General features: G+C 67.8%; 36 protein-coding genes and 3 tRNA genes (1 of these 39 cut by a window edge). 19 read left to right on the forward strand and 20 right to left on the reverse strand.

Annotation, left to right across the window (positions count from 1 at the left end; all coding sequences use genetic code 11):
- From ABD126_RS29870 to ABD126_RS29880, 3 genes are all read left to right on the forward strand, one after another.
- On the forward strand, nt 1-2,806 hold the 3' portion of the coding sequence (locus ABD126_RS29870; RefSeq protein ID WP_343937318.1) for a SpoIIE family protein phosphatase. 1,340 nt of this gene lie to the left of the window's left edge; only the last 2,806 of its 4,146 coding nucleotides appear in the window; its start codon lies off the left edge, out of view; its stop codon occupies nt 2,804-2,806.
- The gene (locus ABD126_RS29875) at nt 2,806-3,129 is read left to right on the forward strand and encodes an STAS domain-containing protein (RefSeq protein ID WP_343937319.1); all 324 of its coding nucleotides are present in this window, start codon (nt 2,806-2,808) and stop codon (nt 3,127-3,129) included. Before ABD126_RS29870 ends, ABD126_RS29875 begins: the two co-directional genes overlap by 1 nt.
- 73 nt (nt 3,130-3,202) lie before the next feature.
- Nucleotides 3,203-3,790, forward strand: coding sequence for a dihydrofolate reductase family protein (locus ABD126_RS29880; protein WP_343937320.1), 588 nt, complete (start codon nt 3,203-3,205; stop codon nt 3,788-3,790).
- Here the strand turns inward: ABD126_RS29880 and ABD126_RS29885 are convergent, their stop codons facing one another.
- The 3 genes from ABD126_RS29885 to ABD126_RS29895 form a co-directional block, all read right to left on the reverse strand.
- Nucleotides 3,791-4,789 carry an RNA polymerase subunit sigma-70 gene (locus ABD126_RS29885; protein WP_343937321.1) on the reverse strand — a complete coding sequence of 333 codons (999 nt, stop codon included), beginning with the start codon at nt 4,787-4,789 and terminating at the stop codon, nt 3,791-3,793. It abuts the gene before it with no gap.
- Between the two features lie 120 nt (nt 4,790-4,909).
- Nucleotides 4,910-5,392, reverse strand: coding sequence for a ricin-type beta-trefoil lectin domain protein (locus ABD126_RS29890; protein WP_343937322.1), 483 nt, complete (start codon nt 5,390-5,392; stop codon nt 4,910-4,912).
- Between the two features lie 51 nt (nt 5,393-5,443).
- Nucleotides 5,444-5,992, reverse strand: coding sequence for a hypothetical protein (locus ABD126_RS29895; protein ID WP_343937323.1), 549 nt, complete (start codon nt 5,990-5,992; stop codon nt 5,444-5,446).
- A gap of 367 nt (nt 5,993-6,359) precedes the next feature.
- On the opposite strand from ABD126_RS29895, the gene ABD126_RS29900 reads away from it, so the two are divergent.
- The 3 genes from ABD126_RS29900 (at nt 6,360) to ABD126_RS29910 (ending at nt 9,910) form a co-directional block, all read left to right on the forward strand.
- Nucleotides 6,360-6,563, forward strand: coding sequence for a hypothetical protein (locus ABD126_RS29900; RefSeq protein WP_343937356.1), 204 nt, complete (start codon nt 6,360-6,362; stop codon nt 6,561-6,563).
- Nucleotides 6,496-6,753 carry a S8 family serine peptidase gene (locus ABD126_RS29905; RefSeq protein WP_343937324.1) on the forward strand — a complete coding sequence of 86 codons (258 nt, stop codon included), beginning with the start codon at nt 6,496-6,498 and terminating at the stop codon, nt 6,751-6,753. The genes ABD126_RS29900 and ABD126_RS29905 overlap by 68 nt, the downstream gene beginning before the upstream one ends.
- Before the next feature lie 1,039 nt (nt 6,754-7,792).
- Nucleotides 7,793-9,910, forward strand: a complete 2,118-nt coding sequence (locus tag ABD126_RS29910) for an ATP-binding protein (protein WP_343937325.1) — start codon at nt 7,793-7,795, stop codon at nt 9,908-9,910.
- Here ABD126_RS29910 and ABD126_RS29915 read toward each other — a convergent pair.
- Complete coding sequence (locus tag ABD126_RS29915; RefSeq protein WP_343937326.1) at nt 9,895-10,662, reverse strand: toll/interleukin-1 receptor domain-containing protein; 768 nt, start codon at nt 10,660-10,662, stop codon at nt 9,895-9,897. The two genes, ABD126_RS29910 and ABD126_RS29915, sit on opposite strands and share 16 nt — an antisense overlap.
- Nucleotides 10,663-10,664: 2 nt before the next feature.
- Nucleotides 10,665-11,051: a toll/interleukin-1 receptor domain-containing protein gene (locus ABD126_RS29920; protein ID WP_343937327.1), complete on the reverse strand. Its 387-nt coding sequence runs from the start codon at nt 11,049-11,051 to the stop codon at nt 10,665-10,667.
- Between the two features lie 660 nt (nt 11,052-11,711).
- Between ABD126_RS29920 and ABD126_RS29925 the strand changes: the two genes are divergently transcribed.
- Nucleotides 11,712-12,131 (forward strand): transposase, encoded by a 420-nt coding sequence (locus ABD126_RS29925; RefSeq protein ID WP_343937328.1) that lies wholly within the window; start codon nt 11,712-11,714, stop codon nt 12,129-12,131.
- Between the two features lie 85 nt (nt 12,132-12,216).
- Here the strand turns inward: ABD126_RS29925 and ABD126_RS29930 are convergent.
- The 10 genes from ABD126_RS29930 to folE all read right to left on the reverse strand — a co-directional run bounded on the left by ABD126_RS29930 (nt 12,217) and on the right by folE (nt 18,593).
- Nucleotides 12,217-12,288 (reverse strand) — tRNA-Arg (locus ABD126_RS29930).
- Between the two features lies 1 nt (nt 12,289).
- Nucleotides 12,290-12,365, reverse strand: a tRNA-Gln gene (locus tag ABD126_RS29935).
- Between the two features lie 13 nt (nt 12,366-12,378).
- Nucleotides 12,379-12,450, reverse strand: a tRNA-Arg gene (locus ABD126_RS29940).
- Nucleotides 12,451-13,056: 606 nt separating this feature from the next.
- On the reverse strand, nt 13,057-13,932 hold the full coding sequence (locus tag ABD126_RS29945; RefSeq protein WP_343937329.1) for an alpha/beta fold hydrolase: 876 nt from the start codon (nt 13,930-13,932) through the stop codon (nt 13,057-13,059).
- A 17-nt stretch (nt 13,933-13,949) separates the two neighbouring features.
- Nucleotides 13,950-14,534: a TetR/AcrR family transcriptional regulator gene (locus tag ABD126_RS29950; RefSeq protein ID WP_343937330.1), complete on the reverse strand. Its 585-nt coding sequence runs from the start codon at nt 14,532-14,534 to the stop codon at nt 13,950-13,952.
- A gap of 124 nt (nt 14,535-14,658) precedes the next feature.
- Complete coding sequence (locus ABD126_RS29955) at nt 14,659-15,072, reverse strand: peptidoglycan-binding domain-containing protein (protein WP_343937331.1); 414 nt, start codon at nt 15,070-15,072, stop codon at nt 14,659-14,661.
- 85 nt (nt 15,073-15,157) lie between these two features.
- Nucleotides 15,158-15,799 carry a response regulator gene (locus tag ABD126_RS29960; RefSeq protein WP_343937332.1) on the reverse strand — a complete coding sequence of 214 codons (642 nt, stop codon included), beginning with the start codon at nt 15,797-15,799 and terminating at the stop codon, nt 15,158-15,160.
- On the reverse strand, nt 15,787-16,857 hold the full coding sequence (locus ABD126_RS29965) for a hypothetical protein (protein ID WP_343937333.1): 1,071 nt from the start codon (nt 16,855-16,857) through the stop codon (nt 15,787-15,789). Before ABD126_RS29965 ends, ABD126_RS29960 begins: the two co-directional genes overlap by 13 nt.
- Entirely contained in the window at nt 16,850-17,932 is a 1,083-nt protein-coding gene (locus ABD126_RS29970; protein WP_343937334.1) for a sensor histidine kinase, read from the reverse strand. The genes ABD126_RS29965 and ABD126_RS29970 overlap by 8 nt, the downstream gene beginning before the upstream one ends.
- A gap of 64 nt (nt 17,933-17,996) precedes the next feature.
- Nucleotides 17,997-18,593 (reverse strand): GTP cyclohydrolase I FolE, encoded by a 597-nt coding sequence (gene folE / locus ABD126_RS29975; RefSeq protein WP_425542902.1) that lies wholly within the window; start codon nt 18,591-18,593, stop codon nt 17,997-17,999.
- A 77-nt stretch (nt 18,594-18,670) separates the two neighbouring features.
- Here folE and ABD126_RS29980 point away from each other — a divergent pair, with 77 nt between their 5' ends.
- Complete coding sequence (locus tag ABD126_RS29980; protein ID WP_343937336.1) at nt 18,671-19,315, forward strand: helix-turn-helix transcriptional regulator; 645 nt, start codon at nt 18,671-18,673, stop codon at nt 19,313-19,315.
- A gap of 40 nt (nt 19,316-19,355) precedes the next feature.
- On the opposite strand, the gene ABD126_RS29985 is transcribed toward ABD126_RS29980, so the two are convergent.
- A complete protein-coding gene (locus tag ABD126_RS29985; protein ID WP_343937337.1) occupies nt 19,356-19,823 on the reverse strand; it encodes a hypothetical protein in 468 nt (155 codons plus the stop codon).
- A gap of 18 nt (nt 19,824-19,841) precedes the next feature.
- Complete coding sequence (locus ABD126_RS29990; RefSeq protein WP_343937338.1) at nt 19,842-20,477, reverse strand: hypothetical protein; 636 nt, start codon at nt 20,475-20,477, stop codon at nt 19,842-19,844.
- On the opposite strand from ABD126_RS29990, the gene ABD126_RS29995 reads away from it, so the two are divergent.
- Nucleotides 20,476-20,631: a hypothetical protein gene (locus tag ABD126_RS29995; protein ID WP_343937339.1), complete on the forward strand. Its 156-nt coding sequence runs from the start codon at nt 20,476-20,478 to the stop codon at nt 20,629-20,631. The genes ABD126_RS29990 and ABD126_RS29995 overlap by 2 nt on opposite strands.
- A 182-nt stretch (nt 20,632-20,813) precedes the next feature.
- Here ABD126_RS29995 and ABD126_RS30000 read toward each other — a convergent pair whose 3' ends face one another.
- Complete coding sequence (locus tag ABD126_RS30000; RefSeq protein ID WP_343937340.1) at nt 20,814-21,617, reverse strand: TIGR02452 family protein; 804 nt, start codon at nt 21,615-21,617, stop codon at nt 20,814-20,816.
- A 274-nt stretch (nt 21,618-21,891) separates the two neighbouring features.
- The gene (locus ABD126_RS30005) at nt 21,892-22,962 is read right to left on the reverse strand and encodes a hypothetical protein (RefSeq protein WP_343937341.1); all 1,071 of its coding nucleotides are present in this window, start codon (nt 22,960-22,962) and stop codon (nt 21,892-21,894) included.
- A 261-nt stretch (nt 22,963-23,223) separates the two neighbouring features.
- Between ABD126_RS30005 and ABD126_RS30010 the strand changes: the two genes are divergently transcribed.
- Complete coding sequence (locus ABD126_RS30010) at nt 23,224-23,934, forward strand: hypothetical protein (RefSeq protein WP_343937342.1); 711 nt, start codon at nt 23,224-23,226, stop codon at nt 23,932-23,934.
- 12 nt (nt 23,935-23,946) lie between these two features.
- Here ABD126_RS30010 and ABD126_RS30015 read toward each other — a convergent pair whose 3' ends face one another.
- Nucleotides 23,947-24,954, reverse strand: a complete 1,008-nt coding sequence (locus ABD126_RS30015; RefSeq protein ID WP_343937343.1) for an NADP-dependent oxidoreductase — start codon at nt 24,952-24,954, stop codon at nt 23,947-23,949.
- 81 nt (nt 24,955-25,035) lie between these two features.
- On the opposite strand from ABD126_RS30015, the gene ABD126_RS30020 reads away from it, so the two are divergent.
- The 9 genes from ABD126_RS30020 (at nt 25,036) to dpdD (ending at nt 44,139) form a co-directional block, all read left to right on the forward strand.
- Nucleotides 25,036-25,953 carry a LysR family transcriptional regulator gene (locus ABD126_RS30020; protein WP_343937344.1) on the forward strand — a complete coding sequence of 306 codons (918 nt, stop codon included), beginning with the start codon at nt 25,036-25,038 and terminating at the stop codon, nt 25,951-25,953.
- 783 nt (nt 25,954-26,736) lie between these two features.
- Nucleotides 26,737-29,841 carry a protein DpdE gene (gene dpdE, locus ABD126_RS30025; protein ID WP_343937345.1) on the forward strand — a complete coding sequence of 1,035 codons (3,105 nt, stop codon included), beginning with the start codon at nt 26,737-26,739 and terminating at the stop codon, nt 29,839-29,841.
- The gene (dpdF, locus tag ABD126_RS30030; protein ID WP_343937346.1) at nt 29,838-32,369 is read left to right on the forward strand and encodes a protein DpdF; all 2,532 of its coding nucleotides are present in this window, start codon (nt 29,838-29,840) and stop codon (nt 32,367-32,369) included. The genes dpdE and dpdF overlap by 4 nt, the downstream gene beginning before the upstream one ends.
- Nucleotides 32,366-33,271 carry a hypothetical protein gene (locus ABD126_RS30035; protein WP_343937347.1) on the forward strand — a complete coding sequence of 302 codons (906 nt, stop codon included), beginning with the start codon at nt 32,366-32,368 and terminating at the stop codon, nt 33,269-33,271. The genes dpdF and ABD126_RS30035 overlap by 4 nt, the downstream gene beginning before the upstream one ends.
- Nucleotides 33,268-36,360, forward strand: coding sequence for an AAA family ATPase (locus tag ABD126_RS30040; RefSeq protein ID WP_343937348.1), 3,093 nt, complete (start codon nt 33,268-33,270; stop codon nt 36,358-36,360). The genes ABD126_RS30035 and ABD126_RS30040 overlap by 4 nt, the downstream gene beginning before the upstream one ends.
- Entirely contained in the window at nt 36,353-37,042 is a 690-nt protein-coding gene (locus ABD126_RS30045) for a hypothetical protein (RefSeq protein WP_343937349.1), read from the forward strand. Before ABD126_RS30040 ends, ABD126_RS30045 begins: the two co-directional genes overlap by 8 nt.
- Complete coding sequence (dpdJ, locus tag ABD126_RS30050; protein ID WP_343937350.1) at nt 37,035-41,435, forward strand: protein DpdJ; 4,401 nt, start codon at nt 37,035-37,037, stop codon at nt 41,433-41,435. Before ABD126_RS30045 ends, dpdJ begins: the two co-directional genes overlap by 8 nt.
- Entirely contained in the window at nt 41,432-41,962 is a 531-nt protein-coding gene (gene dpdK / locus ABD126_RS30055) for a phospholipase D-like domain-containing protein DpdK (protein ID WP_343937351.1), read from the forward strand. The genes dpdJ and dpdK overlap by 4 nt, the downstream gene beginning before the upstream one ends.
- On the forward strand, nt 41,959-44,139 hold the full coding sequence (gene dpdD, locus ABD126_RS30060; RefSeq protein WP_343937352.1) for a protein DpdD: 2,181 nt from the start codon (nt 41,959-41,961) through the stop codon (nt 44,137-44,139). The genes dpdK and dpdD overlap by 4 nt, the downstream gene beginning before the upstream one ends.
- The last annotated feature ends 178 nt before the right edge of the window (nt 44,140-44,317 follow it).

Raw genomic sequence — 44,317 nt, forward strand, 5'->3', positions numbered from 1 at the left:
GAAGGCCGGGCTGGGGTTCGACGTCGACTGCCCACCGCTGCCCGAGCCGGTGCACCTCGACCGCGGCATGTGGGAGAAGGTGGTCCTCAACCTGCTCAGCAACGCGCTGAAGTTCACCTTCGAGGGCTCGATCGGGGTCTCCGTGCGCGCCGTCGACGGCGAAGCGGTGGTCACGGTCGCGGACACCGGCATCGGCGTGGCGCCCGAGGAGATGCCGAGGCTGTTCGAGCGGTTCCACCGCATCGAGAACGCCCGCTCCCGGTCCAACGAGGGCAGCGGGATCGGACTGGCCCTGGTGCGCGAGCTGGTGGACCTGCACGGAGGCACCATCACCGCCGAAAGCACGGTGGAGCAGGGCACCCGTTTCACGATCCGGCTGCCTTTCGGCTCCGCGCACCTGCCCGCCGACGCCCTGCTGCCCGCAGGGGACGCGCGCTCGACGGTGTCCACGACAGCGGACCCGTACGTGCAGGAGGCCCTGCGCTGGCTGCCGGACGGGCGGGACGGAGCTGACGTGCCGCTCGCGGCGGCGCCGGGCGCGTCGGTGTCGGCGACGGTGCTGGTCGCCGACGACAACGCCGACATGAGGGAGTACCTCACCCGGCTCCTGTCGGGCGCGGGCTACGAGGTCCGGGCCGTCGACGACGGTGTGCGGGCCCTGGAGGCGATCCGGGCGCAGCACCCCGACCTGGTGGTCAGCGACGTGATGATGCCCCGGCTGGACGGCCTGTCCCTGGTGTCGGCGCTGCGGACCGATCCGCGCACGGCGGCGGTGCCGGTGCTGCTGCTGTCCGCGCGCGCCGGCCAGGAGGCGTCGATCGAAGGGCTGCGGGCGGGCGCGGACGACTACCTGGTCAAGCCGTTCGCCGCGGCCGAGCTGCTGGCCCGCGTGCGGGCGAACGTCGAGCTGTCGCGGCTGCGCAACCACCACGCCCGCTGGCGCACCGCGCTGATCGACTCCCTCCAAGAGGCGTTCTTCGTCTGCGACGAGGACGGCGCGGTCGTGGAGATCAACACCGCGTTCACCGACATCCTCGGCTACGGCCCCGAGGACCTGCCCTACCGCCCGATCCACCCCTGGTGGCCCGACGCCGACACCGATCCCGAGGGCCACCGGCGGGTCGCCGACGCCTTCGCCGGCCTGGTCAACCGCGACGGAGGCGCCCACACCCTCCCCGTCACGCACCGGGACGGGCGCCTGTTGTGGGTCAGCGTCATGGTCAACCCGGCGAAAGACCCCGACACGGGGCGCACCGTCGTCGTGGGCACCTTCCGCGACGTCACCGCCGAGCACTACGCCATCCAGCGCGACACCGCCCTGGCGGCGCTGAGCATGCGCCTGTCCCGGGCGTCCAGCCTGTCCGAGGCGCTGACCGGAGCCCTGGAAGGGCTCAAGGACCTGTGGCAGGCGCGGTCCGTCGTCGCCGCCGTCTTCACCGACCGGGGCGAGCCGATCGTGACCGGCACCGACCCGGACCTGTCCTGGGACGGCCTGACCGGGCAACGCCGGCGGACCCTCACCGCGCTGCGCGAACGCCCGGCGTTGAGCCCGACCGACCGCGGCGCGACCGGCGCCGGCATCACGCTGGAGCACCCCGCCGGCACCATGACCCTCTGGCTCGACCTGGGCGACCACCGGCCGTTCACCGACCAGGACCGGCTCCTGCTGTCCCTGCTCGCCGGGCACCTCGCCCAGGGACTGGCCCGCGCCCACCAGATCGACCAGCAACGCGAGACCGCCCTGGCGCTGCAACGCGCCATCCTCGGCCCGTCCGAACTGCCGAACGGCTTCGCCGTCCGCTACGAGCCGGCCGCCCGGCCACTGGAGATCGGCGGGGACTGGTACGACACCGTCGCCCTGCCCGACGGCCACATCGGCATCGTCGTCGGCGACTGCGTCGGTCGAGGCCTCGAAGCCGCCGCCGTCATGGGCCAGTTGCGCAGCGCCTGCCGCGCCCTGCTGCTCCAGGACGTCGGCCCCGCTCGGACGCTCATGGCCCTGGACCACTTCGCCGCCACCCTCCCCGGCGCGACGTGCACCACCGTGTTCTGCGGCGTGCTGGACCCGGCGACCGGCCGGCTGACCTACTCCAGCGCCGGTCACCCGCCCGCCATCGTCGCCGCCCGCGACGGCGCCACCCGGTTGCTCGACCAGGGGCGCTCCACCCCGCTCGCGGTGCGGCCCGGTCACCAGCGCCCCGAAGCGCAGTGCGCGCTGCCGCCCCGCTCCACCGTGCTGGTCTACACCGACGGGCTGGTCGAGCGCCGCCGCCGCGCGCTGACCGAAGGCATCGACCAGGCGGGCGAAGCCGTCCAGGACGGCCGGGACACCCCGCTGGACGACCTCGCCACCCGGGTGATGCGCCGACTGGCCCCGCCCGGCGGCTACGACGACGACGTCGCCCTGCTGCTCTACCGCCACCCGGCCCCGCTGGAGCTGACCTTCCCCGCCGAAGCCGAGCGGCTCGCACCCGTCCGCCAAGCCCTGCGCACCTGGTCGACCCAGTGCGGGCTGTCCCCGGAAGCGGTCCAGGACGTGCTGCTGGCCGCCGGCGAGGCCTGCGCCAACGCCATCGACCACGCCTACCGCGACGCGGTGCGCGGGACCGTTCGACTGCGAGCCGAGGTCGTGGCCGACACCCTGCACCTGACCGTGGCCGACAACGGCAGTTGGAAGACGCCCCGGCCCGAGGCCAACCCCGACCGCGGACGCGGGGTGACCATCATGCGGGCGATGATGCAGCACGTCACCATCACCCGCGGTCCCGCCGGCACGACGGTCGACATGTCCACGAGGATTTCCTGATGACCACGTCACTGACCTGCAACTCGGTTCGCCGCCCGGACGGGGCGACGGTCCTCGAAGCCGTCGGCGAGATCGACATGAGCAACAGCGCCGCCTTCGCCGCGGCCCTGGACTCAGCCCTCGACGGCGTCGAAGGTCACCTCGTGGTGGACCTGACCGGGGTCGAGTACCTCGACAGCGCCGGGCTGAGCGTGCTGTTCGCTCGCGCCGACCGCATCGACATCACCGCCACGCCACTCCTGGCCCCCGTCCTGACCATCTCGGGGCTGACCGACACGACCACCGTGCGCGGACTGCAAGCCCCCGCCGACCACGACCAGTGACCTTGGAAGCGATCAGGTTTTCGCGCCGCGCCCGTCTGTATGTGCGAGATCGACTCACGGGAGGCATTGCGCCATGCGGAAACTGACCTTCGGCATGAATGTGACGCTGGACGGCTACATCGCCGCGCCCGGCGACGACCTGGGCTGGAGCGGGGGTGACGGCCCGGACTCGTCGCCGAGCGAGGAGCTGTTCCAGTGGTGGTCCGACCGGGTGGCGGCCACGGAGCTGGCGCTGTACGGGCGCAAGCTGTGGGAGGCGATGAGTCCCCACTGGCCGACCGCCGACCGGCAGCCCGGCGCCACCCCGGCGGAGAAGGAGTTCGCCCGCCGCTGGCGGGACCTGCCGAAGGTGGTGTTCTCCTCGACGATCGACCAGGTCGACTGGAACACCCGCCTGGTCACCGGCGACGCGGTCACCGAGATCACCCGGCTCAAGGCCGAGGACGGCGGCCGGATGGACATCGGCGGCGCGACGCTCGCCGGCGCGGCCATGCGGGCCGGGCTGATCGACGAATACGTGCTGGTCACCGCGCCGGTCCTGGTGGGCGGCGGCACGCCGTTCTTCACCGCGTTGGACAGCTGGGTGAACCTGTCCCTGGTGGAGACCCGGACGTTCCCCGGCGGCGTGCTGATGACCCGGTACGAGACGAGGCGGACCTGATCACAGGGTCGGTGGCAGGTCCAGCCACGGTTTGCCGGCGGCGTCGAACCCGGTCATCTCGGCGATCTTCCCGTCGACGACGCGCAGGACCGCGATGGCGAACAGCCGGTGCCCGGGGGCGTCGGGGGTGCGCAGGTAGAGCCCGGCGGCAGGCATGAGGTTGACCGTCGTGGCGATACCGCGCCAGTCGTCGTGGCCGGGTTGGAAGAGCCCGCCGGTGAGCCAGCCGTCCACCGCGTCCTTGGCCGTCGTGGTGGTGGTGCCGGCGTCGGGGAGCATCGCGAAGCGCAGGTCGTCGCGCAGCAGGGAGATCAGCCCGTCGAGGTCGTTGCGCTCGTGGGCGTCGATGTAGGACTCCACCACGCCGCGCTCGTCGCTGGACAGCTCGTGGGCGGGGCTGCGCCAGTCGAGGCGGCGGTCGGGCAACTGCTCGCGCATCGTCCCGCGCGCCCGTTGCAGTGCGCTGGTCACCGACGCGACGGTCAGGTCGAGGGCGTCGGCGGCCTTCGGCGCCGGCCAGCCCAGGACGTCGCGCAGGATGAACACCGCCCGCTGCCGCGGCGGCAGGTGCTGGACGGCGACGATGAACGCCAACTCGATCGTCTCCCGCGCCACCACCGATTCCTGCGGGTCCTCGGGCAGCATCCGGTCGGGGTAGGGCTGGAGGTACAGCACCTCGGAGCCGGACAGCCCGAACGGCACGGGTGTGCGGTCGTTGCGCTTGTCGAGGAAGTCGAGGCAGGCGTTCGTCGCGATCCGGTACAACCAGGTCCGCAGGGCGGCGTGACCCTTGAACGACTCCCGCTTGTGCCACGCCCGCAGGAACGTCTCCTGCGTCATGTCCAGGGCGTCTTCGTAGTTGGCGAGCATGCGGTAACAGTGCACCTGCAGCTCACGCCGGTAACGTTCCGTGAGCACCGCGAACCGAGCCGAATCGCCCGAGCGCGCCACCGCGATGAAGGTGGCGTCGTCGGTGCTCAGCGGTCCAGCGTCGGTCATTGTCGTCAATCCTTCCACCGGTGCGAGAGGGCCACCGGGATTTGACGACGCGGCGAAGGATTCCTGATCGGTGAGGAGTCGGCGTGTCGGCCGGGGCGTGCCCGGCCGACACGGTGCCGCCTACCCCTTGTGGATGATCCAGTGCTGGTCGGCCCGAGCGGGCTCGCACGCCGCGAGGATCAGTTCCTTGTAGACGCCGTTGTGCGTGATGCACTGGTTGGTGTCGCGCAACTCGAACAGCCAGGAGTGGTAGTCGTCGTAAGACGTGCCCCTCCACCGCTGGGCGGGAGATCCGGTGCACGGGCGGCCCGCCAACTTGCCGTCGACCGACGTCACGCACCAGCCGTACTTGACGCTCCTTATGGTGCCGTCATCGGAGATGTACCACTTCTGGTTGTCCTCGTCATGGCGCGGGTGGGCGATGACCGGGTATTCGGGGTCCCACGCCCAGTTGGTCTGGTCCCACACGTCGTTCGGCCGGGCGACGCTCTCGATGGTCCACACGTCCTGCGGCGCATCGAGCGGCGCGGCGTGGGAAACCGGTGCGATGAGCAGCGCCGAGGCGGCCACGGCGACGACGGCGGCGACTCTTCCGAAGATCATTGCTTTCCTCCCGGTGGCGTTTCCACTTGCACCGTCGAGTAAAAGCGCAGATCAGGCCCACCGCGCAGCCGGAACAACCAAGGTGGCGCCAAACAACACTGTCCGGTCGGTGCGGAGGCCGCGACGGTCACGGACGCGGGAGGTGGCGGCATTCCATCGAGTGCTTCGGTGCGGTGAATCCGCGCGTCGCACTAAAGCGGGTGGGCATCCCGTTGTCGCCGGACGGTCACAAGCCGACCGCGACCCGGTCCCCGTAATGCCGTCCGGCGGTCCCTGTTCGGTGATCCACACCTCCGTGGTGCCGGTGATGCGGCGTTGGCTCGCGGTCAGCACGCCTCGCACAGGACGGGTGAGGTAGAGCTGCTCGCTGTCGCCGTCGTCGTACCGGACGTCGAGCGTGACCACGTCGAACGGCCCACCACCCGCCGTGCAGAGCACCGCATGCCCGTGCCGCCACCAGGGTGACCGATTGCCCAGGCTGCGTGCCCACCGCAGGGTCCACGGCACACCACGCATCAGGGCGAACAGCGCGGCGATGAGCAACACGGCGAGCGTTTCCTTGCGGTCCCGGTCGACGTTGCGATCGGCGGTGGTCCGCATGCGCTCGAAGTACCGCGGGTGTCCGCCTGGGTCATTTTGTCTGGCACGCGCGTCCCACCGTCCAGCAGCGCGCCCCTCGGCGTCCACAGCGGCAGTATGCGGTCGGTGATCAGCCGGTGAAGCCCGTTTCGGCGAGTCGGACGGCGTCCAGCTCCACTCCCAGCGCCCGCCGATGATGCTCAGCACGACGTTGGGGGTATAGACGTGCGTCATTCGGTTGCGGTGGCAGGGCAGGGCGTGTTCGTCGGTCGGCTCGTCACCTCACCGCTTGGCGCGGAACGACTTGATCCGCACGGGGGAGGCGTCGCGGGTGGAACTTTATGCGCAGCAGGTACTCGCGGCACGGTGAGCGGAACGCCTTGCAGTAGTGGTCGCCGGTCTGCGGGGCCGTGCGAGGGCCGGTGAAGATCTGGTCGAAGACGACCAGGCCCACCTCGTCGAGGTTGAGGCGGTGGTCGAACAGCAGTTCCGCGACGAAGTAATCGGGGTCGTGGTCGACCAGGGTGCGGCCCAGCCCGCGATCATCATGGCCGCCTCGACCGAGACCCGACTACCGAAACACCGGGATTAACGCGTCGAGCTACGGTAGCTGCCTGACGGCCTCCGCGCCGGGCGCCAACGTCACCGGCGTGGGCAAGTTGAGCGACACCGCCGTGCAGACAGGTTGGTACGTCACGTCCTTCGCCGCGCCCCTGGTCGCCGGCGCCGTGACCGTTGCCAAGGCCACGAACCCGGCCCTGACGACGACGCAGGCCAAGTAGCTGGTGATCGACCGGTCGACAAAGGTGTGCTGAGCAGCATCGGCACGGGCTCACCTAACCGGTTGCCCTACGTCGAGTCCTGACCGAACCCGCGTGCGAGCGGTTCTCAAGTCCACCAGACCCGGAGCCCGTTCGACATGGAGCCCAGGCCGTACAGCCACGCCCGACCGGCCGGGCGGCCACTGCTCGCCGGCGGCCAGGGAGCGGCGGTCAGCCAGGTTGCGGTTCTTGACGTTCCCGATGTGGTCACGCATCTTGCCGGCGGCGCGGTCCGGGTCGACGTCGGGCAGGGCCTCGTAGACGGCACGGTGTTCCCGGCGCCCAGGCCGGAAGCACCGCGCCCGGCGTCGAGCTCGGTGAAGTATCGGTGAAGTAGCGGAAGCGCTCGAACCGCCCGCCCAGCGCGCGGCAGGACTTTTGGGAACGGGTTCGCGGCCTGCTGGGCGATGAGCAGATGAAACAACTCGTCGATCATCCAGTACAAGCAGAACCCTTCGGTGCAGAGTGATCTCGCGGCACGGGCGGGCTGTCCAGCACGGCTTCCACGAGTTCTGGCCTCGAACGCCAGCGTCGGTCCCAACACCAGATGCGCGTCCATGGCGCTTGGTCAACTCACGCTCGGTGGACAGGGAAGCGACCCGGCAGCCCTTGTTGGCTTCGCGGCGCACGAGGCCCGCGTGCTCCAGCCGTGCGAGCGCTCCACGCAGCGGTGTCTGGCTGATGTCGAGCTCCGGGAAAGCGCCCCGATGTTGAGCGGTTCGTTCGCCGACCACCGGCCGTCGATGAACTGCTCCAGCAGCACCTCCATAGGGCCTACCTGCTGCATCCGTTGGGCCATGGACCGCAAGTTGCATGGTCCGGCTGACCTGGCGGGTGGTCTCGCCGTGACGGCGGACGAGTTCCACGAGGTGGGCGATGACTGGCGCTTGGAGGGCGGCTGAACGGCAACACCTCGGTTCGTTGTCCACCGCCTAGCACCTGCGGCACCATGAAGAGTGCAACGAGTTCCTCCCTCGCAATCGATCATCTGTGGTGAGTCATGTCCGGTGACATGCGCAACGTGATCCATTCGCACGAGACCGACGTCGCCATCCAGGTCGGCGTCCTGCACGGGGACATCGCACTGTCCGGTTCCATACGGCCGGTCATACCGCGACAGCTTCCGATGGAGCCGCGTTGGTTGGTAGCGCGCGAGCGGGAGATGAGCGAGCTGACTGACCTGCTAGCGGACGTGTGGCCCGCGGTGGTCATCGAGGGGATCGGCGGTGTGGGCAAGACGACGCTGGCCCTGCACTGGGCTTGCCAAAACGCGGTGCGGTACCCCGACGGCCAACTGTTTGCCGATCTACGAGGCTTCGATCCGCTCGGTGCCCCGGCGGATCCAGGCACGGTGCTGCACGGCTTCCTGCTCGCCCTTGGCGTCGCTCCTGCAACGATTCCGACCGGTGTTGACGCCGCTGCCGCGCTCTATCGAACTGTTCTGGCGGAACGTCGGGTCTTAATCGTCTTGGACAACGCGAGAGACGCTGGTCAAGTGCTGCCGTTGTTGCCCGGGACCATGTCGTGCGCTGTCTTGGTGACAACCAGGAACCGCCTGTCATGGCTGCGTACGCAGGGCGTCGTGTCGGTGAGACTCGAGACGATGGCCGATGCCGACGCACGGACGGTGCTGGAACGCGTGCTGGAGAACGAGGTGGCCCGAATAGATCTTGCGTCGGTCACCGCCATCGTTCGCCGGTGCAGTGGTCTACCGCTCGCCCTGACGATAGCTGCGGCTAGGGTGGCGGAGCATCCGGACTTCCCTGTATCCGAACTCGTTGCGGAATTAGATGAGGAGGCCACCAGGCTGAGCGCATTCGATGCCGGCGACGGGGTGCGAAGCCTGCGCGCGGTACTTTCCTGGTCGTCAGGCTCGCTTGATAAAGAGTTGATCCGCGCCTTCCGTCTGCTCGGTGCGGCTCCGGTGACTGACGTGGGGGTATCGACAGCGGCTTGGCTGTGGTCGGTGTCGCCGCGCGACGCCGCCAACACGATGCGAGCACTGGAGGTCGCGAACCTCGTGCGTCAGCACCGGCCGGGTCGGTTCCACATGCACGACCTCGTTCGTTTGCATGCAGCCGAACTCGCCGCAGATGCGGAGTCGCGAACTGCATTGCGCCGGTTGGTCGACTGTTTCGCTTACACTGCGCGCGTCGCAGACAACCTGTTGTATCCGCACCGGTACGCTTGGCCTCCGCCGGACCTGCCCGACGGGTGCGACCCGGTGCAACTCGCGGACGACCCGGCCGCCGTAACGTGGTTCGCGACCGAACACCCGACACTCATCGCGCTGCACGAAGCGGCTCGGCGCGAGCAGTGGCACGAAGCGGTATGGCACATCGCTCACGGCTTGGATACCTATCAGTACCGGCTGGGCCTGTTGACCGAGAACGTCGGTGTGGCACGTCTCGGTCTGGAGGCGGCCGTTACGATCGGCGTAGCCCGGCTGCGCGCATCGGCGTTACGTCAGCTCGGCCGTGCCCACACCCGAGCCAACTCGCTAGCGGAGGCCGAAACTTGCCTCCTGGAGGCGTTGCGTATTGAGGAGGACGCGGGCTTCGCGATGGGGCGTGCGCACACACACCATGACCTCCAGCGGGTCTACTGCCGGCGTGGGCGTTATAAGGAAGCCCTGTACCACTCCCAAATCGCCATGAGACTCTACCGCGCCGAGAACAACCCGGTAGGTGCCGCACACTCGCTCAACGCACAAGGGTGGCTACACGCGCGACTCGGCGACGTTGCTCTTGCCCTTGATTGCTGCAAGCGGGCACTGGCACTGCACACGGCGCACGGCAACGTCAGCGGCCAAGCGATTACTTCGGACGCACTAGGCCGTATCGCTCGCGATGCCGGGTACCTCGACGAGGCGGCCTTGCACTCCATGGTCGCGGTGCGGCTCGCCCGACAGTTGGGCAATCGCTTCGCCGAGGCCGACCACACCGAACAACTTGCCGCTGTCCTAATCGGAAAAGGTGAGTACGCTTCGGCCCGGCGATTGCTGCACGCGGCACATGAGCTCTTCGTTGCCCAGCACCGGCTGGGCGACGCTGAACGCGTGCTGAACCAGCTTCGTACCTGCCCGGAAGTGCGCGAATCTGATCACTCCCAGGAGTAGTTGCTAGAGCTTCGTGTCCAGCCCTCGTCGATATTGATGTAGCGCGCATCGGGCGGGCGGCCGCAGCCGAAGTTCAGCACCGCAGCCGGTGAAACCGATGCGTGCAGTGTTACGGAATCTGGTTTCGTCTTGTGGTGCGCCAACGATGACGGCATGGCATTGGCGGGAATGTCGACAAGTCGTTGGAAAGGTCCCCACCTCAGTGTGACCTGATGTTGGGAACCTGCATTCTCCGCTGCAGGAACAAGCCTTATCCATACCATGCCGACATACTCCCGTGGATGGTTGCAGTGCCACTCCTGGGCGGGTTCCCTGGAAAACAAGGAGTTAATCTTGTATGCAATCGACTCCGGGCCTTCCGACCACTTCACATGTAGCTTGTGCGCAAGCAGTGGATACCTCGTGGCAAAACTGTTAAGATCGACGTCGAGGACGGCAATGACCGCCGTCGCGCCGGAGTTGATCTCGCGAGCAAGAGCTGCGTTGAGCTCCGTTTCCGTCCAATCTCGTCCCATGAAGTTTTCAGTCACGATCACCAGAACATAGCGAGCATTGATCAGCCCCACTCCTACTTTCTGCACGATGTCGTCACCGGGTCGAATTTCTGCCTCGTCGATCCAGCAACTGAGACCGTGCCGGTTGAGTTCGTTGTACAGAGGGCGGGCGTGGGAAATTTTGTCCGCACCGGCGTGGCAAATGAAGACATCTCTTCCGTGCATATAAGCTCCAGTCCGGTCGGTCAACGCTTCCATCGCTAGCGGAGGGCGGTGCAAATGATGTCGATGCCGACCGACCAGTCCTGGCTGAGGTCGACGTACCGCCTGTCGGTCAGGATCGCCGGTGCAACTCCGCCGGGAAGTAGCACGGGGATCAGCTTGACGTTTCCGCCTTCGAGTTGCCGGGCCAGCGTCGACATCCACTCGGCGGCCATCCACGCCGATGACGGATCGGCTGAGGAGAAGCACGCCACGACATAATCGGCACCTGCCAGTCCTTCATTTATCTTGCCTACGATCGAATCACCCACACTAATTTCCTGTGTATCGAACCAGACTCGATGGCCTCGCTTCTCAATTTCAAGAACGAGTTTTCCTGCCTCTGCCTTGTCAACGGTCCGGTGGGATACAAACACGGCGGCCATGCCTGCCCCTTCGCGCTCGCGCTGCTATGGAAACGCTCTCACTTCTCGACGCCCGATCGCCACGTCGAAGCCTATCAAGGCATGCGACATGCCATCAGCCGGTACCGATTGCTGTCGCCCTGATACTGCTTTCGGGAACTCGCCGGAACCGAAAGGGCTCGTTGAGCCTGTCGTACCCGGCTCGATCCAGCAAGAGCGCCTGCCGTCGTGGGTGAACGCGGGCGAAGCGAAGAAGGCTGGCTCGGTAGGAGTCGACTGCAGCGTCAGCGCGTGCGGCGGAGCTTCGAACGCCTTGTCAGCGCCGTGGGCTGACCGGTCGCGGCGCCGCGGCAGCGCTTGGTCGGCGGTTGGTTGAACAGCGTCTCGGCATCGCGACCTGTTACAGGATCCGGGAGGCGAATCCTCTACGGCCCCAAGACGGCGTTACGTACAGATTTGTCCACTACCTCGTTCCGCTGCCAGGGCGTCCAAGTAGTCAGGCGCTGCAATGGAGCCTGGCCGGGGTCTGGGTGGCGGATGCGGCCGCCGACCAACACCGTATCGCCGATCAAGTGCTCACTGGGGCGACCCCTCCTCGAGCCGGGCGGCGATCTGGGGCCTGTCCTCAAAGCGGGTGGTGCCGATCTGCTTTGATCTTGGGTTGTGGTGCGTAGGTACGAGTTGACCGATGAGCAGTGGCAGGCGATCGAGCCGTTGTTGCCCGTCTCAGGGCCGAAGGGTCGCCTGCGGGTGGATGACCGTAGGGTGATCAAAGGAATGCTGCTCAAGGCCAAGGCCAAGGCCAAGGCCAAGGCCAAGGCCAAGGCCAAGGCCGGTGTCGCGTGGCGTGACCTACCCGAACGGTATGGGCCGTGGAAGACGGTCCACACCCGGTTCTGGCGTTGGTCGCGCGACGGCACCCTCACCGCACTGCTGACGCAGGTCCGCGTCATTGCCGAGGCGATCGACGAACTCGGCCGCGAGGTCGCCATCGACTCCAGCATCGTGCGCGCCCGTCAGCACGCCGCCGGCGCCCGCCGGACGGCCACGTCCCACACAGGGGGCGGTCGGGTCGTGCGGCGGGCACAGCGAGTCAGGTGATCATGCCATCGGCCGCTCACGCGGCGGACTCATCACCAAGTATTCGATGTATCCGAGACCTGCAAATGGTGAACCAACAATCTTATGCCCTCGGCAGGAGTCGAACCTGCATCTCCGCCGTCGGAGGGCGGTGTCGTGTCCGTTGGACCACGGGGGCCTGGCTGCCCGTCGAGGGTTCGAACCTCGGTCTCCGCGTTCAGAGCGCGGTGTCCGTGCCGGCTGGACCAACGGGCATTGCGTGTTTTCGTACCCCCACCAGGAATCGAACCTGGATCTCGGCGTTCGTAGCGCCGCACTCTGTCCGTTGAGCTATGGGGGTGTGGTGAATCGCGAGAAAAAGGGCGTGAAAAGAAAAGCCGCCCTGGTCGGTTTCCCGAAGGGCGGCTCCCGTGTGTGGCACCTCTAGTGAGGTGGGGGAACCGCGGAACTGCGCTGGACGGCACGCCGGCGGAGGGCGCGTCGGCGCGTCTCCTGCGTCGTCGTGACCGTCATTTTGTGCTCCTTGGCTCGTGGTGTGGGTGAAGCATGCCTGATGAGGGGAGTGGGTGCAATGGCTTTTAGGTCTTCAGGTGGGTGGCGGCTTCTTTCCATGCTTTGGGGTGGGTGAATTCCTGTGTCCACCAGCGGTGGGTGTGGAGGGTGCCGGACTGGTGGAAGCGGCGGACTACCTGGACGTGTGGGGGCCAGCGGACGAAGGCGGTCAGGGCTTCCTCGGATTCCCACACCGAGACCGAGCCGCTGCGGCCGGACAGGGGCATCGCCCAGAGCCACATGCCTATCGCGCCGGGGAGGGTGGACCAGGACGCGGCCAGGTCCCGGCCGGCTTGGGCTATGGACAGGAGGTCGCGGCGGCGGTGGGCGTGGAAGTCGGTGATGGCTATGAGGGCCGTGGTGGCTGTCGCGGGGCCTGGGTGCCAGGTCGATCTCAGCATTGGACCGGGGCCGGTTCGGTGACGAAGGAGATGACCTCGGTCAGGACTTCGGGGGTGGACAGGATGCGGTGGTGGCCCAGGCCGGTGGTGGTGATGAGTGTGGCGTTGGGCCACGCCCCGGTGATGGCTTCGCCGTTGGGGTGGGGGACCTGGGTGTCCCGCGTGTCGTGCAGGACCAGGAGTGGCGGCAGGTCCTGGTCGGTGGCTCGGGGTGGGATGTTGAAGAACTCGATGGGGTTGCCGGCTACCCGTTCCAGTCGGGCCAGGAAGGCGGCGTGGGTTCGGGGGCCGAAACCCAGGTGGTCGGCGAAGAGGTGGGTTTGGGAGAGCGGGTCGGCGACCGGGGCGATGAACGCGAGTCTGGTCGTGGGCAGGCCGTCCAGGACCGCCAGGGCCGTGGCGCTGGCACCCATGGAGTGGGCGACGATGGCGTGCGCCGGGCCGAAGTGGGCCGCTACGGCGGTCAGGGCCTTGGAGAACTCGGGGAGCGTTGCTCGCTTGGGGCCCAGGGTGCCCGGGCCGGATTCGCCGTGGCTCAGGGCGTCGTAGGACACGACCTGGTAGCCGGCTTCCACCAACGGCTCCACGAAGCGGGCCAACTGGTTGCGGTGACCGCCCCAGCCGTGGACCAGGTACACGATCGGGCCGGTGCCCCAGGTCTCGGCGACGACCGTGCTGCCGGCGACGGAAAGCTCATGTCGGGTGCCGGAGGGAGCGGGTGAGGACGGGCGGGCGTGCCTCGGGGTGCACCAGATGCGCAGGGCCAGACGGCCGCCCAGGGGTGGGGCCAGGCGTTCCAGGAGGGTGAAGGCGGCTCGGATAGAACTAGCACGAACGGTCGTGCTTTTTTGGCGGCGTGCCGAAGGCATGAATGGTCCCCCTGGGGTCAGGCTCGCGCGTCGGCGAGCAGTTTCTCGAAGGCGTGCCGGGTCCGCGCTTCGGCGGCCGGGTCGCCCAGCAGGCGGCTGGCGTGGAAGAAAGCCAGCATCACGCCGTGGACGTCGTGGGCGAACTGCTCGGGATCGGCGTCCCGGCGGAAGTCGCCCTCGCTGATCCCGGTGCGGAACATCTGCGCCACCGAGTCGGCGAAGTCGAGGTGGTCGCGCACCAGCTGGTCGCGGATCGGGCCGGGCTGGTCGTCGTACTCGGCGGACGCCGACACGAACAGGCACGCCGAGCTGCGGTCCTTGGTGCTGCCCAGCCAGTGCTCGAACAGCGTGCGGACGCGGGTCTCACCGCGCGGCGCGGCCAAGGCGGGGCGCACGACCTGGTCCACGAACAGTTGGCGGGCGAAGGCCAGGACCTGGGCCTGGAGGAGTTCCTTGGAGCGGAAGTGGGCGAACAGGCCGCTCTTGGACATGCCGGTGTCGTCGGCCAGGGACCCGATGGTCAACCCGGCCAGCCCGATCCGGCTGGCGATGGCGGCGGCGCGTTCCAGCACGGCCTGCTTCGTCGCCTCACCCTTGCTCACGACGAAAGTTAAGCACGAACGTTCGTTTTTCGGCAACAGGCCCCGGTCCGCCACCCCTCGGGCGGACCGGGGCCGGTCAGTGACCCTGGGCGTCAGTGGCCCCAGGCGTCAGTGGCCCTGGGCGTTAGTCGCCGGAGGGGTTGTGGCGGCAGCCGGTGGCCGCGAGCCACTTCATCTTGCGGTTGGTCTCCGGGCCGTACACGCCGTCGGGGTCGGCGCCCACCGCGCGCTGGACCTGGATCAACGCCGTCCGCGTGGCCGGGCCGAAGTCCTTGTCCACGGCGATGTTCTTGCCGTAGCAGTACTTCAGCGACTGCTGCAACGCCAGCACGGCGTTGCCGTAGTTGCCCTGCCCCAGGACGCACCGCTTGGACCGGTTCGCGGTCGCCGGCTGGTAGTCCCACTTGTGCGTGCACGTCGGCAGCGCCGCGGCCGAGACGTCCTCCGCCGACGCCGAGGCCGACCCGGTCGCGCCCAGCGTGAGCGCCGTCGCGGCCGTGGCCAGCGTCAACGCCAGCCGTCCGATCAGCGATTTCATGCTTCCCCCTTCGGTTGTGCCTACCGGGGAAGCAACCTAGGACCCTCCCGGGGACGAGCGTGACGGTCGAACGACCCACAAACGCTCACAGGTCGTCCAGCGCCACGATCCCGTCCTGCACCGCCCGCGCCACCAGGGCCGCCTTGGTCGGCGCGGGGCGGCCGGCGTTGGCGTAGCGGATGCGGGCCCGGTCGATGTAGCTGGTCACCGTGCGCACCGACAGCCCGAGCTTGCGCCCGACCATCTCCTTGGACTCGCAGGCGAACCAGCACACCAGCACGTCGATCTCGCGCTGGGTCAGCCGCGGCCGGTCGGCGCGGTCGTCGGCGCTGATCGCCTTGGCCATGGTGGGCGTGGTGCACGGGTGGTCGCGGGCGGCGGCGTGGATGGCCGCGATCAGGTGGTCCGGGCCCTCCACCTTGTTCAGGTACGCGAACGCGCCCAGGTCCAGGCACGTCAGCACGGCCTCCCGGTCGTCGCGCAGCGTGTAGACGACGACCCGCCGCCCCGCGTCCACCAGCCGCCGCAGGTCGGCGTACGCCGGGGCCTGGCCGCCCAGGTGCAGGTCCAGCACGACCACGTCGGCGTCCGCGCCCGGACCGGTCCACGCCACCGCGGGCGTCGGACCCACGTCCAGCACCCGCACCGGCGGGGACGCCTCCGCGCACCACGCCTGGACGCCCGCCGCGATCGCCGGGTGGTCGTCCACCACCACTACGCCGACCACGTCGCCTCCACCCACACCCGTTCCCCCTCCACCACGCTCGACACCGCCACTGCGCCCTCCCGGTCCGCGGGCGGCGTGCCGTCGGCGACCACGCTGACCGTCACCGCCGACCCCGTTCCCAACACCGTCACCCTGGCCCTGGTCCGCGCGGTCGCCAGCAGCCCGGTCACCGCGTCCACCAGTTCCCGCCGCACCGCGACCGGCGGGGTCGGGTGCTCGCCCAGGGTGTCCAGGTGCACCGCCACGCCCCGCCGTTCGGTCACGTCCACGCACGCCCGCAGCTCGTGCACCAGCGGGTCGGGCACGTCGTCCTGCTCGGCGAACAGCCGCCGCAGCCGCGCCGCCTCCACCGCGTACCGGGCGCGGACCCGGTCGTCGGCCAGGTCCGCGCGACCCTCGGTCAGGTCGGTCAGCAGCGGCACGACCGCGGGCAGCAGCGCGGTGTAGCGGGCCTTGCGGTCGGCGTGCAGCCGTTCGGCCACCGCTTCGGCCGTGCGGGTCTCCGCCTCACGCCGGGCGGCTCCGGCCGCGTCGGCGGCCACCCGGTGCACCACGGCCGCCGCCGCGACGACCGGCAACTGGTAGCCCAGCACCAGCACGGTCACCACCGCGAGGTCACCGGCGTCCTGGCCCACCCACACCGTGTAGGCGAAGCTGCCCACGACGTGCGCCGCCAGGAACCCGCACGTCACACGCGTGCCCAGGTCGAGCAGCAGGAGCACGCCGAACCAGCCGACCACGCCGAAGGACCACTCCTCCTCCGACACCACGAACCGGTCGTGCACCCCGGTCAACGCCAACCCCGACGCCAGCACGACCAGCGCCACCAGCACCCACCGCACGACCCCAGTCGGACGCGTGGACGTCGCCACCACCAGCACCACCGCCAGCAGGGCGAACGCGGCGACCTGGTGGGGGAGCGACCGGTACGCCCCGCCGCCCACCACCAGCACCGGCAGGGCGAACCCGACCAGCGACACGGCCGTGATCACCACGATCGCCCACCGCACACCTCGCAGCAGCCGCTCCACCGTGAGTTCGCGGACCTGCTCACCCACCCGGCCACTCCAACCGCACCACGGTCCCGCCCGCGCCCGACCGCACCACGGCCCGACCACCCGCCGACCGCACCCGGTCCACAATGGACTGCCTGACCCCGCGCCGCGGCAACGACACCGAGTCCGCGTCGAACCCGCGCCCGCGGTCGACCACCTCGACCGCGACGGTCGGCCCCTCCACCGCCACCCGCAGCACGGCCCGGTCCACGCCGGCGTGGCGGGCGGTGTTGGCCAACGCCTCACCCGCGGCCCGGGACAGCGCCTCGGCGGCGGAGGCGTCGAGCGGCACCGACGACGGCGCGTGGAACTCCACGTCCAGCGGACTGGCCGCGGCGATGTCGGACAGCAGCGGGACCAGGTCGCGCGAACCGCCCGGCACGCCCGCGGTGAGGGTCGCGATGTCCCGCGCCGCCCGGTCGGCCAGCCACGGTTCCCGCCCGCGCACCGCGCCGCTGCCCGCGACGAACAGGGTGGCGGCGGCCGTGTCGTGCAGCACGGCCCAGTGCTCGCGCTCGTCGGCCCGCCGCGCCGCCGCCACCCGGGCCACGCGGTGCGCGCGCTCGGCGGCGGCGGCGCCCCGGTCGGCCGACCGCGCCCCCTTGAGCAGCAGGAACATCAGGCCGCGGGACATGCCGGCCTCGGCGAAGGTCCACAGCGCGATGGGCGCCATCGCGACCCCGCCGCCGGCGATCTCGCACACCACGATCGCCCCGACCAGCAGCACGCCGCCGAGCAGGTCCACCCGCCATTGCAGGGTCACGGCCGTGATCGAGGCGACCGCGACGACCCAGTTGGCGCTCCCGGTCAGCACGTCCGGCCGCACCAGCGCTGTCTGCCCCAGGCACAACGCGCACACCACGGCCACGTCGGCCGGCACCGCCCACCACCGGTCGGCGCAGCGGAACACCACCACGCTCCACCCGATGACCAGGGCGATGACGGGCAGCGGCGAGGGCGCGTCGAGGGCGGCCACCAGCCCCAGGGCCACCAGCACCACCGCCCTCAGGACGGTGCCGAACCGCCGCCCGGTGGCGAGCACCCGCCGTTCCACCACACCGACTCCGACACCGCCCACGCCTGGCAGGTTCCCACGCCGCGGTGGACCTTCACCTGTCGCGGCGCTAAACGCGGGCCACGAGCTAGGCGGCCCGGATGCCGGCCAGGGCGAAGAACTCCTGGCGGGATCGGGCGTCGTCGCGCAGCGCGCCGTGCAGGGAGGAGGTCACGGTTCGGGAGCCCGCGGCCCGCACGCCGCGCAGCGACATGCACAGGTGCTCGGCCTCGACGACGACCCCGACGCCGCGGGGCGCGAGGTTGTCCCGCAGCCAGTCGGCGACCTGCTTGGTCAGGCGTTCCTGCACCTGGAGGTCGCGGGCGAAAAGCTCCACCACGCGGGCCAGCTTGGACAGCCCCAGGATGCGCTCGCCGGGCAGGTAGCCGACGTGCGCGACGCCCTGGAACGGCAGCAGGTGGTGCTCGCACAGCGACTGCACGGGGATCGCGCGGGCCAGGACCAACTCGTCGTAGCCCTCCTCGTTGGGGAAGGTCGTCAGGGTGAACTCGCGCGGGGTCAGCAGCTCGGCGTAGGCGTGCGCGACCCGGCGCGGCGTGTCGGCCAGGTGCTCGGACGACGGGTCCTTGCCCAGCGCGAGCAGCAGGTCGGCGACCGCCCGGCGCGCGCCCTCCAGGTCGACGCCGCCGCGGCCGTGCAGCACTCGCAACCGCGACATGCCCATCACCACTCTCTCTAAAGACAAGGTGGGCTAACGTTAGAAGTCCGCAGGCGATTTCGTCAACAGAAGTTGGTTTTAGAATGGCCGAGACCCCGCACGACCCGGTGGCCGCCGTCGCCGCGCTGGACGAGCCGACCCGGCGGCGGCTGTACGACTACGTGGTCCGGCAGCCCGGACCGGTCGGCCGGGACGAGGCCGCGGCGGCGGTGGGCGTGCCGCGCACCACCGTGGCGTTCCACCTGGACCGGCTGGTCGGCGAGGGGTTGCTGGAGGCCGTCCACGAGCGGCGCACCGGCCGCACCGGTCCGGGCGCGGGCCGGCCCGCGAAGCTCTACCGCCGCGCGCCGCACCCGGTCGCGGTGTCGCTGCCGGAGAACCGGTACGAGCTGATCGGTCTCCTGCTGGCCGACGCCGTGGACGAGTCGCACACCTCGGGCGAGTCGCCGCGCGTCGTGCTGGAGCGCCGGGCGCGTGAGCTGGGCCGCGAACTCCGGTCGGGCGATCCGGTGGCGGCGTTGGAGCGGTTGGGGTTCGAGCCGCGGGCTGACGGCGACTCGATCGTGTTCGGCAACTGCCCGTTCCACAGCCTGGCGCAACGGCACACCGAGCTGGTGTGCGGCGCGAACCTGTGCCTGGTGGAGGGGTTGTTGAGCGACACGGGGTTGCGTGCGCGGCTGGACCCGTCGCCGGGCCTGTGCTGCGTGCGCGTGTCCGAAGTGGACTGAGAACGGCACCGCGACCCCGTCGGGCCGCGGTGCCGCTGGTTCAGCGGGCGTGGCCGCGCAGGGCGTGCAGGGACATGCCGGTGACCAGGCCGAAGAACACGTGGCCGAACAGGCTCAGCCACTGCATGTTGCCGACGACGAACACCATGTCGCTCATCGCGGAGTCGGCGGTGACGCTCAGCCACAACGGCATGATGATCAACGCGCCGACCAGCCACCACGCCACGCCGTAGAGCATGCCGAGCAGGTAGATGCGGAAGACGTTGTCGGCGAAGCCGCGGCTGAGCAGCCCGAACAGGCCGCCGACGACCGCGGAGACCACCAGGTGCACGAGGAAGCCGACGATGGCGTTGTCGACGCCGATCAGCAGTCCGACCATCGGCAGCATGTCCGCGCCGGCCATCAGCAGTCCGAACACGGCGCCGCCGGCGAGCCCGGCGAGCGCCCCGTTCCGCACGGGGGAGTCCGACCTGGCGGTCGTGGGGGCAGCGAGAGTCGTCGCGGACACGATCAGCTCCTTCGGTTCTCAGTTGTAAGGCATGGTCGGGAACCAGCCGATGCCGAAGATCGACGGCACCCGGACGTCCCAGTACACGAGCAGGAACACGCCGAGGGCGATGAGCAGCGCGCCGCTGACCGAGGCCGTGCGGCGCGGGTCGCGGGCGACGGCCGCGAGGAACCGCCCCCTGCTGACCAGCGACACGACCGCGAACACGACCGCGACCAGCACGATGTTGCCCAGCGACTGCAACACGAACGTCCCGGCCCCGTAGAGCGGGTTGCCCGACTCCACCGCCGAGCGGAACAGCTTGATGAACAACGGGTACGGCCGCCCGATGAGGAACGCGCCCACCAACGCCCCGAGCACCACCACCCGTGCCACGGGCCGGCGGCGGAACACGTCCGGGACCACGCCGAGCGTCGCCAGCCCGAGGTAGGCCAGCGCCAACCCGACCACCCCGAACACCACCGCGGACTGCACCAGCCGCGCCGGCATCGTCCCGATGGTGGCGGTCGACAGTTGGGGCAGGTCGGGGCCGATCAGCACGCCGATCGCGCCGTAGAGGGCGGACACCCCGACCATGCCGAGGGTGAAGAACGCGAAGGGGCGGACGAGGGAGCGTCCGCCGGCCTGGCTCATCGGCCCGACCGAGGCGGCCATGGCGATGTTGCAGGCGGTGAACGTGCCCGCGAGCCCGGAGACGAACGCGAACACCAGCCCCGCCGCCGTGCTCGCCAGGGACGCGGTCGCGGCTTCCTCGCCGAGCAGCGCGTTGGCGACGCTGCCGCCGATGACGTGGTCGACGAACTCGTAGGACCACCACCACCGCCAGCAGCACCCCGGCGACGGCGCTGCCGGCGATCAGCCGCGTAGGTCGGCGGGTGCGGACAGCGGGTCGGGCGTGCGCCATGGACAACACCTCGCAGCGGTCGGTTTCCCCGGTCCGCCCCAATGTCCTGGGCGATGACCCGCGCGGACCACTCCGAGGCTGCCCTCCTACGCCGCGAGCCGGTGGAACGCGCTCAACACCGGCTGCCCGACCTGCCGGTCGAACACCGCGAACACCACGTGCTCGAAGAACGGGTTCTTCCGTAGTGCGGCGGCGAACGCCCCCGCCACCACCGCCGGCTCGTTGCCGAACACCCCGCAACCCCAGGCCCCGAGCACCAGCCGCCGGTGCCCGTGCGCGGCGGCCACCTGGAGCACCCGCCCGGCGCGCCGTTCGAGGATGGCGGGGATGTCTGGGGCCCGGTGGGGCGCGTTGCGCAGGATCGCGGACCGGTTGGGCGCGGCGGCGGTGAGGAACGAGACCGGGTACGGCTCGGGCAGCAACGCGCCCTTGTCGTCCCGGAACACCGGCACGTCGGGGGAGTGGATCACCCGGTCGCTGTAGGCGAGGTCGTCGTGCGCCCGGTGGTGGGCGTAGAACTCCCCGGCCGCCCGCAGGCACGGGTACAGCGCCGACCCGCGCGCGACGCTCTCCTCCTGCGCCTGCGCGCCGTTGAGGAAGCCGCCGCCGGGGTTGCGCGCGGAGGCGAACACCAGGCAGGCGAGGTCCCCGCCCAGCCGCTTCGTGGCGGCGAGCGTCGTCTCCCCGGTCACCTCCACCCGGGCCGGGGCGTCGAGCGGGTCGGGCAGGTCCAGCACGTCGTCCGGCAGGTGCAACTCCGTCCCCGCCACCGCCCGCCGAACCGCCGCCGACACGTCGACCGGCCCGTCCGCGGTCACGTAGGACCCACGGTCGGCGATGGTGACGGTGTCCCGGGCAATCGCCCGCAGCCTGCTGCTCACCGCGGACATGCTCACCACCTCCGCACGCGACCGCAAAGGGGTTTCAGCGGGAGGAGGCGGTCAGGGCGTCGGGTCGGTCGGTTCGAACGGCAGCGCGCGTACGTTAGTGGTGGCCTGCCTGGCGTTCTTCGCGCCGGTGATCAGGAGCACGCCGGTGTATGTTCTTCGCCCGCCGGAGGATTCTTCTATGCGGCAGGGCCGTTGATCTGTTGGGAAGAGAAAGCCGCGTCGAGCGGCGAGCGCACTGGCGACCTCACCGACGAAAGCTAGCGGTCATTCGCTTTTACGGTCGGTATGGCGCCATGACCTTGAAGGGCGTTCCGCTGTCGTCGATCAGGGTCGTCCCATCGCGTCCGCGGTAGGTCCAGTCCAGTTCCAGACACCACTCGACCTGGTACTTGGCAGTCCGGGGCTCGACTACGAACATCTCCGGGTCCAGCGGGCTTACCGTGTAGGGAAACCCTGACCCGCCCCAGCGGCGTATGAGGCGGCCTAGGCCGCTCCTGCCGGTGCGGTTGACGGGGACGAGGCGAGGGACGTCGGCATCGAGGTTCACTTCGAAGTGACGCGGAGTCATGATGCCCAAGACGGTCGTCACCACGGGCGTCGGCTGCGGCGGGCGGCGGGACAGCACGACCGCGCGCAGCGAGCGCAGGGTGACGGCGCGTGCGCCCTTGGCCTCGACCAGGACATTGATCACCCCCGACCCGCTCGCCATGAACACGTCGGGTGGGTCCTCGCAGTGCCGATACAAGGTCGCCTCAGCCTCCACGCGCACGAAAATCGGCGTGTCGGGCTCCTCGTCTCCAGCGTTGATCCGCACATCGCCATGGACGACCGCAGCCTGGACCAGGTTGCCGCTGAATCCACCTCCGACCTCGTTGCGCACCACAAGTTCTGGGCTGTCCACGTCAACACCGAGCGCGTTGAGCCGGGCCGCCTGCGCGGCGTCCACACCTGGACCTCTAGCCAGGAACTCCTGCATGGCCTGGACAAGTGCGTCATGCAGCAGCTGCGTGAGCAGCCCGTTTCGGTAGTAGGAGGCGTAGAAGGACTCGCCGCGCACCATGTCTTCGATCCGCGCTGCGATAGCTTTGCGCAAATCCTCCGCTGTGGCCCCCAGCGGGAGCTCCCGGTCCGGCGGCGCGGCGAAGCACGCGTGCAGGTCCCGGTTGAGCTTCCCGTGCCGGTAGGGAAGAGCCAGTCCGATCGCCCTCGCGACGGTGCCGTGCACGATCGTCCGGAGCCGCGCCTCATCCCCGGGCAGCTGCACCCCGCTGTCGGTCAGGACCGACACCAGCCACCGCGTCACCGACCCGGTCAACGCCCACGTCTCGGCGTCGTAGTCGACCATCCCGCGAGCCTACCGACAATCAAGCCGCGTCGTACCCAGGTCGAGTGGTCGCGGCGACAGGTGCGGTGCCGAGGTGCCGCTGCTGGCGCCATTCATCGTGATGCATGGGCTTTCGTCACTGTCTTCGCTGTGGTGTCGCGGACCACCGGGGCACACGAGACGCGTGGGGTGACAAGTGTCGACGCAGACGTAGCCGTCGAAAGAGACGTAACGCAGCACGCCGCCGGTCCGACAACCGGGCATGGCGAATAGCGTCGTGCGGTGTTGGGGTGGTTGCGCAGCCTCACCGTGCTCGCGCTGTTGATCACGCTTGCCGCCATCGTGGTGTGGCTGCTCGGCACAGCGTTCGGGCCCCAAAGGTGGAGCAGTCCGCCGCTCGACAACGACACGTCGGGCTATGAGCAACAGCAGAATGACGAGTACATGCGCAGCCACGACGAACTGCTGGAGTGGCAACTGGAGCAGGAACAGCGCCAGCGGCAGCAGCACCTCGACGAGGGTTGCACCGAGGGCTACGACGAGGGGTATGGGGATGGCGAAGTCGGCGACTACGCGCCCGACAGCCCTCGAACGCCGAGTTCTGTAGCGCGTCCACCGCGTCCCGGCGGGAGCTGTGAAGGTGCCGGCGAGGTGCAAACCGTCGAGTGTGCGGACAGCGGCGCTCGTGCTCCGAGACTGTGGTCGCTGCCAAGCTCATACGAAGACGCGCACGCGGCGGCGAACGACTTGGAGATGATCGCGTTGGCGATGCTCGTGTACTTGCACAAGGAGAGCGAGACCGATGTCGAGGCGCGCTACCGGTTCCACATCGACGGTGGCGTGGACCGGTACCTGGTGCTGGACAAGCGGGCCGAGGTTGTCAGTCCCGAGGACGGTGACCGGGACGGCGTGTTCCGCGCTGCGGCCACCAAGCTGGCGCGGGCCTGGCTCAGCACCGGCACGGCTCCTGACCGGCTGATCCACCAGAGCTGAGCCACGCCCGGATCAGGACGTGCGGACCAGCATTTTGCCGGTGTTTGCGCCCTTCATCAGGCCCAGGAACGCCTCCACCGCGTTCTCGATCCCGTCCACCACGGTCTCGTCGGTCACCAGGCGTCCTTCGGCCAGCCAGCCCGCCGCGCGCCGGACGTAGTCAGCCGCCAGGTGGAGGTGGTCGCCCACGATCATGCCGCGCAGCGTGATGCGCTTGCCGATGGCCAACGGCAGGTGCGCCGGACCGGTCGGCAGCGAGGTGGCGTTGTACGCCGAGATCGCGCCCACCAGGCCGACCCGGCCGTGGCGGTTCATGACGCGCAGGGCCGCGTCGAGGTGGTCGCCGCCCACGTTGTCCAGGTACACGTCCACGCCCTCGGGCGCGGCTGCGGTCAGTTGCGCGTGGATGTCGCCGGCCCGGTAGTCCAGGGCCACGTCGTAGCCGAAGTCCGCGGTCAGGCGCGCGGCCTTCACGGGGCCGCCGGCCGAGCCGATGACCTTGGCCGCACCCAGCTCGCGGGCCAGGCGGGCGGCCACCGAGCCGACCGCTCCGGCCGCGCCCGAGACGAAGACCACGTCGCCCTCCCGGACCGGCGCGACCTCCTTCAGCGTCGCCCACGCGGTCAGGCCGGTGGTGCCGAGCACGCCCAGGTACGCCGTCGCGGGAGCCAGGGTGGTGTCCACGACCTGCACGTCCGCCTCGCCGAGCAGGGCGTGTTCGCGCCAGCCCAGGAAGTGGGTGACGGTCGCCCCCACCGGCAGCGACGGCGCCTCCGACGCCACGACGGTGCCCACGGCCGACCCGGTCATGGGCTCGCCCAACGCGAACGGCGGGACGTACGACTCGCCCTCGTTCATCCGTCCGCGCATGTACGGGTCCACGGACAGGTGGTCGTTGCGGACGACGACCTGGCCGGGGCCGGGGTCGGGCACGGTCGTGGTGGCGAAGGTGAAGTCGGTGGGCTTCGGCTCGCCCACGGGACGGGCGGCCAGGCGCCACTCACGGCTGGAGAACGGCATCGCGGACTTCCTCACAAGACAACAGGTGACGTCCCCGACGTTAGGCGCGCCGACCCATAGACATCCAATAGTCTTCTGCATGTGAGGGATAGCGGAACCAATGGCTCGGGTGCTCTGGACCTGAACCTCCTGCGCACGTTCCTGGCCGTCTACCGGTCCGGCTCGTTCACCGCCGCCGCGCGCCTGTTGGGCCTGTCACAGCCGACCGTCACCACCCAGATCCGCGCGCTGGAACGGCAACTGGGCCGGGAGCTGTTCGAACGGCAGGCCCGCGGGGTCGTCCCGGCGCCGCCCGCCGACGACCTCGCCGCGCGCGTCGGCCAACCGCTGGACGCGCTGGCCGCCGTTGCGGGCGACGACGGCGGCCCGGTCGAACCCGTGCACCTCGCCGGACCGGCGGAGTTCCTCACCCACTGCGTCGTGCCCCACCTCGCCCCGCTGGTGGACCAGGGCGTCCGGCTGCGCATCACGGCCGGCCAGACCGAGCAGCTGCTCGACGGGGTGAGCGCCGGCCGGTTCGACCTGGTCGTGGCCACGCACCGCCCGCGCGGTCGCAACCTCGCCTCCGCCCCGCTCGCGGACGAGGAGTTCGTGCTGGTCGCCGGGCCGCGGTGGGCCCAGCGGACCGGGCCGGTCGAGGACCCGGCCGCGCTCAACGGGGTGCCGCTGGTCGCCTACGCCGAGGACCTGCCGATCGTGCGCCGCTACTGGCGGCACGTGTTCGGCCGCCGCCTCACCGGCCACCCGGCGGTCACCGTGCCCGACCTGCGCGCGGTGCTCGCGGCGGTGGTCGGCGGCAGCGGGTTCAGCGTCCTGCCGCGCTACCTGTGCGAGCGCGAGCTGGCCGCCGGCGACCTGGTCGTGCTGCACGAGCCGGAGGACCCGCCGATCAACACCGGGTTCCTGGTGCAACGCCCCGGCGCGTCGGCCAACCCGCACGTGTCCGTGGTCCGCGACCACCTGTTGCGCGTCGGCCGGCACGCCTCGTCAGGTAGCTGACTTCAAGAGGCACTCCGGATCGACGGCGTGATGAGGTGCTTCGAGGAATGCTCATCTTCGGTCCGGGTCTGGAGCGCGATCGCGAGCTATGGCTAGATGCGGAAGTCACCCGTTCGGCGCAATAACGTCAGTGTGTTCTGCGGCGATGTTCAAGGCAACACGTTGAGAGGCTTGGGGGTTGACGCCGAAATGCTCGGACGATCCGTGACACCGTCGCTTGCGCACCCGTACCGACATCAAGGCGCTTGAACGCAGGCTGTGCGGTATGCCGACGGTGTCCTGAGCGAGACCTGTTCCCTGGCCGGTTGAGTGGCAGTCAGGGCTCGATCCCGAGGTTGGCCCTCGAACCCGTGCGTGACGGCGCTGCGAAGGCCGCCCGTCAGAATATGCGGGTCCTCGTCGAATCCGGACCTGCTTGAACCCCGACCGTGGTAGATGTTGCTGCAAGGTGCTCGGTGGCACTGATCAGTGCGGGCCGACGTAGATCTCTTGGAGTCCGGTTGACAGGCGTGATGTCCGCATGGTCCTCCTTCGATGCCCGGCCGACGCCTTGCGTGACTGTCCGCGAGCGGGATGGGCGGCGCTCCGCGACTGACGTTGCGGCTTGGTGGGCCACGTCGTCTGCCAAGTTCGAAGCATTCCGCAACTTTGCGGTGCGTCGAACGTCCTTGTGGATCAACGTTGAACCGGTTCGACCGGAACAAGGCAGGTCGGAGGCGGCCTGCGTCGAAGTGTCCCCGTCAACAGCGTCTGGTGTCGACGTGGTGCCCTGTCTCATTGTGAGTGGCTGAATTGCTCAACAGGTTCTCGTCGCCCAGTCGCTACGTCCGCCGCTGGGTCAAGGTGAAGTCGAACGACTACGGCTACGGGTTCTGCTCGGAGAAGCGCCCGGACGGGGCCGTGGTCGTGTACACGGACATACCCGGCGCTGTGCAGACGCAGGTCGTTGTGCCTGTGGAGCAGTTGGAAGTGGTCCGGGTTGCCAAAGGGACGAGGGTGTGGCTCAAGGGCGAACCCTACGGCTGGCACGCAGCGGAAATCGTCGATGCGAGCGGCTTCGGCGAGTACCACGTCCGTGTACCCGGAATCCCGCGCGACGTCAAACTCGCCGGCGACCGGTTCGTCGTCCGGTGGAACCTCCCGCTGGCGGACCCGGCGAAGGCTCTGGCAAGCGGGTTGTGCGATTCTCCCGAGTACTACGAGGCTCGTCGTGCGTTCCGCGACGAACTCTTGCGGCAGCGCAGGGTCTCACGCGGCTTCACCGGTGTGCTCTCAGCAGCGGTCGAACTCTATCCGCACCAATTGGACACGGTTGCACGTGTACTTGCCGACCCGGTGCTCCGCTACCTGTTGGCGGATGAGGTCGGCCTTGGCAAGACCATCGAGGCCGGTCTGGTCCTGCGCCAGTTGTTGCTGGACGATCCGCACGCAACCGCGTTGATCGCTGTTCCGGCGCCGTTGATCCGCCAGTGGCAGGATGAACTGCGCGGAAGGTTGTTGCTGGGCAACGCACTATCCATTGGCCGCATCCGGTTGGTCAGGCACGAACGCATGGCGGACCAGGCGGACGTCCGGAAGCATGCGCTCGTGGTGGTGGACGAAGCTCACCGATTGCTCCCGCACCTTCGCCGGGCACCGAGGCTCTACGAAGACATGCTGGCGACCCGTGGATTGCTGTTGCTGTCTGCCACTCCGATGCGCGGCAACCTCGACGAGTTCCTCCAGTTGCTGAACCTGGTCGACTCGACAGCGTTCCCCAGAGATGCGTTGGCAGATTTCCGTGCGCGGGTAGCGGCGCGTGAGACCGAGGCGACCAACCTCGAAGCTCTCGCCTCATTGCGTATGACTCGATCGATGCGTGTCTCGATTCTTGCTGAACTGGAGGAGGCACACCGCTCCGACCCAGTGCTTGCCGGATTGGCGCGTGACTGCAGAGCCGCGGACGCCCCAGACTCACCCGTCTGGAAACACCTGATCAACTACGTTCGTGAAACCTATCGGATCAGCCGTAGGATGATCCGGCACCGCCGCAACACCGAGGCGACCGAACGGTATCCGGTGGCGGGACGCCAAGCTACCTTCATCACCTTCCGTGACCCGGCGCGCTCGATCGTTGACGAGTTCCTCGACCAGTACCACGAAATCCAGGACAGTGCTGCCGACCCAGAGGTGTTCGGGCGCACCGTCCTGAACGGCCTGTGCGGTCCGAGGGCGCTGTTGCGGTATCTGGAACATCGGCTCGCCGTCCCACTCGGGGAGCCGATGCACGTGCCCGAGCGTGAGCGAGCCCTCTTCCGGAACGGGGTGGCGCGGCTCGAGTTGACGGACACCGGTGCCCGGTTGGAATTCCTGTTGGGAGTAGTCGACGGGATGCTGCGCGAGCGGCGACGTGTGGTGGTCGTGGGCACCTCAGCCGACTCCGCCCGCGACTTCTACACCGCCGCCGTCGCTCGGTGGCAAAACAAGGTCAGTAATCACTTCGGCGCCATGCCTGTCGACCGCCGCGAATCGGAGGTTGCACGCTTCCTGTCGTCCGACGACGGTGCCGTTTTGGTCGGCGATCACACCATCGAGGAGGGCCGCAACCTCCAGGACGCTCACGTGTTGGTGAACCTCGACCTCCCGTTGGACCCGAACCGGCTCGAGCAGCGGATCGGCCGCCTGGACAGGTTCGCCCGCAGGGTTAAGCCTGCGGAGGTCGTGGTTGTCGATGAACCCGACAGCAGTTGGGTGGCGCCACATGTGCGTCTCTTGAACGAGGGCATCGGCATCTTCGAGGCGTCTGTCGCAACGCTCCAGCGCAAGCTGGTCGAAGTCGTGGAGCAACTGAAGAGCCGGTTGTTGGAGAAGGGCAGCCTCGCCTTCGAAATGGACCTCGCCGCGCTCCGGTCGGCCTTGGAGAGCGAGCGGACGGAGGTGGACCTCCTCGAAGAGATGGAGTCCGTCGCCGTCGCGTCCGACTTCGACGAGGACGGCATCGCGGAGTTGAACAGGGCTGAGGACGACTTCCTCAAGCTAACGGACGCCTTCACCCGGCTCACGTCGATGCAGGGCGGATTGGATCTCAGGCCGTTCGAGAACACCACCACGGGTGTGGTCGGGTTCGACAGCGATCCGCAGCGGACGGTGTTCGGTGCGCCGGAAGACGTGGCCGAGGCGGTGTTGCCGTTGCTCAAGGCGCCACGCGCCTATTCGCGGCGGGTCGCGGCCGACCGGGTCGGCGTCGCGCCGCTTCGGCTGGGGGATCCGCTGATCGACTGGCTCGAGCGCTATCTCCGCGTCGACGAACGCGGCCGTGCCCGTGCCGTGATCCGGCGCGATCCATCCGTGCGGGTCGCCACGTTGTGGTTGCAGTGTGACTTCCTCGTCGAGTTCGACGATTCGCACCTGCATGCTGAAAGTGAAGCGGCGAGGCGCAGGCTGCGCCGCCGCGGCGACGCGCTGCTTGCGCCCGTCCTCGAACGTACGTGGACCAACGGCGACGGGCCTGCGGATGCCTCCACCGTGTCGATGCTGGAGAGGCCCTTCGATCAGGCGGTCGACCTGCTGCTCAAAGGCGGGGCGTGGAAGGAGGTGCTGGCCGAGATCCCGGACTGGCGGGAGATGTGCAAGGCGGCAGCCGAGGCGGCGTGGGAGCACCTGCGCGGAACTCCATCGTTGACAACGACGCCGAGAGGCGCTGCGGCGCGAGCCGAGGTTGAGGCGCAGCGACGGTTGGACGTCCTCAACGCGCGCTCCCTGCGGTTGCCCTCCCAAGCAGAACGTGTCGGGGCGCGTGGCGACCTGGAGCGCGAGCGCGATCTGGGACGAGCCTTGACGCTCGGCGTAGAACGACCGGCGGTGTCGGTGGTCGCGTGTGGGGCAGTCGTACTCTGGCCGTCGAAATGATCGATGAAGACTTCGGTGACGAGGACAGCGCACTGCTGGAAGTACTGGCGGACGGCGCGCCCGATGTCGCATTCACTGACGACCTTTATGCCAGGCTCGCACACGTCAGCCGCTCGGCGGATGGCAGCGACCTCGACTTCGCGGTGTTGATGAGGCATCTGCTCCGTCGGTGGTCTCTGCGAGATGGTCACAGCTCCCGTGTCGCGGTACACCCGTCGCTGTCGGCCAGACTCGAACGCTGCGCAGGTATGACCGGGCTGGTAGAAACTGGACGCGACAGATGGTCGGCGATCCCGTGGCAGCCGGCATGGCTCGGGCCCGGGGTGCCCGATGCCGCTGCTGCCGGCGGCACCGCCGTGGGCAAGCGCTTCCACGGCGGTGGGCCCGCCGCCGACCCGTTCTTCGAGCGGTGCACCGGATACCGGACATATCGAACGCCGGGACAGCGCGCGGCGTGCCGGGCAGCCGTGTCGATGCCCGCGGGCAGTACATTGATCGCGATGCTGCCGACGGGTTCCGGGAAGACCGAGGTCGCACTGTGCCTCGCAGAGCAGCACAAGTACGCGGTCACGCTCGTTGTGGTGCCAACCGTTGCGCTCGCGTATGACTTCGAACGGCGTTTCCGTGACCATTTCGCACGCAGGTACTCGAACGTCGACAAGTCGGAACTCCACTTCGCGTGGACCGCAGATACCCCTTCCCAGATCCGGGAGGTCATGAAGACGAGGATCCAAGACGCTCAGCAGAGGCTCCTCGTCACTTCTCCCGAGTCCATGACCCGAACGCTCCGGCAGTTCCTACTCGAGGCCGCGGGCACAGGGCGGCTGGGTGGCATCGTCGTGGACGAGGCCCACCTGGTCACCCAGTGGGGCCGTGACTTCCGGCCTGAGTTCCGCACCCTCGCGGAACTCAGGAGGAATTTGATCGCTCGAGCCCGCGAGAACCGCTATTCGCCACCCAAGACCCTCCTCCTGAGCGCAACGCTCGGCTCGTACGAGTTGGAGGACCTGCACTCACTGTTTGGTGAACCCGGTCCGTGTGCGTTGGTGGCGGCGAACGCTCTCCGTAGCGAACCGGACTTGTGGATCAGGGCCGACGCTGACGGCGAAGAGAGGCAGCAGCACGTGCAGGAGGCGTTGGCCATGCTGCCGCGTCCGGGCATCCTGTACGTCACGTCGCCCGACACGGCCCGTGCGTGGGGAGAAAGCCTTCGAAACCAGGGCTATCAGCGGTTGGCCGTGGTGACTGGCGAGACGAGCACCGAAGAGCGGGTACGCGTGCTGGAAGGCTTGCGGAGTACGGAAGGCAAACCGTCGACCGTCGACCTCGTGATCGCTACTTCGGCATTCGGCTTGGGCATCGACTACCCGCACATCCGGACAGTCGTCCACGCCTGCCTGCCTGAAACGGTTGACCGGTGGTACCAGGAAGTGGGGCGCGGTGGGCGTGACGGTGACGTCTCCGTAGGGTTGCTGATCACAGAGGAAGAGGACTACGACGAGGCTCGCAACCTGATCACAACGGTGTTGAACCCGGAGACCGGGAAAGACCGTTGGGTCGACATCTGGCACCACCGTCAGAAGCGTGCACAGAAGACATTCGTGGACCTGGAAGGCAGTCGCGGTGTTGGTCGAGGAACCTACAACCGCAGGTGGAATGCACAGGTGGTGCAGGCCCTGGTCGAACTGGGCGCGTGTTCCCATGTTGAGTCGGACTACGAGGAGCGTCGGGAACTACCCGCGGGTGACGACGGTAGGTCCGACTGGGTCGCGATCGAGGTCAACCATGGTGACCTTGCTGATGTCACGTTCTGGGAACAACAATGGGGCCCATGGCAGCGGGTCGAGATCGAACGGTCCAAGCAGTCACTGGATGCGATGTTCGCCCTATCCCAGCAGCGCGTCGCAGCATGCGAGGGAATCGCTCGGTATTACCGGCCTTCCGGTCGAACCAACGACCTGTTCGGCGAGGCCGCCGTGGAATCCGTGGCCCCGGAACCCCGTTGTGGGAGGTGCCCGGGGTGTAGGCAAGTCGGCTTGCAACCACGACCGAACACACTGCCGAACCCGATCGAGATTTGGCCGCTCGATAGCTCACAAGGCATCGATCTCGATCATCTCGCCGCGGCGGCCGGTGCCCGTAACGGGGTAATCCTGTTGACCAGCGACAACCACGACGAGGTTGCGGTGCCGCTCGCCAGAGCGCTGGTCCGCCGTGGTGTACGGCATGTCGCAGGGCTTGCCGACGAGGGGTTGCCCGAGGTGCCATGGATCTTTTGGGATCCTCAACCGATCAGGCCGGCTGAGTTGACCCCCGCGTCGTCGTTCGTCGTCTATCCGCCCGGCAGCGTAGTGCCCAGGGGATGGCTCACGCCGACCCTGTGGGGGCCACAGCGGCGACACTCCAGGCGATCCTTCGACGTACTGCTGCTCGGATCGGGCACGCTCCTGGACGGCCGTGAAGTAGGACGCGATTTCCTCAGCCTCGACGCGCGTACCGCACTGGAAATCCTTGGGAGCCGATCTTGAGTTACCTGAAGAACCAAGTCCTCGCGAGCGCTCCCGCTTTGTTCGTGATCTGCCGGTACCTTGCGCACCACTCGTCCGGTGCGACTGTCGACCGGATGAACGCGGCCCTGGCGCCGGCGTCGCTGTCCGCAGAAGTGGGTCGTGCGGGTCGGACTGCCAAGGTGCCGCCGGTGCTGCCGGACTCCCTGCAGATCGGTGTCGACATCGGTTTGTTGGATGTGGAGGGCTTTCGTGACCGCCGCGTCTACATCTTGCGCCATACTTACGTGGAGCAGATCCACGATATGCCGCCCGCTGATTCGCGGGCGTTTCGCACGTTGCTGCTCCGGCGGTTCGGTGCACGAGTGCTGGACGCGGTGGAGAAGGACGAGTCGCCTCCTGACGTGCCGTACGCGATCACCTGGTTGCTCACGTGGGACCCGTTGCAGTCCACATCGGACCAGTGGGATCAGGGGCCTCGCGAAAAGTTCGAACATGCTGGTATGCGCCATGCGGTGCACAACCCGGAGCAATGGCGCCCGTTCCTGCGCTGGGCGAGGGCCCTAGGCCTGATCACAATGACGACCGTGTCACGCAAGACGAGGCTTTCCGTCGATCCGACGTGTGCGGTCGAAGGACTGCTTGCCGAGATGCCGTCGAGCGCGTCTGCTCGTGAGTGGCTCGAACGTCTCTACGAACTCGCTCCCTTGCTTGGCCACCCCCGTCTGCTACGAGCACTCCCGGACGGGATCAGCGTCCCGCCCGGACCGTCCGAGGCGATGTCCCTGGCGTTGCTGAAGTTGGAACGGGCGAATCGAGTGCGGTTGATGCACGCGGACGACTTCGCTGACGCCGTTGTCCTCCGGGTCGGAGGCAGGGATCGTCGCATCGCCCGGATCGAGGTCGTAGAGGAGCGTTCATGACCAGCACGATGAAGGGTTTCCGCTGCTGGAGTGCGCGGTCCGTTCGAGAAACCGTCTTCTCGGACATCGGCCAACTCCCCAGCGAAAGTGACGCGCTGTTCTTGGCAGCGCACACACCGATGGCGATCCAGCACCGGGAAGGACCCGAGGTCGGCGATGCGGGGTCGGGGGAACAGCATGTGCTCAGCGCCCTGATGGCATCCTTCGGGGACCCGTGGCGCAACTCACTGATCGCGGTCACCGGCGACTCTGGTGCTGGTAAGAGCCACGTCGTCAGATGGGTCCACGCCAACCTTCCCAAAGACGACAACAGGTTCCACGTCCTGTACGTGCCGCGAGCCGTTCAGACGATCCGTCAACTGCTCAAGCGAATCATTGAGGGGCTGCCGGGTGAAGGCGGCGCCGAGATCATGGAGCGCGTGGACGCCGCAGTAGGCGGTACCAGCCCGAACCAGTTGCGCGATCGGCTGCTCGAAGAAATGCGGCACGTTTTGACGTGGGTTCTCGAGCCGTCGCTACCTGCGCCGGGAGAGTCGCAGGAGGATGCGGACCGCCGTGAAGCCCGGACCATGCTCCTCGGAACAGCCGACAGCGAGGGCAAGCGCCGGAACGGCCTGGCAGACCTTCTGAACGTGACGTTGGTCAACGCTTCACTGCTGCGCAGCGGTGGGTTGCTGGACCGGTTCGTCGCTTCGGTGTACGAGGAGACATCGCGTCGCAACGAACAGCAAGACGGCTTCACCGAAGACGATCTGCCGTTCCAAGTGCCCGGTGTGGTGAGGGCGCTGTCTGCCGACGCCGAATTGCTGGATCTGTGGAGGGTCGCCAAGGCCCAACGACAGGCGGTGCTGCGACTGCTCGACGAGGCGTTGCGAGCAGCCGCTCCACGCACCCTGGGTTTCCGCGCCAACAACGGCGAAACACTGGACTCGTTGTTCAGGAGGTCACGCCAACTCCTCCACCAGCAAGGCAAGGAACTCGTCCTCTTGTTCGAGGACCTCGTCCAGTTCGGACTGATCGACGGCGAACTGTACGACCAGTTCACCACTCAACCCGGCGAGGACCTGGCTCCCCTCCGCGTGGTGTTCGCGGTCACCGGCTCGCCCTTCAGTCAGCTTCGTGAGACTGTCCGCACTCGAATCACGCACTGGTTTACGGTGAACCCGACGGCTACGGTGGATCGACGGGAGTTCGTCGCTCGCTACCTGAACCTCGTTCGCGTCGGTCGCGCGGACGTCGAAGCATCCTGGGTGGGTGCCGTTGACGACCGAAGGGACTGGCTCAGGAACGCCTGTGACACAAGGGAAGAAGGAAGTCCCTGTCGCTTCCGCGACGAGTGCCATGCTGCGTTCGGCACCGTCGATGTCCCCGAACTCGGCGCAGTCGGCCTATACCCGTACAACGAGGTCGCCCTCCGCCGTGGTCTCGCGAAGCGCGGTACCAACGCCACTCCGCGAAGCATCCTCGACGTGTGCGTCCGCGAACAGTTGATCGAAGCCGATGCCCACATCGCCGAGGGCGACTACCCGCACGAACGTCTTCGGGAGCGTTTCGACTTCACGGTTCGGCGGTCCAAGGAGGTTGTAGTCGGTCGCACTGGCGGTGAACAAGCCGAACGCCTGTACCGTGCTCTCGTCCTTTGGGCCGACGAAGGCGAATTGGCGCCCACTGTGGCGGAGGCGTTTTCGCTGCAACCCACCAGGCAGAAGGGTACGGTCGTCTCGACGCCGGTCGCGAAATCGACCGATCAGCCCGCGGAACGCGGGGCGAAAGTGGTCGAGGACCTCCAACCGAGCCCGTTGAACCCGTTGTTCCAGTGGCAGAACAGCACTGAAGAGATGCCCGCCGCCGAGGCGGACGAGTATCGTATGAATCTCCGCAGGATGGTCCTGTCGCGACTCAACCTCGATCTAGACCTCTTCCACACAGCGGGTGACGGTGCCGGTGCCAGATTGCTCGAAGGCCTTCTTCCGAGGCACGCCTTCGTGATCGAAGATGCCCGCGGCCGCAAGCCCGCAGCCGCGGGCATCCGGTTCGACCTGACCCGCGAACCGGCCGATGTCCGAGTGCTCATCGCAGCGAAGTGGTTCTGGGATCACGGAACCTGGGATCCTGGAGCCGGGAAGTGGCCATGGCCTGATGGCTACGAGCCGTTCGACCTCATGCTCGTCTTGGAACACCGGCTCGACCAGTGGGCGGCGGAGGTCCGCCGGCGGTTCATCGAAGCGGTGGCCAATCGCGATGTGGCGCGTGCGGCCCTCGGCGTACGCGCAGTGTGTTTGCTCGCCCTCGGCACACCGCCGAACCGGCTGAGCGCGGTGAACGATGTCTTGAGCGCCACGCCGATGAAAGCTGAACCCCTTGACTCCTGGAGCGGTGTCGACAGTGCGGCGCGCGATGTGCTGGGCACCGTTTCGCCGATCGAACTGATAGCGCAGTTCGCAGCGGTTCGCCAAGGTGAGACCGGCAGCCCGCAGTTGATCGACGCTGTGGGGCTCGAACTCGACCTCAAGGCGATCCTCGACAGGCCGGTCGAATATCTCCGGCGCGTCGAGAAGGAGATGGCCACTGCCGGGTCCGACGTCGCGGCGGGTGCCAAGAAGTTGGCGGCGGCGGTGGACAAGGCCGCCGCAGGCCAACTCTCACAACTGGTCGAGGCGATGACGTACCTCGACACCGTGCTTGACGGCCACCATCCCAAGGAGGTGGCGAAGGTAGCGCGCGAAACCGGTGAACTAGCGGTGGAACACGGTCTTTTCCGCCCGGCCGACGCAGTGTCCGCTTTCCGTGAGGCGACCGACTTGGTCGAGCGCATGCCTTCCGGGCTGCCCCTCGGCTGGCGGGGCGACGACGGAGTTCCTGCGGCAGATCAGGTGCTGGCGGCGCAGGCATGGGCGGCTGCGGCGATCCGCGGTGCCAGTGCGATGGCTCGAATCAAGAACATTTTGGACGCTACCCGTGCCGAGTGTGCGCGCAACGATGGCACTGCGGAAGACCTGCAGGCGCGCACTGCTGCGGTTCGCTCAGCACTCTCCAGTATCCGAAAGCACATCGATGTATTGAGGCCAGCGGGGGGCCGCCGTGGCTGACCACGCACCCGATTGGGTTATCGACACCCGAAGCGCTGTACGTCGTGCGAGCGACGCCAAGCAGGCGCACGAAGATCTCAGGGTGATCTCCGAGGCCGCTAGAGACCTCAGTCGGCTGCTCGAGCAACTCGAAGGTCTCACCGCTGCGGCCGAGGTAGGGCTCGGCACCTGGTGGAAGGGTATCGCGGTCCCGAGTGGTCTCGAGACCGCTCTCGAAACGGTGGAGTCGGAACCGGACCGGCGACAGATCGCCGTGGTCGTCCGCGAGTTGAAGCAGTTCAACACGCGTGCTCGGAACTCCGTCGACTCGGCGTGGTCGGAGTACGTCGAAGCTCGTGCCGGAGACGCCGCCGCTCTCCGCGACCTCGTCGACGTCCTCGCGGGGAGCGGAACCTTCGCCGTCGCCGGCAAGTTGAGGGACGTGTTGGTTGAACTGCCTACGCTGAGGCGTCAGACGCCGGACGCCGCAGCGGTCGCTCGGTTGGATGAGGTGGTGACCCTCGCGGAGGAGTTCGAAGAGTCGTTGCCGAAGGCTGTCAAGGACTTTGTGTCGGCGGCAGCGCAAGGTGGCGCTTCGGTCGGCCTTCTGAACGCCGAAGTACTGTCCTGGCTTCACGACCACGGCGTTGTCGGGAACTTCAAGGTAGTAGCGGGTAGTCCGGTGGAGGTTCCCCGTGGATGACGCCGCACTTGACGCGCTGACCGCTGTCGAATTGCGGGAGGCCCAGCTTCTGGCATGGGGCGCTGTCGGTGCCGAGTGGGACGAGGAGGAGATCCACGCTGTCCTGTCGGATTTCGGCCCGCCGCACGAACTCCTCAAGCAACTGGTGGACGCCGCGCTGGTCGTGCGAACGCCGAGTCACCGCTATCGGTCCCGTAGCGCTGAGACGGTGCGGCTGATCGCGACACTCCGCCAATCCTTCCGAGGCCAGGCTGTCACCGAGGGGAAGCCCTTGGTGCTGGATCACCGGTTCCTGCACCGGCCACGCCGAAGGCCCCAGCGCGATGTCCCCGTCGACGAGGTGCTCAACGACATCCGGGGCCTGATAGGTCCGCCGGGGTTGAGCGCGGCGCAGACTCTGGCACCCGAAGCCTTTTCAGGGTTCCAGCGACGGAGTGCGTCGACAGTGTTGCAGGCGCTGCGCAGTGGCGGACGCACCGGTGTAATGGTCACCGCCGGCACGGGTAGCGGGAAGACTCTCGCCTTCTACCTGCCACTGCTGTCGTGGCTCGCCGATCAAGCGCGGGCGCGACGCGAACCCCGGGTTCTGGGTCTCGCGCTCTACCCGCGCAATGAGCTCCTCAAAGATCAACTTCGAGCGTTGCTCGGCTACACCACTGCCCTTCACACGGCGAACCCCGGGTCGTCGCCGCTCACCCTCGCGACTTGGTTCGGCTTGACGCCTACGAGCGCCTTCGCGGTGACCCAAGGGTGGGCCGAAGGATGGGTCGAACGAGGAAGAGGGTACGTCTGCCCTTTTCTGCGCTGCCTCGAATGCGCCTCCGAGATGGTCTGGAACAAGACCGACGTGGAGCGGAATAGCGAAAAGCTTGTCTGTGCGACCTGCGGAGCAGTGATCGACGGCAGGTTCCTGCGACTCACCCGGGAATCCGCTCGGGACCGCCCGGCCGATCTGATGTTGAGCACCACCGAGTCGCTCAACAGGCAGTTGTCCGCCCCCGGCAGCCTCCGGGCGTTCGGGCTCCGCCCCGCCAGTCTCGCAGCTGTGCTGTTGGACGAGGTGCACACCTACGAGGGGACGACAGGCGCGCAAAACGCGATCCTGCTTCGCCGCCTGAAGCACGCACTCGGGCGTGTACCGACTTGGGTGGGCCTGTCTGCCACGTTGACCAATGCCGGTGAGTTCTTCGCGCGACTGGTGGATTTGCCGCCCACCTCGATCACCGTCGTGCACCCTCACGTCGATGAGCTTGAAGAGGCGGGAGCGGAGTACCTGCTCGCGGTCCGAAGTGATCCCCATTCCAAGGCAGGAACGCTCTCGACGAGCATCCAGACGACAATGGCGTTGGCGCGCAGTCTGGACACGACGGTAGGCAACCTGGTCGAACGCCCACCGACATCTGGCGGGGTTTTCGGGAGCCGAACGTTCGTCTTCACCGACAAGCTCGACAGCACGAACCGCCTCTACTGGAACCTCTTGGACGCCGAAGGTTGGCGGTGGCCCGGCAGGCCCGCGGTGGGCAAGCGCCCGTTGACACTGGCGCACCTGAGGTCGACCAACCAGGAACGAGTCGACCCGGACCGCAAGGAGGACGCCGAGGTTCGAGATCGCGACGGGCAGTGGTGGTGGTTGCCCGAACTGCTCGGCCACGGTGTCGAGGCAGACCGCCCGCTCCGAATCGGTCGCACCAGTTCGCAGGACCGGGGAGTGGCCGGCGAAGCGCAGGTCGTGGTTGCGACCGCCACGCTGGAGGTCGGTTTCGACGACGAGCGGGTGGGCGCGGTCGTCCAGCACAAGGCTCCACACGACGCCGCCCAGTTCCTCCAGCGCAAAGGACGGGCTGGACGCAGCCAGAGGACCAGGCCCTGGACGGTCGTCGTACTCAGCGATTGGGGTCGCGACCGCGAAGCGTGGGATGGCTACGACGCCCTGTTCGACCCCGATCTGCCACCGCGGAACCTGCCGGTCGAGAACCTCTACGTGCTGAGGATCCAGGCCGTCTACGCACTTCTGGACTGGCTCGCTGTTGAACTCCACTACAACGACCGCGACTCGACATGGGTGGATCTATCAGGTCCGGCTGCGGCTTTGTATCCCAAGAACCCGAAGCAGCGTGAGCGTGCCGAGCGCAGGCAACGCGCACTCGCAGGCCTTCTCGATCGACTGCTCCGCTCGGGGCCCGAGCGTCAACGGCTACGTCGACACCTCCTCCGCGCATTGGGTCTGGGCGAGGGCGAAGTGTCCGAGTCAGTGGTGGACAGCCTCCTGTGGGACGCACCCCGCCCACTTCTGCTGGCGGTCGTACCCACGATGCGGCGTTTGTTGCAGGACCAGTGGCGTGGTGAGGAACCATTGCCGGACGATGCAGGGCTGCGCACCCGCACTCCATTGCGGCCGTTCGTGCCAGGCAACCTCTTCGATGACCTCTTGGTCCCGGACGTCGAGTTGGCCGTTCCAGGCAAAGGTGGCGAAGCCACTGTCGAACACATGCCGGCTTTGCGCGCGTTGCGCGAGTTCACCCCGGGCAACGTGACGCGCCACTTCGGCATATGGGCGAAACACAAGCGGCATTGGATTCCACTGCCCGATGGGATCGACGACTCCGCCCTGCGGGTCGACCTCCGCAGTACGTACCGGGTGACCGCGCCCGTCGACACACTTCTCCTGCCGAACCGCCCCATCGACGTCTATTCGCCCGTCTCCGCCGAACTGCGACCAGTGGAAGATGCCGTGCGTGACTTCTCGGCGGTCGCTCCTGACTGGAAGTTCCACGTCTCCCCGCTGGGCAGTGGTACCGGAGTGTCACTTGATCGGAGTGCCGGCAGGGTACTGCGATCGCTGTCCGCACACGTTCACGCCCAAGGTGGCGGTGTCCGCACCATCCGATATGCGACAACCGCCTCCGGGACCGTTTGGGCGCCTGATGCGCGCACAGTGCGTCTGCACTACGGGGTGGGTGAGGGAGACAACTGGTCGGCGGCCGCGGTTGGAGTGGACGTTCACTGCGATGCTTTGGAGGCTGTCGTCCACTTGCCCGGTGAGGTGATGCCGCCGAGCGCTGCTGAACGCTCCAGCAGGCTCCGCCATCACATACTCGTGGAAGCCGACTTGCCTGCCGACCTCTCCTGGTTCGACCGGCAATCGCTGGCCGAGGTCGTGCTGCTGGCCGTGGTGGCCGCGAGGCTTGACGGCGACGAGCTGGCAGGGCACGACCGTTGGGCTGCGGCACTGTCGGCGGCAGCGGCTGTTCTAGGACTGACTCCGAGCGCCGATGACCACCGTCCGTCGTCACACGGTCTGCACTGGGTCGAGTGGTGCCAGAACTCCAACGTGATCTCGGCGGTCGTTGCTGCCGTCGACGAGGTCACGGCCGAGGAGCGATCAGCGGCATGGACCGCCTGGTGGCGGCGCCGCTACACACTGTCAGTCGCACGACTGGTCGTCAGCGCCTTGTCGGCGCTTTGCCGCGGCGTTGATGGCGAAGAGTTGGCGATCGACTTGGCCCCCGAGGACGACGCCCGGTTCTGGGTGTCGGAGCCATCACCAGGTGGTACGGGGCAGGTCGAGGCGTTTCTCAGAGTCTTGACCAAGGAACCGGAAGCGTTCTCGCGCGCTTTGGAGGACGCACTGGCACCGACGTCAGCCGACAGCATGGACGAAGAGTTGGCGTTGCTTCTGCGCAGCGATTCGACGGACGTCAAGTCCGCCCTGCGGCGACTGCGTGAAGCATGGGAAGGGGGCCACTCGGCTGTCGGCGAAGCCGTTCACGCGGTCGACGAGGCGGCCCGTGCCGACGACCTGACGCTTGGCGGGCCTGCCCGGTCGGCTTTGAGCACACGGTTGGTAGGCCCGGGCGCGCACCCGGACCTCCTGGCCGAGGTGGTTGCTTGGCTCGATCTTCGCGACGAGGCGGCAGAAGCGTCCGGTTTCGAGATCGATGGACGTACGCTCGGTGCGCTGGTGGCCCATGAGGAGCATCTTGACGAGGTGCTGCACCTCGATGAAGGGACATCCGCACCGCGGCGTGCGAGGTCTGTCGCGAACGTGCTGTGGCCCTGGGGTGAGCAGAGGTCGTCCATAAGCCTTTACGGGCCCTTCCTGGAGCCCTCGAGCAATACGGTTCGCGCTCATGTGCGCCTGGGGCCCCCGAGTATCGACGTGGACGGATGGGCTGATGATCAGCGGCTGATGGTTCACGATGCGCTGCGCGAGCATCGCGAGGTCGTGCTCCGTGCCGGTCATTCGGATCGGCGGTCGTTGAGAGCCGCATTGGTTGATCTGCAGTCCCATCCCGTGGAGGTCGGGCCGCTCCTTTGCCATCCGGTTGTAGTAGGTCAGCGCAGTTCGGCTCGATCCACCGAGTGTCGCCTATTGTTGCGGGAGGCGCTGTGAATCGCGTGATCCGGAAGTCACGCGCGCAGAGTTCCAGCGAGGTCCTGGACATGTTGGGCGCTCTTTTCTCTGCCGAGCTCGTCGCGCCGAGCAAGAGCATTTGGCTGGTTTCACCGTGGATCTCGGACGTCGAGGTGGTCGACAACAGCGCGAACACATACTCGAGCCTCGCCCGTTTCGGCAGGCGGCCAGTGCGGCTGGTTGAAATTCTGGTGACGCTGGCCGAGCAGGGGACGGCCGTCGTGATCGGAACCACCCCTGACAAGCACAACGACATGTTTCTGCGCAGGTTGCAAGCGCTGGAACAGGACCTGCGGGTGGAGCGAGGCATCGAAGTGGTGGTCGACACCACGGGCAAGCTGCACACCAAGGCGTTGACCGGTGACGATTACGCGGTTGTGGGAAGTATGAACATCACCTACACGGGGATCAACTTGCGGGAGGAGCACGTCGAGCTACGCACCGATGAGGCATACGTTGAGCAGGCACGAATGGATGCCTTCGAACGTTTCGGCGGTGTGTTGTGACCGTTGCGGACGTCTTGCGTCGATGCCTGGGCGACCCTGCACGTTTCAAGGATCTTCGTGACCGGGTCGACATCCTGTTCGAGGAGCAAGTCGGGTCGTGGACACGGGGAGCCGGAGGCTGGCTGGTGCTACCTCTGGACCGCGCTCCCCAGGCCTTCTACCTGTTGTCGGAGGACCGCGAGGGGCAGCGTCGTGGCAGAGAGGTGTTGCAGGCATTCCTCGGCCCGGTCGCCTCGATCACCTCAGTATCGCCGGATCCAGCTGCGGACCATGTGGACCGCTTGCTGGAGGAAGCCTCGTTGCGGCACATCTCCCACATCCGCAGGGAGAACGGACAGCCCGGCGACCTCCTGACCCGGATCGAGGACGCCGTTGCGACGGTGAAGGGCAAGGACGCGCGGCTCCGGCTGATCAGCCCGTCGTACGTGGACTTGCTGCGAGATCTGAGGCTTGCGCTGTTGAACCGCGATGGACGCCTGGCCGAACGGATCTTCGAGGACATCAAGCTCACCGGTCGGTTGAGCGCCGAAAACATCCGCTTCCTCAGGGTCGAAGTGCTCGGCCGCCTGGAGCGGTGGCGTGAACTGCGTGACCAGCGCAACCTCGCCCAACTGCTCAGGGTCCGACGACCGCGCGTGGTGAACGAGATCCTGCTCGAGATGGTCTGGCACACCGAAGTCGCCGGCCTGGTCAACACAGGGCGGTCGACTCGTGAGATGTTCTACGAAGCAGACCTCGGTGCTCGCTACGGCTCGCTGATCAGCGCGGTTGACGTCCCGGCGTCGGCGGGGGGTCGAGCGGTGGGAGTCGTTACCGCCGTGGCGCTCGGCGACCCTGAGCGAGTGAAGCGTCTGCTCCTTGCAGCGGAGGACGACGTCGAACGGCGTCGGCTCACGGCGTTGGCGGAAGGGGAACTCGAAGTTCCTGCCGCATCCGTGGCCTTGCGTGATCTGTTCGAGGAAGGGCAGTCCGGCGCCTTCATCCGAGCCTTCTTGGAGGCTCCGGTGGCAGATTTGGCCGACTTGGCGGTTCAAGCGACGCTGGACAGCGAAGACCTCGAGCACGCTTTCGACGTGCTGACCGCGGTCAACGGCCTCGAGGCGGCTGCCGTTTTGCGCCCCGATCGTCGACTGCTGCGTGACATCGAGGACCTGGCCAGGCTCGTCGGAGGCTCGTGCGCGGGTTGGCCGGAATGGTGTGAGCGGCTGGCTCGCGACGTGGCGTGGCCCGACGCGGCGAATGTCGCCCGCCGCCAGTGCGACAGCTGGGAAGGATTGTCGCAACTGACAGCAGAAGATGTCAGGGTGGCGGCTGATGCCTTGTCAAGCGCATGGGACGGGATCAACGGCGCACAGGTGGCAGCCAGCCTCGACGTGTTGTGTCGTGCGGCGGCCGCAGCCGCGGGCACCGGTGCTGCAGGGGAATTCTGCGACACCGTGCTGGTGTTGCTGGCCGAACAGGAAAACCTCAGTTCGCCGGTTCGTGAAGCTTACTCACTCCTCCTCGAACGCATCCTCGACGGAGGTCCTAGCGGGTCGAGGTACCGAGATGCGGTGGAATTGACTGCAAGGCTCTGGCGCCGCGCGGCGGCGGCGTCTTCCGTGGACTGGGGTATCGGTCTGGTTGACGCACTGCTCGTAGCGCCTTCGTTCGATCCCAGTCTCCGACTCTCGGTCATCGCAGAAATCTTGCGCAAGGCCCAGAACTACCACCACCGGCTGAGTGCGCGTCAGCGATCTGAGCTTGTTGCCCTGGGCGAGGAATGCGGTGTTCCTGTGGTGCTGCCGGAGCAGCAGTTCACGGAGACCGGAAACGCGTGGACGAAGCTGGATGGCAAGGTCGTCGGGTTGTACACCCTTTTGCCCGGAGCGGCGGCATCACTGGCTCGGCGGTTGGCGTTGTTGTGCTCGCCTGGTTCGTTCGAGTCGAACTCCGACACCGTGGGAACAGCGGCCCTGCGCTCCTTGGCCACGCGAGCCGACGTCCTTGTCGTCGACACGTGGCACGCCTCGCACGCGGCTACGGACGCAATCGACGCTGTGCGAAGTCGAAACGCTCAGGTCTTCCCGATCGGTCGAGGTGTGAGCGCCTTCTTGCAGGCTATCGAGAAGGCCATCGCCGATGGTGACTCCGACCTCCTGATCGAAGGCGCAGGCCGAGGCTTCTCTCGACCATGATGCCAGCCAACTGAGGCAGTAGCCCTCTTCCTCACTGCTGGTGCGTGTAAGGCAAGTCGAATGCCTAGCTGTACTGATTCGCGTTGTTGACGCTTAGGCGGTCAGTCGGGTGATGGGTGGCTGGCAGCTGAGGGCGGAGTGGGCTCGGTGGGTGTTGTAGTCGTGGACCCAGCCGGGT

The organism is Saccharothrix mutabilis subsp. mutabilis (assembly GCF_039521145.1).
Classification (GTDB): Bacteria; Actinomycetota; Actinomycetes; order Mycobacteriales; family Pseudonocardiaceae; genus Actinosynnema; species Actinosynnema mutabilis.

What these genes read in the sequence shown, in the direction of transcription:
- ABD126_RS29875 (WP_343937319.1), top strand. Translation starts at nt 2,806, where the DNA reads ATGACCACGTCACTGACCTGCAACTCGGTTCGCCGCCCGGACGGGGCG.
- ABD126_RS29880 (WP_343937320.1), top strand. Translation starts at nt 3,203, where the DNA reads ATGCGGAAACTGACCTTCGGCATGAATGTGACGCTGGACGGCTACATC.
- ABD126_RS29885 (WP_343937321.1), bottom strand. Translation starts at nt 4,789, where the DNA reads ATGACCGACGCTGGACCGCTGAGCACCGACGACGCCACCTTCATCGCG.
- ABD126_RS29890 (WP_343937322.1), bottom strand. Translation starts at nt 5,392, where the DNA reads ATGATCTTCGGAAGAGTCGCCGCCGTCGTCGCCGTGGCCGCCTCGGCG.
- ABD126_RS29895 (WP_343937323.1), bottom strand. Translation starts at nt 5,992, where the DNA reads ATGCGGACCACCGCCGATCGCAACGTCGACCGGGACCGCAAGGAAACG.
- ABD126_RS29910 (WP_343937325.1), top strand. Translation starts at nt 7,793, where the DNA reads ATGTCCGGTGACATGCGCAACGTGATCCATTCGCACGAGACCGACGTC.
- ABD126_RS29915 (WP_343937326.1), bottom strand. Translation starts at nt 10,662, where the DNA reads ATGGAAGCGTTGACCGACCGGACTGGAGCTTATATGCACGGAAGAGAT.
- ABD126_RS29920 (WP_343937327.1), bottom strand. Translation starts at nt 11,051, where the DNA reads ATGGCCGCCGTGTTTGTATCCCACCGGACCGTTGACAAGGCAGAGGCA.
- ABD126_RS29945 (WP_343937329.1), bottom strand. Translation starts at nt 13,932, where the DNA reads ATGCCTTCGGCACGCCGCCAAAAAAGCACGACCGTTCGTGCTAGTTCT.
- ABD126_RS29955 (WP_343937331.1), bottom strand. Translation starts at nt 15,072, where the DNA reads ATGAAATCGCTGATCGGACGGCTGGCGTTGACGCTGGCCACGGCCGCG.
- folE (WP_425542902.1), bottom strand. Translation starts at nt 18,593, where the DNA reads ATGGGCATGTCGCGGTTGCGAGTGCTGCACGGCCGCGGCGGCGTCGAC.
- ABD126_RS29980 (WP_343937336.1), top strand. Translation starts at nt 18,671, where the DNA reads ATGGCCGAGACCCCGCACGACCCGGTGGCCGCCGTCGCCGCGCTGGAC.
- ABD126_RS29995 (WP_343937339.1), top strand. Translation starts at nt 20,476, where the DNA reads ATGGCGATGTTGCAGGCGGTGAACGTGCCCGCGAGCCCGGAGACGAAC.
- ABD126_RS29990 (WP_343937338.1), bottom strand. Translation starts at nt 20,477, where the DNA reads ATGGCCGCCTCGGTCGGGCCGATGAGCCAGGCCGGCGGACGCTCCCTC.
- ABD126_RS30000 (WP_343937340.1), bottom strand. Translation starts at nt 21,617, where the DNA reads ATGTCCGCGGTGAGCAGCAGGCTGCGGGCGATTGCCCGGGACACCGTC.
- ABD126_RS30005 (WP_343937341.1), bottom strand. Translation starts at nt 22,962, where the DNA reads ATGGTCGACTACGACGCCGAGACGTGGGCGTTGACCGGGTCGGTGACG.
- ABD126_RS30015 (WP_343937343.1), bottom strand. Translation starts at nt 24,954, where the DNA reads ATGCCGTTCTCCAGCCGTGAGTGGCGCCTGGCCGCCCGTCCCGTGGGC.
- dpdF (WP_343937346.1), top strand. Translation starts at nt 29,838, where the DNA reads ATGATCGATGAAGACTTCGGTGACGAGGACAGCGCACTGCTGGAAGTA.
- ABD126_RS30040 (WP_343937348.1), top strand. Translation starts at nt 33,268, where the DNA reads ATGACCAGCACGATGAAGGGTTTCCGCTGCTGGAGTGCGCGGTCCGTT.